General features: G+C 66.1%; 17 protein-coding genes and 1 tRNA gene. 12 read left to right on the forward strand and 6 right to left on the reverse strand.

Going from position 1 to position 41,144, the window contains the following annotated elements:
- Positions 1 to 889 precede the first annotated feature (889 nt).
- Together F7D09_RS08550 and F7D09_RS08555 are read left to right on the forward strand one after the other, a co-directional pair.
- The gene (locus F7D09_RS08550) at positions 890 to 4,435 is read left to right on the forward strand and encodes a GDSL-type esterase/lipase family protein (protein WP_226836163.1); all 3,546 of its coding nucleotides are present in this window, start codon (positions 890 to 892) and stop codon (positions 4,433 to 4,435) included.
- A gap of 721 nt (positions 4,436 to 5,156) precedes the next feature.
- Positions 5,157 to 5,831, forward strand: coding sequence for an HAD family hydrolase (locus tag F7D09_RS08555; protein WP_152234983.1), 675 nt, complete (start codon positions 5,157 to 5,159; stop codon positions 5,829 to 5,831).
- Positions 5,832 to 5,905: 74 nt separating this feature from the next.
- Here the strand turns inward: F7D09_RS08555 and F7D09_RS08560 are convergent, their stop codons facing one another.
- The 3 genes from F7D09_RS08560 to F7D09_RS08570 form a co-directional block, all read right to left on the reverse strand.
- Entirely contained in the window at positions 5,906 to 7,216 is a 1,311-nt protein-coding gene (locus F7D09_RS08560; protein WP_152234967.1) for an ATP-binding protein, read from the reverse strand.
- A gap of 271 nt (positions 7,217 to 7,487) precedes the next feature.
- Positions 7,488 to 7,560: transfer RNA gene (locus F7D09_RS08565), tRNA-Ala, on the reverse strand.
- A gap of 148 nt (positions 7,561 to 7,708) precedes the next feature.
- Positions 7,709 to 8,392: a VTT domain-containing protein gene (locus F7D09_RS08570; RefSeq protein WP_152234968.1), complete on the reverse strand. Its 684-nt coding sequence runs from the start codon at positions 8,390 to 8,392 to the stop codon at positions 7,709 to 7,711.
- A gap of 379 nt (positions 8,393 to 8,771) precedes the next feature.
- Between F7D09_RS08570 and rsmI the strand changes: the two genes are divergently transcribed.
- A complete protein-coding gene (rsmI, locus tag F7D09_RS08575; RefSeq protein ID WP_152234969.1) occupies positions 8,772 to 9,797 on the forward strand; it encodes a 16S rRNA (cytidine(1402)-2'-O)-methyltransferase in 1,026 nt (341 codons plus the stop codon).
- Positions 9,798 to 10,474: 677 nt separating this feature from the next.
- Here rsmI and F7D09_RS08580 read toward each other — a convergent pair.
- Both F7D09_RS08580 and F7D09_RS08585 read right to left on the reverse strand, forming a co-directional pair.
- The gene (locus F7D09_RS08580; RefSeq protein ID WP_152234970.1) at positions 10,475 to 10,747 is read right to left on the reverse strand and encodes a variant leucine-rich repeat-containing protein; all 273 of its coding nucleotides are present in this window, start codon (positions 10,745 to 10,747) and stop codon (positions 10,475 to 10,477) included.
- A gap of 707 nt (positions 10,748 to 11,454) precedes the next feature.
- Complete coding sequence (locus F7D09_RS08585) at positions 11,455 to 12,099, reverse strand: sugar phosphate isomerase family (protein WP_152234971.1); 645 nt, start codon at positions 12,097 to 12,099, stop codon at positions 11,455 to 11,457.
- Between the two features lie 322 nt (positions 12,100 to 12,421).
- On the opposite strand from F7D09_RS08585, the gene metG reads away from it, so the two are divergent.
- The 8 genes from metG to F7D09_RS08625 all read left to right on the forward strand — a co-directional run bounded on the left by metG (position 12,422) and on the right by F7D09_RS08625 (position 32,870).
- A complete protein-coding gene (gene metG / locus F7D09_RS08590) occupies positions 12,422 to 14,302 on the forward strand; it encodes a methionine--tRNA ligase (RefSeq protein ID WP_152234972.1) in 1,881 nt (626 codons plus the stop codon).
- Positions 14,303 to 15,122: 820 nt separating this feature from the next.
- Positions 15,123 to 20,480, forward strand: coding sequence for a S8 family serine peptidase (locus F7D09_RS08595; RefSeq protein WP_226836165.1), 5,358 nt, complete (start codon positions 15,123 to 15,125; stop codon positions 20,478 to 20,480).
- 160 nt (positions 20,481 to 20,640) lie between these two features.
- On the forward strand, positions 20,641 to 21,408 hold the full coding sequence (locus F7D09_RS08600; protein ID WP_193312405.1) for a winged helix-turn-helix domain-containing protein: 768 nt from the start codon (positions 20,641 to 20,643) through the stop codon (positions 21,406 to 21,408).
- Positions 21,409 to 22,224: 816 nt separating this feature from the next.
- Positions 22,225 to 26,277 carry a SpaA isopeptide-forming pilin-related protein gene (locus F7D09_RS08605; protein ID WP_152234974.1) on the forward strand — a complete coding sequence of 1,351 codons (4,053 nt, stop codon included), beginning with the start codon at positions 22,225 to 22,227 and terminating at the stop codon, positions 26,275 to 26,277.
- Between the two features lie 129 nt (positions 26,278 to 26,406).
- Positions 26,407 to 28,065 carry a SpaA isopeptide-forming pilin-related protein gene (locus tag F7D09_RS08610; protein ID WP_152234976.1) on the forward strand — a complete coding sequence of 553 codons (1,659 nt, stop codon included), beginning with the start codon at positions 26,407 to 26,409 and terminating at the stop codon, positions 28,063 to 28,065.
- Between the two features lie 30 nt (positions 28,066 to 28,095).
- On the forward strand, positions 28,096 to 28,737 hold the full coding sequence (locus F7D09_RS08615) for a hypothetical protein (protein WP_226836167.1): 642 nt from the start codon (positions 28,096 to 28,098) through the stop codon (positions 28,735 to 28,737).
- 265 nt (positions 28,738 to 29,002) lie between these two features.
- Complete coding sequence (locus tag F7D09_RS08620; RefSeq protein ID WP_193312406.1) at positions 29,003 to 31,063, forward strand: ABC transporter ATP-binding protein; 2,061 nt, start codon at positions 29,003 to 29,005, stop codon at positions 31,061 to 31,063.
- 19 nt (positions 31,064 to 31,082) lie between these two features.
- Positions 31,083 to 32,870 carry an ABC transporter ATP-binding protein gene (locus F7D09_RS08625; RefSeq protein ID WP_152234978.1) on the forward strand — a complete coding sequence of 596 codons (1,788 nt, stop codon included), beginning with the start codon at positions 31,083 to 31,085 and terminating at the stop codon, positions 32,868 to 32,870.
- 731 nt (positions 32,871 to 33,601) lie between these two features.
- Here F7D09_RS08625 and F7D09_RS08630 read toward each other — a convergent pair.
- The gene (locus tag F7D09_RS08630; RefSeq protein ID WP_152234979.1) at positions 33,602 to 34,921 is read right to left on the reverse strand and encodes an extracellular solute-binding protein; all 1,320 of its coding nucleotides are present in this window, start codon (positions 34,919 to 34,921) and stop codon (positions 33,602 to 33,604) included.
- A 387-nt stretch (positions 34,922 to 35,308) separates the two neighbouring features.
- Here F7D09_RS08630 and F7D09_RS08635 point away from each other — a divergent pair, with 387 nt between their 5' ends.
- Complete coding sequence (locus F7D09_RS08635) at positions 35,309 to 39,367, forward strand: fibronectin type III domain-containing protein (RefSeq protein WP_193312407.1); 4,059 nt, start codon at positions 35,309 to 35,311, stop codon at positions 39,365 to 39,367.
- The last annotated feature ends 1,777 nt before the right edge of the window (positions 39,368 to 41,144 follow it).

The raw sequence follows: 41,144 nt of genomic DNA on the forward strand, positions 1-41,144 counted from the left end.
GTGCACAATCCAACCGTTTTGTTCACTCTTCCTTCACATAAATTCCTCAAGGTGCACAATGTGTATCTTGAGGAAAGTGGGGCGAGGGGAAGGAAGAAAGCGGAGTGCGAGGGAGTGGGATGTTCGGTGGTGTTGCGGGTTGGTGTGGCTCCCGCTGGCGGGAGCTGGCCCGCGAAGCGGGATTGAGGGTGGCCGCCCGCGTTCTGCCCCGCGTTCTGCTGGGAATCATCTCCGCTTTTCCGTTCCCGAAGATGCACAATGTGCAACTTGCGGCAGAAAACGAGCAGATTGTGCGCCTTAAGGTGCACAATCCAACCGTTTTGTTCACTCTTCCTTCACATAAATTCCTCAAGGTGCACAATGTGTATCTTGAGGAAAGTGGGGCGAGGGGAAGGAAGAAAGCGGAGTGCGAGGGAGTGGGATGTTCGGCGGCGTTGCGGGTTGATGTGGCTCCCGCTGGCGAGAGCTGGCGGCGGAGCCGACTGAGGGTGGTTGTGGGGTGCCGGGTGTTGACTGTTGTGACCACCCCAACCCGCTTCGCGGGAGCCCCGTCTGTGGGGGCGAAAAGTAAAGGCGCGTGAAGTGCGGCGGGACGAAGGGCGCTCGCTCCCGCCTACCCCGCTCCCGCCAGCATCAGCTGGATTTCGTTAACTATGTAGGCTATAATAAGGGGAATTTCAGCCGATTGCTGGATTCATAATTCAACGCGATAATCGAACCCCATAATCCAACCAACAGAGCAATCCCACAGCACCGTCACACGGCAACGTCAAATGGTGACGAAGCCGCCCGCGCCAGCGAAGGCACGGCAGACGAACCGCGGAACACGGCAGTATGGCACTGTCGGCGGACCGTCAACGACGACGCTGCGAGAAGAAGGATCCCCATAATGACCCATGCAGCAAAGCCCACGCCGTTGCGCAGAATCGGCGCGCTGGCAGTGGCCCTCGCCACCCTGTGCGTCATGCCGGCGGGCGTGGCCAACGCGGTCGGCCCAACGCCGTCCGCCCCCGCCGCAACAGCCGACGCACAGCAGGAATATCTCAAGCTGACCATCGAACGCACCGACAAGAACGGTGACACGGTCGAAGTCGGCGACACACTGACGTACATCATCGGTTACGAAAACGTTAGCACGCAGAACATCGCCGTCTACCCGCGCACGTCCAACCTCGACGGCGTGACCACACCGCAAGGCAACACCAAATTCCCGATCTGCCGCTGGAGCACGCTCAAGCCAGGCGAAAAAGCCGCCTGCTCCAACACGGCGAACCCCAAGCTCGCCTATCACGTGGTCACCGAAGCGGACGTCGCGAACGGTTTCACCCCCGAAGCCAGCATCGACGCGACCACCGACTCGACCGGCAGTAAGGTACTGCAGTCCGTGAAGATCACCGGACAGAAGGTCAACGTCGCCCAGCCGGTCGCGCTGCCCGCCGACATCGCCGCATGGAAGGCGCGCAACGAGCAGCTCGCCGACTACAAGACGCTCAGCGAGAAACTCAGCAAGACGGACGGCATCAACTGGCTGTTCATCGGCGACTCGATCACGCAGGGCGTGCTGTACACGCGCGGCTACCGCATCTACTCCGAACTGTTCGCCAACCAGCTGGAAACCGAGAAGGTGCGCGGCGTCTCGCGCGCCGACGACCTCGTGATGAACACGGGCATCTCCAGCGCGGACGCCAGCTGGCCGCTCAAATCCGGCGCATTCGACAAGTGGGTCACCGAAAAACATCCGAACGTCGTGTTCATCACGTTCGGTATGAACGACGGCCGCAGCCATCAGTTCCCCGTCGACCAGTACATCGCCAACCTCACGTCCATCATCGACAAGGTGCGCGAGCTCGGCGCGATCCCGATCCTGCAGACGCAGAACTACACGACCGACGCCACGTTCAACACGAACCTCGACACGTACTTCGACGCCGAACGCCGGCTCGCCATCAAGAAGGACGTCATCCTCGTCGACTTCAACAAGCGCTGGCTGGAACTCAACAACGGCAACAAGCAGGGCAACACCTACATGGGCACCGGCAACAACATCCACCCCGGCGAAAACGGGCACATCGAATGGGCCAAGTTCACGCTCGGCGCGCTCAACATGCTCAGCGACAGCGACGCGATCGCCAAGTGGAACAGCGCCGACATGGCGCTCGCCGGCCCGAGCGTCGCAGCGTCCGCCGATGCGGTCGGGCTCAAGGGCACGGCCGGACTCGGCGACGCGCTGCCGTCCGGCGCGGCCACCGCGGACGTGGGCAAGTACCTCACCGGCGCGCAGTACATCGACGCCGGCGAGGACGTCGTGAAAGCGGTCGCCGGCAAGCAGCAGTCCAACGTGACGATCCGGTTCCGCGCGGCAGGCGGCGGCAGCGAGCCGCAGACGCTGTTCTCGCTCGGCGACTCCGGCTCGACCACGCGCGCGACCGTGCGGCTGAGCGCGACCGGCCAGCTGCAGTTCCAGAACTCCGACGGCACCGGCGACTTCTACACGGTCGGCGCGGCGAACCTGGCCGACGGCAACTGGCACACGGTATCCGTGAACTTCGCGGACAACTCGTTCACCGCCTACGCCGACGGTGCTCTGCTGCGCACGGTCAGCGGCAACGCGAGCATCAAACTCAACGTGCCCGCCGCCATCACCGTCAACCAGGCGACCGTCGGCGCCGTGCGCGGCTCCGACGCGGCCGCCGGCAAGCAGCAGCTCACCGGCGTGGTCGACTACGTGACCGCGTGGGGCCGCAACCTCAGTGAGGCGGAAGCCAAGAAGATCACCGCCGAAACCCCGGTCGCCGAAGTCGCGGTCGCCAAGAACCAAGCCGCGACGGACGCGCTCAAGCCGCTCATCTCCAACACCGGCGTGCGCAAGAACATCGTGTTCGCCGGCGGCGAGACCATCGAAGGCGGCTACAGCGACCACATCATCGCCAAGAACCTCGTGCAGCTGCTCGACGAACGCGTGCGCTGGGAGTACGCGACCAGCCTGGGCGGCAACGACACCGAGCTGCAGCGCGCCAAGTTCTTCGTGGCCGCGGCGCAGGGCGGCGTCACCGCCAAGCAGCTCGACGAGGAGTACGACGCGCGCATCGGCCAGTACAAGCCGGACATCCTGTTCGTCGCGCCCGACCTGTACGACGCCGACGGCAAGCTCGTCGAGACCGACGCGGCCGCGTTCGCCACGCACGTGAAGTCCGTGGCCGACAAGGCGACGGCCGCCGGATCCAAAGTCGTGCTCGTCACGCCCGTCACCGTGCGCGGCGGTGAGGAGGCGTACGCCAAGGCCATGCGCGGCGTGGCTGACGAGGCCGGCCTGCCGCTGCTCGACGCGCAGGCGTGGATCGGGCAGGTCGTCGCCGCGAACCCCGCCGTGCGCACCGGATGGTTCAACGCCGCCGGACAGCTCAACTACTCGGGCCACCTCGGCTACGCGCGGTTCATGATGAAGTCGCTCGACCTGTACCCGGCCAACGTGTCGCAAAGCCGCGTCGCATCGCTGCCGTACGACACGATCGGCGTGAACCTGGCCGGCGCGAGCGAGAACGGCGGGGAAGTGCCGGTCGCGCGCGTGGACGGCGGGGCTGATGACGGCTCGGCTGACGGCGCGCGGGCGCACATCGACACCACGCGGATCGACCCGGCCGCCTCGCTGGTGATCGTCAAGGACTACCGCGTGGTCGAAGTCGCCGCCGACGGCACGCGCACGACGGTCGCCAACGGACTCGCGCCCGCCGACGTGCTGAAGAACGGCATCGACGTGCCGCTCGCCGCCGGCGACACCGCCGCGCACACGTACGAGGTGATCGGTTCGGCCGTGGTGCCGGACGGGTCGCAGCCGGTCACCGTGACGTACACGGCGACGCTGCCGGCCGTCGAGCCTGGGCCGGGGCCTGATCCGGGGCCGGGCGCCGTGACGATCGACCACATCACCGCGGTCACCACGCAGACCGGCGTCAAGGTCGGCGACCGGTTCGACCGCGGCAAGGTGATCGTGACCGCGACGCTCACCGACGGCAAGAAGCGGGCGCTCGCCGCCGATGAATACGCGCTGACCGCCGTGGACGAGCAGGGCAAGACCGTCGATCTGAGCCAGCCGTTCGTCAAGGCAGGCAAGGTGACGGTCACCGCGTCCGTGGCCAACGGCGATGCGGCCGCGTTCACCGCGCGGTTCGCCATCAGCGTGACGGCGAGGCCGGGCACCGGCGGCGGGACCGGAAGCGGTGCCGGGACTGGTAGCGGGTCGGGAGCCGGGCAGGGTGCCGGTTCCGGGACCGGCAGCGAGGCCGGACGGAAGCCGGGCGCGGGCGACGGTTCCGGCAGCGGGCTGTCGAAAACCGGCGCGGACGTCGCTGCCGTGACGGCCGCGGCCGGGCTGCTGATGCTGGCCGGTGTCGCGGCGGCCGTCGCGCGAGGCCGGCGCCGGAGCGTGCGGCCGTGATTGCGCGGGCCGGTTGCGGGCGGCTTGGCTCGCGGCCGGTAGCGGGCTGATGGAGCCGGTGACGGTCCGGTAGTGGGCCGGTGACGGTCCGGTAGCGATCTGGTATGCAGCGGAGGCTCTCCTTGAACGGGGAGCCTCCGTCATGTTGCGCCGTCGGATGACGGAATGGTGGTGCCGGCAGGCCGTCGGTCGACATTCCCGTGCCGATTGTCGCCGGAAGGTGCGCGGGGATGGTGAGCAGGGCGGCGGAGGCTGACGCGAGGCTTGGCGGGAGGGCGAAAAAACTGGCTTTTTTGAGATGTGGGTGTTTTGTTTGGCGAATTCGCCCGGCACCACGAACACCTCACATCCTCAAAACGGCTCTATGGAGCCGTTTTCATCAATGTCGCCCGCGGTGTCATCCGTGAAATCCTCCAAACGAAACACCCACATCTCGAAGGGGATGCCGTATGAACGGTGTCGGGTGGGGCAATGGCGGCCAATCCATGCGGTTTTATGCGACATTTGCGACGATGCTGCCAGTTAATTGCTGTTGCGCGTCCTTGCGCAACGTCCATGGCCGAACGGCACATCGCGTCGCACGATATTGTGACTCGCTGCCGTCGCAATCTCGGTGTCATTTGCGATAATCGACGATGGATAGGCAGGGCCGGCGGGCAGCCCGACCGGTCGGAACGGCGCAGAACCAGCGCAACAACGAAAGGCGAACGATATGAGTGACATGCTGCTGAAGGCCGTGTTCTGGGACATGGACGGCACGTTGATCGACTCGGAGCCGTACTGGCACGCCGGCGAGATGGAGATCGCGCGCGCCCACGGCGGCTACTGGGATTCCGAGCTCGCGTGGCAGGGGTCGGGCACGCCGGTGCCGGCGGTCGCGCAGCGGATGGTCGAGCACGGCTGCCAGCTGTCGGTCGAGGAGATCGGCAAGGGGATGATCGACTACGTGTCGCGCGCGGAGGCGGCGCACATGCCGTGGATCGACGGCGTGACGGATGTGCTGAAGTCGCTGGTTGCGGCGGGGATTCCGTCGGTGCTGGTGACCACGTCGCCGCGTCATCTGGCGCAGGGTTTGGTCGATCAGGCGCCGGCCGGCGCGTTCGTCGGGTTCGTGTGCGGCGACGATGACGTGGAGAAGAAGCCGTCGCCGGAACCGTATCTGGCCGCGGGGCGGGTGCTCGGCATCGCGCCCGAGGACATGCGCTACTGCGTGGCGCTCGAGGATTCGATGAGCGGCCTGCGTTCGGCCGCCGCGTCCGGCGCGACCACCATCGCGCAGACCGGCTACATCCGTACTGACACGTCGGCCGGCCCGCAGTTCGCCTCGATCGACTCGTACGCGGGCGTGACCGCCGCGACGCTCGACGGCTACGTGCGCCAGCGCGTGGGGGAGTGACGGGTTCGGGGGTGTTGGCTTGGCTTCCTGGGGAGGGAAGCTGGCCAGCACCCGAAACTGTGCGGCAGTGTTCTTTATGCGCCTAACGTACCAAGCGGAATGACAAGGACGCCGTCTTCCCTTCGATAGGCGAAGTCTCCTATGCCGACAAGCACCGCGAGGAATTCCGGTTCTTTGGTTCGCGCGCCGGGATTGCGCATGAGCTTGTTCCTCAAACGCAGCAGGTTACCGGCGGCTTCCTCTGCTTTGTCGTGGCTGGACTTGACCTCGATGCCTCCCCATCGGCCGTCGGCGAGTTCGATGATGATGTCGCATTCCAATCCGGAATCATCGTGGTAGTACCGTACGGGTTCCATACCGATGTCCGGCAGAGAGCTCGCGTAGACGAGCAGATCGCGCACACACATGTTCTCGAACAGGAACCCGAATGTCTGCCAGTCGTTGAGCAGCGCTGCGGGATTCATACCCAGCAGGGCCGCGGCGATGGAGGGGTCTGCAAAATAACGGCGTGGTTTGGTTTGCAGACGTTTGGGATCACGTGCGGGCGGCACCCACCCCTTGACCGGGGCGATGACGAACATGTCCGTGAACATGCTGACGTATTCGGAAACCGTGCGGTCCGAGACGAAATCGTCGGGAACCTCTTCGGAGCCGTACATGTCTTTGCGCAAGGTCTTGTACGTCACCGGTTGGCTGATGTTGCGGGCCAGGGAGTCCAACAGTCGCCGCGCGGTGTCGGGGTCCTTGCCGAGACGGGCGACGCTCTCGGTCAACGTCAGCCGGATGTACTCGCGGATGAGGATCTGCGCGTCCGTGACGGACAGGTTTTGCGCTTTAGGCCATCCTCCGCGGCATACGGCGTCAAGCAGCGTGTGCGGGTCGACATTGGACGCGGCGGGCGCGAACTTGTGGCTGAACAGGGCGGCAAGACTGACCTTGCCTGAGGATAATCCGGATTCCGTGAGGGTCATCGGATGCATGCGGATGCGCCCGATGCGCCCGGCTCCGCTGTGATGCGGGGTCTCGTCGCGCAATGGCGTGGATGATTCGGTCAGCAGCCACTGGCCTTTGTCGTCGGGATTGTCGTCCACGCTGTGGCGCACTTCGTCCCAAATGGCCGGCGCGAGCTGCCATTCGTCGATGATGTGCGGGCGGTCGCCCAACAGCATCAGCGAAGGGTCGGCCTTGGCCAATGCGAGATTGTTGCTCCGGTCCACATAGGTGATGCTGGAGCCGTGCGCGCGTGCGGTCCAGGTTTTGCCGCACCATTTCGTGCCGGCGATTTCCACGGCGCCGAAGATGCGTTGATACCGTTCGACCTGCTTGTCGACAATGCGGGGCCGATAGTGGGGCGGGCGAATCGGCTTAGGGGTGGGAACGTCCATGTTATGCGCCCTTTCTCGGTGTCATGATATGTGGCCGCAACAATCCGAATATTCCGACTGCAATAATCCGAATTCTTCAACTACCAAAATCCGAATTAGCGGGGAAGGCGAACTCGATGAATTGTGCGCTGAAATGCCCGGTTTTTGGGGTGTATTGCGGGCATTTGAGCCCATGAATCCGGGGTTGCGGGTGTTTCGGCGCTGATGTTGGGCCCGCCGCGCCGCCAAGGTAAAGAAAAACCCTCCGGAGGTGGAATTCCGGAGGGTTTAGTGGAGCTGATGGTAATCGAAACCACGACCTCTTCGATGCGAACGAAGCGCTCTACCAACTGAGCTACAGCCCCTTGGTTTGTTGCCTTGCACTGCAGGACAACTCGATACACAATAATACGCTATCGCCGCAAACGCAATTCAGTTTGTGAAGAAATCGTGAAGTTTCAATCCCGCCACGGGCCACCAACGCGTGGCAGGGACCCGTGCCGCCGCCACAGCTTACTTCGCGTGGGCCGCCGGCTTGGCCGAGCCGCCCTTCTTCTTGCCCGCGCGCGCCTTGATCAGGCCAATGATGGTCGGCAGCAGCGAGATCACCAGAATCAGCACGATCACCAGCTCGAAATGCTTCTGCACTGCGGGAATCCCGCCGAAGAAGAAGCCAAGCAGCGTGAACAGCGTCGACCAGGTAAGGCCGCCGAGGATCGAGAACGGCGTGAACCGGCTCCAACGCATGCCCGAAATGCCCGAGATGAACGGCATGAACGTCCTGATGAACGGGAAGAACCGACCCAGGAACACGGCCAGTGGCCCCCACTTCTCGATCATCTGCTCGGTCTTCTCAAGCCGTTCCGGCGTCATGGCCTTCACCTTGCCGGACGCGATGATGCGGCGGCCGAAGAAATGTCCGATGAAATAGTTGCTTTGGTCGCCCAGGATCGGCGCGATCCACACGACCGGCAGCAGCGCCATCAGCGGCAGTCCGCTGTCGCCCTGCGCGGCGAAGAAGCCGGCGGCGAACAGCAGCGAGTCGCCGGGCAGGAACGGGAAGAACACCACGCCCGTCTCGATGAACACGATGAGGAAGATGAAGCCGAGCGTCGGTATGGTGCCCATCGCGATCCAGCTGGCGATGGCGCTGCGCGGATCCTTCAGCAGATTGATGATGAAATGAACGAAACCCATGGATGTCCTGTCAATTATCGGCCGCACGGCAGTCGGCGGCTGTGAAACGTGATTTCAGACGTGCAACACGATATCAGCCGGGGTGTAGCGGTGGCAGGGAGGGGACGACGGCGTGCCGAAGGGCGAGTGTGTGCGGCGCTACGGCCCGCGGGCGTTGCGCGAGCACGTGCGTGGCTGCCGGCCGTGAGAGTGCGGGGGTGTTTCGGACGCGTGGCTGACGGGGCGACCAGATGGCGGACCGTGGGCATGGGGGAGGGGCAAGGCTCGGCATGGTGCCGGTTGGGGCGTGAGGAGGTTGGGCTGGGAAACCGTGGGGACGTTCTGACGTGAGGACGTCAGGACGTCAGAACGTGGGGACGGCGTGGGGGATACTGAAGGCATGGATAATGTGCTTGACAGGTCGGAACAGGATGAGGACGCGCTGGGCACGGCCGCTGAGGTGGTCGTCGGCGTGGGGGAGAGCGGCGACCGCGATGTCGCGACCGAGGGCTCGCCGAGTATTTCACAGGATGTTTCACGATATGTTCCACGGGGAACGGTGGTGCTCGCGGCGACGCCGATCGGCAACGTCGGCGACGCATCCGACCGGCTGAAGGCGCTGCTGGCCGACGCTGACATCGTCGCCGCCGAAGACACGCGCCGGCTGTACGATCTGGCGAACCGGCTCGGCGTGCATGTGAACGGCTCGGTCGTCGCCTATCACGACCACAACGAGCGTGCGAAGGCCGACGGGCTGCTCGACCGCGTGGAGACGGGCGCGACCGTGCTCGTGGTGTCGGACGCGGGCATGCCGACCATCAACGACCCGGGCATGGCGATTGTGCGCCGGGCCATCGAGCGTGGTCTGCCGGTCACGTGCGCGCCCGGTCCGAGCGCCGTGCTCGACGCGCTCGCGCTGTCCGGACTGCCGACCGACCGGTTCTGCTACGAGGGCTTCCTGCCGCGCAAGCACGCCGAACGCGTGCAGCACCTGCGCATGCTGCTGCCGGAACGGCGCACGATCGTGTTCTACGAGACGCCGCACCGCATCGCCGACTCGATGGACGACCTGCTCGACGCGTTCGGCCCGACGCGCCCGATGGCGTTGTGCCGCGAGCTCACCAAGGACTACGAGGAGATTCGACGCGGCACGATCAGTGACATTCGTCAAGGCGTGATCGACGATCCGCCGCGCGGCGAAATGGTGCTGGTCATCGGCGGCGCATCCGACGAGGAGGCGCAGGCAGCGGCCCCGTCCACGCTGAGCATCGACGACCTCGCCGTGCTCGCCATCGACCGTGCGCTGGAGGACGGGCTGCGCATCAAGGAGGCGATCACGCAGGTCGTCTCCGAGCATCCGCTGCCCGACGGGTCGCTCGCCAACCGCAAGCAGGTCTACGCGGCCGTGCTGCGCATGAAGTCGTGAGCGCAGGTGGTGGTCGGCTGCTTGTGGGTGTGCCCGGTCGGCCGAGCGTCCGTTTGCTGCCGGATGTCGCTTGGTTCTAGTGGAAAACGACCGCTGAGGGGATGATATGCGGTCGTTTTCGACTAGTAGACGACAGGCCGGGGTGGGAAACGGCCGCCGGAGGGCCCGTTGGCGGCCGTTTCCCAATAGCCAGTGCCGGGTCATGGTAGGAAACGGCCGCTGACAGGTGGATTCGCGGTCGTTTCCGACATGAAGCGTGCGGGCGCTGGTGGCGGGTGACGCTCCCCCAGTCTTCGCTTCGCTCAGACAGCCCCCTCCACCGAGGGGGCCGAGGCGGAGGACAACATGGCGGTCGACCGTCTCAAGGACAGCCCCCTCCACCGAGGGGGCCGAGGGCGGGTTGACGTTTGTCGTGCAGTGCGGTTCTCTGTCGGGGGAGACGAGAAATGGCGCGAGCTCTCGGCTCCACTTGTGAGGGGAGCTGTCAGCGAAGCTGACTGAGGGGTAGTCGGGGGCTATAGGCAAATGTGGCGATGAATCGTTGGTGGCGGTTGATCGTTCCCCAGTCAGCTTGCAGCCGCCAGCGTCCTACGTCGGAGGGGGCCGAGGGATGGGCCGCTGTCTGCCGTACGGGTCAGCCTTCCGCTGCATGTTGAGATGTGCGGCACGTGCCGGGGTCACCGCAGTCCGTCAAGCAGGATGGTCAGCGCTCGGTTCACGCCGGGGCCGCCGGCCTGCGCGATGTACTCCAGCAACGCAGCGTCGGCCCTCGGATTGACCACGATCCAGCGCCGCAGCTCGGGCGCATGCTCGGCGATGTACCAAAGCACGGCCATGCCGGTCTGCGGATTGCAGGCCAGCTGCGGCGTGAGACGGACCGGCGGCGGGGGAGGACGCAGCGTGTCATCGTCCGGGGGCGCGTCCGGGCCGTCGCCTGCCGCTGGCCCCATGCCGTCGCGTAACCCTCGGAGTCGTCGTTGCGACGGCGTTCGAGGCGGTGACATCGTGCGAGCGACGGCTGGTCGGCCTTGAGCGGATTGTTCGCCGGCTGCCCGTCCGGCAGCCGGGCGAGTCTTACCGGCAATCATGCTCGACGGTTTGACGATGCCCCGCCGTCGTTCGCCGTCGACCTCGGTGGCCTGCGGGCGCGGCAGAATCGTGCCGTGAAAATCGGCGGCTGGCGTGCGCTGTTGTGCCGGTCCGTGCGGCGGCTTGCTGACTGCCCCACGTGGCTGATGCTGCACTGACGATGCGTCGCCGGCGCCTCCGTTATGTTCGGCGGAGTCTTGTGCCGTGTCGCATGTGGGCGGTAGCCGCGTGCGCGACGTAGCGCGATCGGCGTGGTCATCTCGGCGCCGCCCGTCATAACGCGGCCCGTCGCGCAAGCGTTGCGCGGCCGTCGGACGATGTCGTGTCATTGCGTCTCCTTTCGCGAACGCGGGGGAACGGGGTTGGGAGCGCCTGGTGTGCGTTCACTCAGTCGGCCTGCGGCTGACGTGGCCGGTCGGGTGTCGGGTGGCGCTCCCCCAGTCGGCTCCGCCGACAGCCCCCTCCGCCGAGGGGGCCGAGGCGCGGGCCGAGTTGACGGCTAGGTTCGTTGGAAGACCGATCCCTCCGCTGAGAGGCCGGCGGCGTGTACAGACCATTGCCGCCACGCTTATAGGCAGTGTTCCAGCGATTCCAGCAGACGCCGGCCTTGTTGGGTGTTCGGCCAGTGCCGGTTCTCGTCGAGCATCGCCAGGCACTGCCGCGGGGTGATACCGTACTCCTCGGCCAGCGCGCACAGCACTTCGGTGGCCTCCTGCCGGCTCTCCTCGTCCTCTACGAGCAGCGACACGTCGCACGCGGTGCGCAACGGCGTCGTGACCCGCAGCCCGCCGACGCGCATCACATGGTCGGGGTCGACCTTGCGGCTGAACGCGCGAATCCGCCGCCCGTGCACGGTGGAGCGGAAATGCGAGTTCGACAGCACGTCGATCGTGCGCGGGAACAGTCCTCCCAGCCACACCCACGCCGCGGTCAGGGCGCAGGCGATCGTGCTGCGTGGCACCATGCCCTGCGCGATCTGCCCGCGACCGTAGAGCGTGTCCGCATGTTCGGCGCTGTATGCGTTCGCCTGGTCGAGCGAATGCACCGTGCCGAAATCCGACAGCCGGGCGATGCTCAGCGGCCCCGGCAGCTCGCGGTGGGTGAAGGTCGGCGCGGCGCTGGCGTTCGGCATGACAAGACCGTCCGTCGCGGCGGTCGGCCCGGCTCTGGTCAGGTTCGCGTGGCCGGTTTTCGTGATGATGATGTCGTCCATGCGCCGACCATAACCAGAACATCCCCGACCGCGCCACCGCACCCGCGAAATCTGTGGATATGTGGATAAGTCGCGCTTCAGCCTAGCCGAATGTGGATAACTCTGTGGATAACTTTGCCTCCGACGTCGCGTGGTCGCCGCAATGTCACCGTGCCGACTGTGCGGTGCCGACTGTGCGGTGCCGACCGTATCGCCGTGCCGACACCGTGCAGCCGTGCCGGCACCGGCGTCACGGCTGCGCCGCCGCCGCGCCGCCGTCGTGCCGGAAACCGCCGCGCAGTGTTCCCGTCAGTGTCCCCGCTGGGCCGGATAATCGGGTGTCATGAGTCATGTTTTGGTAAATGTTGCGTGGCCGTATGCGAACGGCCCCCGTCATATCGGACACGTCGCCGGATTCGGCGTGCCGTCGGACGTCTACGCGCGCTACGAGCGCATGAAGGGCAATGACGTGCTGATGGTCTCCGGCACCGACGAGCACGGCACCCCGATCCTCGTCGAGGCCGAAAAGGAGGGCGTGACCGCCCAGGAGCTGGCGAACCGCTACAACCGCGTCATCGCCAAGGACCTGTGCGACCTCGGCCTGAGCTACGACCTGTTCACCCGCACCACCACCGGCAACCACGAGCACGTGGTGCAGGAGCTATTCAAGCAGTGCCTGGCGAACGGCTACATCTACAAGGGCACGCAGAAGGTCGCGATCAGCCCCTCCACCGGCCGCACCCTGCCGGACCGCTACATCGAAGGCGAATGCCCGATCTGCCACACCGAAGGCGCGCGCGGCGACCAGTGCGACGCCTGCGGCAACGAGCTCGACCCGGACGAGCTCATCAACCCCGTCTCCAAGATCAACGGCGAGACCCCGCGCTTCGAAGAGACCGAACACTACTTCCTCGACCTGCCGGCACTCGCCGATGCGAACCTCGCGTGGCTGAAGACCCGCAAGGGCTGGAGGACGAACGTCATCAACTTCTCGATCGGCCTGTTCAAGGAGGTCAAGCCGCGCGCCATCACGCGCGACATCGACTGGGGCATCCCCGTGCCGGTGAAGGGCTGGATCGACAATCCGAACAAGAAGCTGTACGTGTGGTTCGACGCGGTGATCGGCTACCTGTCGGCCTCGATCGAATGGGCGCGCCGTCAGGGCGACCCGGAGAAGTGGCGCGAATGGTGGAACGATCCGAAGACGCCCGCCTACTACTTCATGGGCAAGGACAACATCACGTTCCACTCGCAGATCTGGCCGTCCGAGATGCTGGCCTACAACGGCCAGGGTTCCAAGGGCGGCGAGACCGGTCCGCTCGGTCCGCTGAACATGCCCGAGCAGGTCGTCGCCTCCGAGTTCATGACCATGGAGGGCAAGAAGTTCTCGTCCTCGCGCGGCATCGTCATCTACGTCAAGGACATCCTCGCGCGCTACCCCGTGGACGCCGTGCGCTACTACATCTCCGTGGCCGGCCCGGAATCCTCCGACTCCGACTTCACGTGGGCCGAGTTCGTGCGTCACAACAACGAGGAGCTGGCGGCCAGCTGGGGCAACCTGGTCAACCGTGTGGCTAACCTCATGAACAAGAACTTCGGCGAAATCCCGGCGCTGGACGAGGACTCGATGACCAACGAGGACCGCGCCCTGCTCAAGGAGACGTCCGACGCGTTCGACGAGGTCGGCGCGCTCATCGAGAAGCACCACCAGAAGAACGCGCTCGCCACCGCGATGCGCGTCGTCGGCGACATCAACAAGTACATCTCCGCCGAAGAGCCGTGGAAGATCAAGGACGACGAGGCGAGGCTCGGCACCGTGCTGCACGTCGCCGCGCAGGCCGTGTACGACGCGAACCACCTGCTCGCGCCGTTCCTGCCGCACTCCGCGCAGAAGGTGTACGAGGCGCTCGGCGGCACCGGCGTGTTCTCGCCGCTGCCGCGTCTCGAGGAGGTCGAGGACCTCGACAAGCCGGGCTTCACGTACCCGATCATCACCGGCGACTACAAGCTGGGCGAGACCGTGCACCCGTGGGAGAGCGAGCCGCTGGTGGCCGGAACCCCGGTGCCGAAGCCGCATCCGATCTTCGCGAAGATCCCGACCGAGGCTGTCGCCGAGGAGCTGGCGCGCTTCGACGCCGAGCTCAAGGCCCGCAAGGAGGCCGAAGCCGCGCGCTTCGCCGCCGCGCAGGCCGAGCTGAAGAGCGAGGAGCAGGCCAAGGCCTGATGTTTGGGCTGGGGTCGGGTCTCGGCCTCGAATAGCTGAAGCGGGGCGGGGTGTGCCGTCATCGATTGCGATGATGGGCACCCCGCCCCGCTTTGTCGTTGAAGGCTTGTGCCGGTCGACGCCGGTGTGGGGCCGGGCTTGGGGCGTGATACGTCACAGCGGGTAGGTGCACGTTGTGACGCTGGTGCGCGCGGCACCGTGACCCCGCCCGGCACCGTGACCCCGCACGACGCCCAGTTGTTGTCACAGCGGGTAGGTGCACGTTGTGACGATGGTGCGGGACGGGGTTGAGAGGTGCGCGCCGGGTTGGGGGAGGTGCGGGACTCCGGGTTTTCTCCCATCCGGGGGCCTGCGAATGGGAGAAGATCGGGAGTCTGGAGGCGAGACTCCCGGGTTTGTCCCATTTTGCTGGCTCGGAATGGGAGAAAACCCGGAGTTTGCCGTCGGGACTCCTGGATTTCTCCCATGCCGGGGGGCGGGAATGGGAGGAATCCAGGAGTTTGCCGTCCTGTGCCCGACCGGACCGACCTGCCCGCGCCGGCCCGCGTCCGCAATCAGCCCCCGTTTGTTTCGTCCGTGTTATGCCCGTGGCCGCCGTCGGCCCGGGTTTTCGTATCTCGAAGCCCCCGCATCCCTTCTGCCGCCTTGATTCCGCCGTTCGGCGTCCAGAAGATGGACACGAAAAAATTAAGAAGTAATTTTCCTATATCATATCGTGACGTAAGTTCCGTGACCCGTCGCGGCCGCGCGCAGCCCAACCACAAGCCGCGCGCACCGGCCCGCGACGCCCACGGGAACAACGGAAGGATCGAGGAGAATCATGGCCCACAAACGATGGTCACGGCTGCTGGCGGCAATCGCCAGCGTCGCGATGGCCGGCATGATGCAGATGCCCGCCGCGACCGCAGCCGGCACCGACACCACGGCCGAACCGCAGCAGACGGTGACGGCCGGCAATGACGCATTCACGTCGAAGAAACCGCTGGAGAAAAGCCAGCCGACCGTCCGCTCCGGCAAGGGCGGCGACGCCACGGTGGTGTTCGACGCCGCCGGCGACGGCGACAACAAGCTGGCGCTCAGCCAGACCAGCATCGAACGCTACCTGTTCTGGACCGGCGGCCTGACCGCCACCGGCAGCGGCTTCACCGCCGGCGAGCAGGTGAACCTGACCGACGTCGCCCCCTCCGGCGCCAAGCAGGCGTTCGCCCCCGCGACCGCCGACGCGAACGGCAGCATCTCCGCGAAGCTCTACGCGATCAACTCGTTCTCCGAGCTCGGCATCCACACCATCCTCGCCAAGGGCGCGAAGAGCGGCGTGACCGCCGACGCGACCCTGACCGTCACCGCCGACTCGAGCAACACGGTCAAGGTCACGCTCTCCACGACCACGCTCACGCAGGACCAGTTCATCGACCAGCCGATCTCCATCAAGGCCACCGGCCTCGAGAAGAACGGCCGCGTCGCCCTGCACATCGCATCGCCGGACGGCACCACGCAGACCGTCGAGGACAGCGGCGCCCACCTGCGCGCCGACGCGAACGGCGAGTTCCGCGACACGCTCACCGGCAACACGGTCAACATCGCCACCGGCAAGTGGTCCGTCAGCGTGCTCTCGCTGAGCTCCGCCGGCAGCAGCATGCCGCAAGGCGCCGCCACGTACACGGTCACGCCCGGCGCAGAACGCCACGAGACCGGCAAAATCACCATCCCCGGCGGGCCGAGCGACGCAACGCAGACCATGAAGATCACGGAATCCCAGTTCGTCAAAAACGGGCTGCCGTACACGGCGACCGGCATCAAGGCGTTCGACGCGGTCGACGTCAACCTGGTCACGCCGCTGCAGAAGGACAACTACCTCGGCGCAGGCCGCGCCGACGGTGACGGCACGTTCTCCAACGCGATCGTGCCGAACGGCGAGGGCGGCGCGACGTTCCCGCACGGCACGTACACGCTGACGCTGCGTTCGCGCACCACCGGCGACTACGCGCAGCTCAAGTTCATCGTCACCGACGAGAACGGCGACTATCCGGAGAACGCCTCGCTGGACGTCACCCCGACCAAGCTGACCGCCGACGACCTCGGCCCCAACGGCAAGGGCATCACCGTGACCGTGAAGAACGCCACCGGCGCCAACATCTCCCTGCTCGACTCGACCGGCAGCGTCAACCGTATGGTCGTCTCCTACTCCACGGAAGGCTCCTTCTACCAGCGCACGACCGCCCAGCAGGACGGCACGAACACCGCGCAGGTCAAGCTCGTCGCCAACCCGAGCGACGGCTACTTCACGCTCAAGGCGCAGATCGACAACGGCGGCGCACTCACCCAGACCATCACCGTCGGCGACCCGAAGACCACCGAAACGCCGGCAGGCGACAAGCAGCAGCCCACGCAGGGCGGCACCGTCTCCGGCGACCTCGTGCACATGAGCGGCGACGTCTCCGCGTTCATCGAATCCAAGGGCGTGGGCGGCCTCGCCCAGCAGCGCTCCAGCACGTACGAGCTCAAGCGTTCGCGCCTGAGCAACCGCCAGAAGAAGGCCGAGACCCTCAAGGACGTCAACGCGCAGGCCAAGGAGACGAACTCCACGACCGATGAGCTGTTCGCCCAGCTCAAGAAGCTCGACCCGAAGGCGTCCAAGCTGTATGAGGCCGCGTTCAGCGTGCCCGGCATCGCCGTGCGCGCCGACGCCAAGGCGCTGCGCGAACTCGCCCAGCAGTCCAACCAGGTCGTCACCGTGAGCCCGCTCGTGCAGCGCACCGCGACCACCGCGACCGGCAGTTCCGCCGCGACAGCCGGCAAGAAGACCGCCGCCGCGACAGAGCCGGCCAACGCCAACAACGACACCCTCGTGCAGGCCATCAAGACCTGGAAGCAGACCGGCAAGACCGGTAAGGGCATCAACATCGCGATCATCGACACCGGCCTCGACTACACGCACGCCGACTTCGGCGGCGCCGGCACCACCGACGCCTACGCCACGGCGCTCGCGTCCAAGGCCGACCCGCTGACCGACCCGACGCTCAAGACCCTCGTCAACCAGCACGGCGTCAAGTACAAGGGCGGCTACGACTTCGCCGGCACCTCGTACAACGCGAACACGCAGGCCAGCGACGACGTCTACGACCCGTTCCCGGCCCCCGACGCCAACCCGATCGACGGCAAGGGCGGCCGCCACGGCACGCACGTTGCCGGCACAGCGCTCGGCTACGGTGTCAACGCCGACGGCTCCACGTTCACCGGCGACTACGGCAAGCAGACCGAAGAGACCGTCCAGCAGATGAAGATCGGCCCCGGCGCCGCGCCTGAGGCCGGCATCTACGCGCTCAAGGTGTTCGGCGACGGCGGCGGCTCCACCGAAGTCACCGGCGCCGCGCTCGAATGGGTCGCCCAGCAGGTGGCCCAGAACAAGGCCGACATCGACCTGATCTCCATGTCGCTCGGCACGTCGTTCACCAGCAACAACGACCCCGACATCACCAAGGTCAACGAACTCGCCAAGTCCGGCATCCTGTCGGTCGCGGCCGCCGGCAACGACGGCGACTACACCGACGCCTCCGGCAGCCCGGCCAACGCCTCTAGCGCGCTCGCCGTCGCCGCCACCCAGTCCGGCGGCTCCCTGCAGGACGCCATCGCCGTGACCGCGCCGTCCGATCTGGTCTCCGACAAGTACGCCGGCCAGTACTCGCAGAACATCGCGGTCGTCAACCCCACGTTCGAGGTGGCCGACAAGAAGGTCGTCAAGCTGACCGACCAGAGCAACCTCAACGGCTGCAACGCCTACTCCGCGGCCGACGCGGCCGCCGTCAAGGGCAACGTCGTGTACGTCGAGTGGGATGACTCCAACGTGGCGTGCGGCTCGGCCACGCGCTTCGACAAGGCGTACGACGCCGGTGCGGTGGGCATCATCTTCGCCTCGCAGAGCGACATCCCCGAATCCGGCATCGCAGGCAACTACTACCTGCCCGGCTTCCAGATGAACAAGACGACGGCCGAGAAGCTCATGCCGGCGATCAACGCGGGCACGCTCAAGGTCACGCTCTCCTCCAAGCTCGCGACCAGCGTCAAGAACACGTACGACTCCAACAAGGACGTCGTGGCGAGCTTCACCTCACGCGGCATCCACGGCTCGTACGACGGCACGGTCAAGCCTGACGTCGCCGCGCCCGGCGTGGGCGTTGTCTCCGCAGGCTCCGGCACCGGCACCGGCATGGCCGTGATGAGCGGCACGTCGATGGCCACGCCGCTCACCTCCGGCGTCGCCGCGCTCGTGCTCCAGTCCCATCCGCAGTGGAAGGCGGGCGACGCGACGCGCGCCACGTTGCTCAAGACCCAGCTGATGAACACCGCCGACCACGACATCTACACCGCCGACCGCAAGACCGCCTACGGCCCGCTGCGCATCGGCACCGGCCGCATCGACGCCTACGCCGCCGTGAACAACGACGTGCGCGTGGCGGTTTCCGACAACCCGGAGGCCGTGACCGCATCGTTCGGCATCGTGCAGGTGGGCGAGAAGGGCTACGAGGCCACCAAGCAGTTCACGGTGACCAACGACTCCGACGCCGACCACACGTACAAGGTCTCGTACGAGGCCCGCACCGAAACCGACGGCGTGACCTACAAGCTGAGCGCCGACACGGTCAGCGTCAAGGCGCACGGCACGGCGACCTTCTCCGTGACGCTGAGCATCCCGGACGCCGAGGCGCTGCGCCACACCATCGACCCGACGATGACCGCCGAAGTCGGCGGCGTGGCACGCTCCTACGTGACCGACGCGACCGGCGTGATCCGCCTCGTGCCGACCGAGCAGTCCGATGACGCCACGCCGATCCGCGTCGCCGTCGTCGCCGCGCCGAAGCCGATCTCGGAGACGAAGACGAACGTCACGTTCGACTCCGCCACCGCCACGGAAGGCAAGCTCGCCGTCACCGGCCACGGCGTGGACCAGGGCACCGGCTCCACCGCGTACGTCTCCCGCCTCGCCGCCATGCAGCTCGGCGCCGAGGATCCGGTCGACGTGTACAGCAACCCGGATTCCGCCCGCTCCCTCGCCTCGGCCGACATCCGCGCGGTCGGCGCCGCCAGCACCGCGCCGCAGCTCGCCGACCCGTCCAAGGGCATGCTCGGCTTCGGCTTCGTCATGCAGCAGAGCTGGTCGCGCATCGGCATGACCCTCTACCCGGAGGTGTACGTCGACGTGTCCGGTGACGGCCGTTCCGACTTCCTCGTGACGACCACCGTCTCGCCTGCCGGCTCGCAGTCCGACACCGTGTACGCGGTCACCTACGACCTCGCCTCCAACGCGGCCGTGGACGTGGAGCCGATCGACGACGCGTCGATCTCCGACTCCAACACGATCGTCCTGCCGGTCAAGCTTGCGGCCCTCGGCTACACGAAGACCACCACGCAGACGAAGATCCGCTACCAGGCGACCGTCGAGTCGGTGTACGCCTCGCACCCGTCCGACGGCTCCTCGTACGCGACTTCGTACATCGCCGACACCGCTGACCCCGCCACCTACGACGTCTACAACCCGGACCTGTGGTTCGGCGACGCCGCCGGTGACGCGGACAGCGCGGATCTGCTGACCGCCGACAAGGACGGCGTGACCCTGACCGCGCACCGTGCGAACAGCGAGACCGCCGCCAAGGCGAAGCCGCTGATCCTGCACCTGCGCGGCGCCATGCCGGACGCCGCCGGAACCTCCGCCACGCCCGACATCCCCGCCGTCGACAACGGCGAGACGCCGGCGCCGAAGGTCGACAAGACCAAGCTCGCCGCCGCCATCGCCAAGGCGAAGACCCTCAAGGCCAGCGACTACACGAAGCCGAGCTGGCAGGCGCTCCAGGGCGCGCTGACCTCCGCCGAGAAGGTCAACGCCGACGCCGACGCCACCCAGCAGCAGGTCAACGACGCGCTCGCCGCACTGCAGCGCGCACTCGACTCGCTGCGCAAGGTCGGCCCCGGCGAGACCGACGGCAACGGCGGCCAGCACGGCACCGACGGCAGCGTGAACGGCGGCGTCGCGCCCGGCGCCAACGCCGCGGGCCCGCAGTCCGGCATCGGCCGCACCGGTGCGAGCGTCACGGCCGTGGTGACGGTCATGCTCGCCGCCGGATGCGCCGCGACGGTCCTGCTGCGCCGCAAGAGCGCAGCCGCCGGCCGTCACGGCCGCTGAGCCGGACGGTTTGCTGGTTGGCTGGCCGGCTGACCTCGGTTGGCTGGCCGGCTGCCGGCCGATGAGCGGTAATCAGTGAGGATGCGGCCCTTTCCTAGGTCCGGGCGGATCTCGGGAAGGGCCGCATCATCATGTCGGACATGAGACAATGCCTAATACGATGACATATACAGACAATGAACACAGCGGCGCGGCTGCGACGTCGGCCGTTGCGCCGGCCGTGGGAGAGCCGCCCGCCGCCGCGGCGGACGAGCCGGTGGACTTCCCGGCCGAGATCGCCATCACCGACCCGAAGACGATCCGGCTGATCTCCAACCCGATCCGCATGATCGTCATGAACGAGCTGTTCGGCGGCCCCGAACCGCGCACGGCGAAAGAGCTCGGCCGCATCGCCGGCATCTCGTCGAGCGCGATGAGCTACCACCTGCACCTGCTCGGCAAGGCCGGGCTCATCCACCGCGTCGACTCCGACCGCGACGGACGCGAAAGCCCGTGGGCGCCGTCCGCGCAGAGCTTCAGCATCGCGGTGAGCGAGCAGCGCGACTCCGGCGTGCGCATGAAGGTGATGGACGGCGTGCTCAAGACCTTGCGCATGCGCATCAACGACATCATGGACGTGAGCGCGGCCATGCCGATGAAGGAACGTCGGCGTCGGCTGCCGTTCACGCCGATGAGCACCGGGACGCTGCGGCTCACCCGTGCCGAGCTGATCGAGGCGCAGCAGCGGATCAACGCGGTGTGGGAGGAGTACATGCAGCGCGGCGAGCAACGCAAGGACGGCGAATACGACTATCAGGTGGCCTACGCCTGGTCGTGCCTGCCGTCCGACGTGAGAGGGCTGCTCGACGGCGGCGACGGGAAGGGCGGGGCTGGCGGGACGGTCGGCTCGGCCGGCGCGGTCGGGACGGCCGGCGCGGCTGAGAAGTGACCGCTCCGGTCTGAGACTCCCAGCCGAGTCCCATTTCGGCGGTCGGAAATGGGACTGGATGCGGAGTAGTCCGGTCCTGCTCCCAGTTTAGTCCCGTTTTGGTGGCTGGAAATGGGACAAAATCGGGAGTCCGCCGGTCCTGCTCCCGGTTTGGTCCCGTTTTGGTGGTCGGGAATGGGACTGGGTGTGGAGTCGACGGCCGCCAGCGAGGTCACGTGGCGGTCGCCGGCGAGGTCCTGGCCGCCGCCGAGGCCGCCGCCGTGGCGGTACTCACCATCCCGACACATGGTTCTCAGGAAACTGTGAGGAACACGCATCGTTCCTCACAGCAAGCGGCGGTTATATAGAACATGTCAGCAGTGAACACCGCTGGTGAGGTTGCAGTTTGACCCCATAATTGAACCCCTTCTTCTCTCTTCTCTTAAGACCCGACGGTTCCCCCGTCGGGTCTTTCTTTGTTGTGCGCCCGCGTAGTAATGCCGGTCACGAGCCGTGTCGGCGGGGGTGCCGCGCGCAGTCCCCGGCGCCATGCCCCGCTCCGGATTGCACCCATTGCATGGTATGACAGCTTTTTCCCTGGTGTCTAGGCAGTTACTGTTCAAATGTTGGACTGTTTTTATCGGGGGGGGGGTATGTCATTCATGCTGAAACCGTTGGAATTCCAATGGTTTTCAATATCGTGGGGTATGAAAGGCGTTTCTCGGGGGTTGAGCCGTGCGTCCCGTGTTGCTTGCATGGATATCAGACAGTGTGTGCAGCGACGATGCGATGAGGAAGCGTCGGCTGCGGGGACAACGAAGCGGAAGGCAGGGATGCATGTCTAGCTTGCGTGACGTATGGCGGTCGATATCGAAAAGGCTGCTGGCGGCCGGTTCGGCGGCGGCGATGATGGCGACGGTCGGCGTCGCCGGCACCGCGCTTGCCGCGAACCCGACCCCGGCCGCGACCGATGCCGCGGCTCCGTACGCCCTGGGCGACCATGTGGTGAAGGGCGTCTCCCCGAACGGCACCACGATCAACGCGTTCGACTACTGGCTTGACGGCCGCGACGCCGATGACAACAGCGACCCGACCAACTGGAGCGACATCGGCATCAACGCCGGCCAGCAGCTGAAGTTCTACAGCCGGCAAGGCGATCTGCCCGCGTTCAACACATGGACCGGCACGACCACGCCGCGCACCGGCATGGTGAAAAGCACCCTGCAGAACGGCTACCCCATGCTGCAGCGAAGCGCCTCACTCGGCATCACGCAGGACGAATCCCTGGCGTACCTGTTCGACGGCTCGTCCCACTCCGGCAAGGCCTCGTACATGGACACGAAGGGCCTGCTGCAGGTGGATGACAACGGATATTACTACTACAACGCCAACCGTGACGCGATGAACGACGGCACGTTCCAGTCCGCGAACTACGCCACGCTGGACACCGGCGAGTCCGACGGGAACGCTTGGACGCTGTACGACACGTGGGGCGTCCGCACGTCGACCGCGGTGAGGGATTCGCAGAACGGCCAGTTCTTCCCGTTCAACCCCGCTGCGGACGTGCTGCGGGAGAGCGGCGGCACCCTTGCCGCCAACGACAGGACGTCCGTCTCCCCGGGGATGAACCATCATTTCGGCCTATCCATGTCGTCGCGTTTCGTGCAGCCCAACGGCGGCAGGATCGAGAAGACCAACCAGGACATGAAGTACCACTTCTCCGGCGACGATGACGTGTGGGTCTTCATCGACGGCGTGCTGGTGGGCGACCTCGGCGGCATCCACATCGCCTCGTCGCTGGACGTCAACTTCCGCACCGGCGAGGTCTCCGTCACCGGACGGCCCGGCACCACGCTCAAGGACCTGTACCAAGCCGCGGGCGCGACCTCCGTCACCCAGTGGAACGGCGACACGTTCGCGGACGGCACCTACCACACGCTGAACTTCTTCTATCTCGAACGCGGCGGCTCCGACTCGAACATGAGCCTGAAGTTCAACCTCAAGACCATTCCCGAAAGCGACATTCACAAGGTCGACCAGAACAACGAGCCGGTCCGCGGCGCACGGTTCACGCTATACACCGTCAACGCCGACTACAGCGGCGGCAGGCAGGAGGTCGGCTCCGGCACGACCGACGAGAACGGCCTGCTGGTGCTGCAGGACGGGGAAGGCAAGGTCGTCAGCTTCGACGACCTGCACACCCGCGGATTCGACCATTACATCCTCGAGGAGACCGTCGTGCCGAGCGGATACCGCAAGGCTGTGCCCATGTCGTCGGGCGGCTCGTCCGGCATGCACCTCAGGTACGTGGAGGACCAGAGTTCCACGACCGGTACGAAGAGCGGCGTTGTGCTGTCCGTCACGGATCCAGCCGATACGGGCAGCATGTGGCACACCGGCTCGCTCGCGCTGCCCAAGGTGACGACGACCGCGTCCACGACGATCAGGGACGTGGACGGCAACACGGTCGACCCGTCGAACGGCCTCATGTTCGCCGTGGTGCTCAAGCGTGACAAGAGCAAGGGAATCGGCGACACCGACGCATGGCACGGCGTGCATGGCGACCAGCTCAACGGCTGGAAATACGAGCCGGACACCGGCATGCAGGGCGTCGTCGACACCATCAAGGCCAACAAGGGCGCGGACGTGTTCTCGCTGACCTCAAGCGGCGGTTACGAAGTGACCGTCGACAACCTGCCCGGCAACATCGAGCAGTACTACTACATGCTGCCGGACGGGCGGAAGGACCAGGCCGAGTACACGGTCGCGTATTATTACGCGGCGGGCGCCAGGTCGGTCGACGACGTCACGGTCCGCGACACCGTGCGCCTGGACTTCGACAATGCCGACGATCCGTTCGTCCGTCAGTTCTCCGTGAACTTCTATGTATCGAACGTGAAGAACGAACTGTTCGTGCAGAAGGTGGACGGGACCGGCCGCTCGCTCGCGGACGGCACGTTCAGCCTGTACCGGGTGAGCGGCAGCCAGTCCGGGGACGGCACGTCCGACTGCGCGACGACCGACCTCGGCGAGCCGTACGATACGGTGACCACGGTCGGCAGGCCTGACGATGCGGCGCAGCTGAAGGTCAACGGCACGGCGATGTTCCCGTCTGCGGGACACGTGCTGGAATCCGGCACGTACTGTCTGGTCGAGACCCAGGCGCCGAGCGGGTACGTCGCGAGCGGCGTGCGCTCCAAGGTGGTCGTCAACGACTACGGCGTCTTCGTGGACGCCGGCAAGCCTGATGACGGGCTCAGGGTGCTGCGCGGCGCCGGCTGGCTCGTGCGGCCGATGTCGTCCTTCGCCACCAACGACGACACGGACAACACGCTCACGTGGATCACCAGCGCTCCGGGAACCGTGACCGGGTTCACCGCCGGTTCCGGCGCGCCGACCGTGGACTTCAACGACGTGAGCGCGAATGCGAGCCGCGTGAGCCGGGGCGGTGACGACACCGGCGGCACGGCGGCCGGCGAAGTGGTGATCGGGAACGCCACGACCGATCCGCTGCGGCTCAAGTACGACGTCGGCGACGATAAGAATGACACCGCGCCGGCGCTCAAATACGGCTACAGTCCGCGCGAGCCCGACGGCGACACCCTGTTCGCGTTCGACAGCGGGTTCGGCATCATCAGCTCCACGCAGGACGACGCCAACACCAAGGATTCCGACTACAACAGCGAGGCGGATCGCACCGGACTGCGCGCGGGGGCGCCCGACAACGACGACAAGGTCGCCGGCACCAACAAGAACCTGACGGCCGACGTCCGGCTGAGCAACGTCGTCACCGGTTCGGTCATCGCGCAGTTCACCAACGAGGCGGCGCCGGTGCTGAAGATCTCGAAGTCGGTCGAAGGTGAGGGCGCCAAGCCGGATTCGGACGCCGAATTCGGCTTCACGGTGACGCTGAAGGCAGGTGACGGCGAGCTGGCGCTGGCTGACGGCTATCCGTATGCGACATGCACGGTCGACGACAAGGAGGCCGTCGGGTATCGCGACTGCGGACCGGAGCAGACCATGACGCTTGGCGGGGACGGCACCGGCGCGATCGCGCTGAAGGACGGCCAGGTCGCCGTGTTCGCCTCGCTGCCGGAAGGCGTGCGCTATACCGTGGCGGAAACCTCAATGCCGGCGGGATTCTACCGGCTGCGCGTCGAATCCAAGGACGGCGGCGCGACGAAGGTCGGTGCGGACGGCACGGCCAGCGGCGTCATCGGGCACACCGGCGAACGGCACGTGCATGTGGTGAACGGATACGGCGTCAAGGCGACGGCCGGCGTCACGAAACGGGTCACGGGCGCGGACTGGACCGCTCCCGACGGCAGGGGATTCTCGTTCACGCTGCGTCGTGCGGCGACCGACGGCTCGGACGCACCGGTGTATGTCATGACGGACGACAGCGCCGGAAACGGCACGGTGACGGCGTTCCCGGAGGGCGGCGTCACCGCATCGACCAAGGGCGGCATCAGGCAGGACGCCACGCAGGACGTCGACTTCGGGCAGCTGGTGTTCACCAAGCCCGGCACGTACGAGTTCCTGGTCGCCGAAGACACGGCCGACCCGGCGTCCGGCTGGAGTTACGACGTGACGAAACGCAACGGCAGTGACGGTCAAGGCGTCAAGGTGACGGTGACCGTGACGGCCGACACCGACGGACGGCTCGTTGCGACGGTGACGTACGGGAGCGGCTCGGCGGAGGGCTCGGGTGAAGGTCCGGGCAGACCGACGTTCGTGAACTCGTTCGCCGCCGTATCGTCGCTGCCGATGACCGGTGGGACGATGCGCGACTGGCTGATCGTCGGCGGTGTCGTCGCCGGTCTCGCCGCGGCTGTCGCGGCGGGCGCCTGCCAGTGGCGTCGGCGCAAGGGAATGCCGTCGGCGTTGTAGCCGACGTGTTCCATCAGACGTTCCGTTACGGACCGTCATAACGGGATTTACGGATCGTTCAGGCTGCGGCGAAGGGCCTCAGCCTGAACGATCCGCACGATAACAACAATCAGGAAAGAGAGGATTCCCATGAAGTTGAGGAAGCTTTTCGCCGGTGTCGCCGCAGTGGCGACGCTGTTGAGCGGGTTCGCCCTCGGGGCGGTCTCGGCCAATGCGGCGACGGGCGATGTGACCATCACGCCCGCGACGATCGCCATCAACGCCGATGACGCCGCCCGGCTGAAGGACCGCACGTTCGCGTATGTGAAGCTCGCCGACTACAACCTGTATGAGGCCGAAGGCACGACGAGCACGCTGAGCCTGACGACCACGTCGGACGCAACGGTCCAGGCGGCCATCGTCGCCGCGGCCAAGGCGGCGAACAACGGCGTCGCGCCCGACGGCGACCCGATGGCGTGGGTCTCGAACAATCTGAAGGACTCCGCCGCGGCCCCGTACGCAGGCCGCCTGCGTGATTTCGTCAATGGCCTGTCGTCGCTGAAAGACAGCGCGACCGCGTTCACTGCCGCCCAGACCGCAACCTCGGATGAGGGCAGGCGCGTGACCTACACGCTCGCCGACCCGGGCCTGTACCTGCTCTTCGACACCACGGGTGCAAGCAAGGACGGCGACAATACGGTCACCGCATCCCTGCCGATCCTCGTCGGCACCAAGGTCACCGTCAAGGACGGCGCCACCGTTCAGGTGCCGACGCAGTACATCGACGGCGAGGTCGACGTGAAGAACGAGATCACCACCGTCACCAAGACCGTGGACACGACCGCCGCGTCCATCGGCCAGAAGAAGACCTACACGGTGACCGCCAAGGTCCCGAACTGGATCGGCAAGGACCTGAGCGACCCGTCCACCGCCTTCACGTTCACCGATACGCCGTCCAAGGGCCAGACCGTCGACTTCGCCTCCATCAAGGTCCAGGTCGATGGCAAGGACATCGATCCGGCGTTCGCGCTGACCAAACCGGCCGGCGTGACGGACGACACGTGGAGGGCCGACGGCACGTCCGCGTTCACCGTCGACGTGACCGAGTACGCCAAGAAGGCCGCGGTCGACGGCAAGCTCATCGGCAAGGTCATCACGCTGACCTACGACGTGACCATCAATAGCGACATCCTGGAACTTACGGACGGCGTGAGCAACAAGGTGGAGGTCGACAACGCCGGCAGCAGCTCCCAGGCGTCCTCCGAGAAGATCAGGACCGCCGGATTCAGCTTCACCAAGGTCGGCGGCGACGGGACCACGCCGCTGGCCGGCGCCCAGTTCCAGGTCAAGAGCGGCGAGACCGTGCTGAAGTTCACCAAGGGCGCGGACGGGACGTACGTTCTGGCCGAAGACCAGAACGCCGCGGCCGACAACACGAACGGTCCGTATGACACTCTCGTGACGCCTGCTGACGGCGTCGTCAACGTCAAGGGACTTGGCGAGGGCACCTACACGGTGATCGAAACCCGGGCGCCTGACGGCTACTGGAACACCGCGCTGCCGTCGTTCACGGTCAAGGTCGACAAGGCTGGCGCCGTCACGTACGAGAAGGCCGACGACTTCTTCGGCCTGGTGACGTTCACGGAAGGCAAGACTCCGGTCGTCAAGAACGTGACCAACGTGACCGAGCTGCCGAAGACCGGTGCCGCCGGCATCGCGCTGTTCGTGGTGATCGCCGCGCTGCTCGCCGGCGCCGCCGCCACGGTGTACGGCAAGTCCCGCAAGACCCGCGCCGCGCTGCGTGCGTGAGGTCTGAACCACCTCGGCGTGCGGTGACGGATGGCGGTGCCGTCGGTCGTCACCGCACGCCGGGGCGAGCGGCCGCAAGGCCCGGAACGCTGCTTTCTCAAGCGTTCCGGGCCTCGCGGCTTTTGCCATATGCAGCAAGATGAAGACGAAGGTGGCGGGAAGGTGGCCGACATGGGCAATTCGGTGTTCACGCAGGAGGAGATCGCCTATCTGACGTCGCTGCCTGCGGTGCGGCGGGTGACGGGCGGTCGGATCACGTATACGAAACGTTTCAAGATGGAATGCGTGCGGCGCAACGCCGCGGGGGAGTCGCCGGCGGCCATCTTCCGCGAGTCGGGATTGGGGCCGGAACTCATCGGATACAAGCGCATCGAACGATGCATGGCCCGCTGGCGCCAGCAGTTCGGCGCGGTCGGTGACGGGCGGCTGGACCCGGTGGCGGATGATGGCGGGCCGCAACGCCGCGGGGACCCGACGCACGCCTACGGCGACGTGTCGACGCATGGGCGTGCGGGCGAGCAGGACGGCGGCCGGGCGAACGGCCGGGGCGATGGCGGCTTGCGCGACATGATCATCGTGCAGCAGTCGCGGCGCATCGATGAGCTGGAGGATAAGGTGGCCCGTCTGCAAGAGGCGGTGGAGGGACTGATGCGCGGCAAGGACGGGGCGTGAGAAGGCGTTGCGGAAGGCCGTGGCGGGGGCGGCCGGGCGATCTGCGACACGCCGTGTGCTGGGACGGCGAATCAAAAAGCGGTAGATATCTACCGCTTTTTTTCGTCGCGCGTTAGACTGTCAATACCGGTCGTCGAAGACCCGTGTGGCGCTCGCGAAAGGCGCCTCGCGAAAGACGCGGAGCGGGGCGTCGGCTTGCGGTGCAACGGTCATGAAGCGACCGCTGCAGAAGAGACTGTTGCGGAAAAGACATGGAGGGGGACACATGTACGTCGATCCGGCGAAGAACCAGGACGCCGGCAACCTGCGGTGGATTATGCCGTACTGCAGGCCGGACTGGCCGCGCGTGGCGGGCGCGCTCGTCATGTTCTGCATGAACAACGCGATGGCGCTGACCATCCCGCTGCTCGCCGGCGTGATCGTCGACCGCGTGATCGTCGGCGGGCATACGGCCGAACTGCCGGGACTGTGCGGCCTGATGATCCTCCTCACCCTCATCCGCGTCACCGGCCGCTACGGGTACACCATGTGGATGGAACGGTTCGGCCAGAACTCCATCTACCGGCTCGTCAGCGACGAATACGAGAAGCTGCACCAGCTCGACTTCACCTACTTCAACCACACGCGCACCGGCGACATCATGAGCCGGATGACCTCCGACACCGACGCGATCCGCCACGCGCTGAGCTGGGTGAGCTACAACGTGCTCGACTGCGTGGTCATGTTCATCGGCGCGCTCGCCATGATGTTCACCATCGACTGGCGGCTCGCGCTGGCGCTCGCCTGCGTCACGCCGTTCCTGTTCGTCCTCACGCGCGGCCTGTCGAAACACGCGCACCCGCTGTTCTACGCGATCCGCAACTCGCTCGCCTCGCTCAACTCGATGGTCGAGGAGAACATCGAAGGCAACCGCGTGGTCAAGGCGTTCGTGCGCGAGCCGTACGAGACCGAGAAGTTCGACGAACGCAACGACGACTACATGCAGCGCAACATGGACCTCGCCTACAATTCGCGCCGGTACATGCCCTGGCTGGACGGCCTCGGCTTCTCGCTGCAGCTCATCACGCTCGGCTTCGGCGGGTTCCTGGTGATTCGCGGGATGATGACGCTCGGCAACCTCGTCAGCTTCAACAGCTTCCTGTGGATGATCGACGGCCCGGTGCGCCAGTCCGGCTGGCTGATCAACGACTGGCAGCGGTTCAACGCCAGCTGCATCAAGATCCGCAAGCTGCTGACGACCGAATCGCACATCGTGGACGCAGCCGGCGCTGCTGGTGCTGCCGCGGCGGCCGCGGAGCCGGGTGCGGGGTCGGCAACGTCAGTTGCGACGTCGTCTGCAGTGACGTCGTCTGCGGTGACGTCGTCTGCTACAACGTTTACAACGTCGTCCGTCATGCCGGCCGCGCACATCCGCGGCGACATACGGTTCGACCATGTCGACTTCGCGTTCCCCGACGACCCCGGCACGCCGATTCTCAAGGACATCGACGTGCACGTGCCGGCCGGTACGAAGCTCGGCATCCTCGGCGAGACGGGAGCCGGCAAGTCCACGCTCGTCAACCTGGTGGCGCGCTTCTACGACCCGACTTCCGGGCGCGTGCTCATCGACGGCGTGGACGCGCGCGACTGGCCGCTCGCCACGCTGCGCTCGCAGGTGTGCATCGTCGCACAGGACACGTTCCTGTTCTCCGACACCATCGAAGGCAACATCGGCTTCGGGCTCGGCTCGGGTGGCGCCGCGGCCGGCGACAGCGACGCCGAGCCAGGCGCGGACGGCGGCGACGGCAACGCCGGCCGGCGCATCGACGAACAGTACATCCAGCGCATGGCGCAGATCGCCGGCGCGGACAGCTTCATCCAATCCATGCCTGACGGCTACGACACCGTGGTGGGGGAGCGCGGCGTGGGCCTCTCCGGCGGGCAGAAGCAGCGGCTCAGCCTCGCCCGCGCGCTCGCCGACAATCCGAGCGTGCTCATCATGGACGACACCACGTCGGCCGTCGACATGGAGACCGAGGCGGAGATCCAGCAGCATCTGCGCGAGCTGGACGGCACGCGCACGATCATCACCATCGCGCACCGCATCTCGTCGGTCAAGGACTCCGACATGATCCTCGTGCTCGAGCACGGCCGCATCGTCGAACGTGGCACGCACGACCAGCTCGTCGCCGCGCACGGCCGGTACTGGAGCATCTACCGCAAGCAGCTCGGCCTGCAGGCGGGGGCGTCGCAAGGGTACGACGAAGACGTCGCCGGTCGGGATGTTGTCGGTCGGGACGCTACCGGGAACGTCGCCGGCAGTACCGCCGCCGGCAGCGACGAGTGAGCGAGAAGGGAGGAGACCAATGGCGCAACGCAACACCTACCGCGAGGACGAGGAGCTCGAAGAGCAGATCAACCTGCACGACATCATCCGCGTGGGCGCGTATCTGAAACCGTATCTGGGCCAGGTGGCCCGCATCCTCGCCGTCGTCATCACGATGAGCTGCATCGTGGTCAGCGTGCCGTACCTGACCAAGGTGATGATCGACGACGCCATCCCGAACAAAGACCTCGGACGGCTCGGCCTGCTCGCCGGCCTGCTCGCCGCGCTCATCGTCGTCTACGAGATCGGGCTGCGCTACCGCACGGTGGCGATCACGCGCGTCGGCCAGATGATGCTCAAGGACATGCGCCGCGACCTGTTCACGCACATCCAGACGTTGCCGTTCAGCTACTTCGACTCGCGCCCGCACGGCAAGATCCTCATCCGCGTGGTCAACTATGTGAACACGCTGTCGGACACGCTCAGCTCCGGCCTGATCAACGTGATCTCCGACGTGTTCACGTTCATGATCACGCTGGTCGTCATGTTCGCCATCGACTGGCGGCTCGCCCTGTGGAGCCTCGTGCTGTTCCCGCTGCTCGTCGCATGGGTGTACGTGCTCAAGGTGCTGCAGCGGCGGGCGTTCCGCATCCTGTCGAACAAGCAGAGCAACCTCAACGCCTTCATCCACGAGTCGATCGCCGGCGTGAAGACCACGCAGACGTTCGCGCAGGAGCGCACCCAGTTCGCCGCGTTCCAGGAGCAGCAGGGCGAGGTGCGCCGCGCGTGGATGCGTGCCGTGCACATCCAGTTCCTCATGTGGCCGGGCGTGCAGACCATCTCCGTCATGACCATCGCGATGATCTACTACGTCGGCGTGACCGGTTTCGGCGGCGTGGCGGTCACCACCGGAACGTTGATCGCGTTCGTCGGCTACGCGAACAACTTCTGGAACCCGGTCATCAACATCGGCAACTTCTACAACCAGCTCATCACCTGCTCCGCGTACCTCGAGCGCATCTTCGAGACGCTCGACATCACGCCCGACATCGAGGATCGGCCGGGCGCGAAGCCGCTGCCGACCGTGCACGGCCGGGTCGACTTCAACGACGTCGTGTTCCGCTACGAGGCGGACGGGCGCAACATCCTGAACCTCGTCGACTTCCACGTGGAGCCGGGCCGCACCATCGCGCTCGTCGGGCCCACCGGCGCCGGCAAGACCACGATCGTGAGCCTGCTCAGCCGCTTCTACGACGTGACGGAAGGCTCGGTGACCATCGACGGCCATGATGTGCGCGACGTGACGCTCGACTCGCTGCGCCGGCAGATGGGCGTCATGCTGCAGGACACGTTCATCTTCTCCGGCAACGTGCGCGAGAATATCCGCTACGGGCGGCTCGACGCGACCGACGAGGAGATCGAGGCGGCGGCGAAGGCGGTGCACGCGCACGAGTTCATCATGGAGCTGCCGGACGGCTACGACACGACGGTGGAGGAGCGCGGCTCGACGCTGTCCGCCGGACAGCGGCAGCTCATCGCGTTCGCGCGCGTGCTGCTCGCCGACCCGAGGATACTGATCCTGGACGAGGCGACGAGCAACATCGACACGCGCACCGAAGAGGCGCTGCAGGCAGGCCTGCGGCATCTGCTCAAGGGGCGTACGTCGTTCATCATCGCGCACCGGCTGTCGACCATCGAGAACTCCGACGAGATCTTCTACATCGACCACGGTCAGATCGTCGAGCACGGCTCGCATGCCGAGCTGCTCAAGCGGCGCGGTGCGTACTGGCGGCTCTACGAGTCGCAGTATGCGATGATCCGCGTGTGAGAGTGGGGCGGGTGACCACCCCCAGTCGGCTTCGCTGACAGCCCCCGCCAGCGGGGGCGGAGCCGGTGGCCGGGCTCTGCGACGGCCCTGTTGGCGGCCGAACCGGGATGCATGCCGCGGGCCGGGCGGACTCCCGGGATTCTCCCACAAGAGGGGATTGGAATGGGAGGATTTCGGGAGTCGGGGGTGTGGACTCCTGTTTTTCTCCCATTTGGATGGTGCGGAATGGGAGAAAAACAGGAGTTGGCGGCTACTGCGGGGCCGGACTCCCGGTTTTCTCCCGTTTGGTGGAGTCAGAATGGGAGAAAACCGGGAGTTTCCGGGTTGGACTCCCGGGATTCTCCCACAAGAGGGGATTGGAATGGGAGGATTCCGGGAGTTGGGGGTGTGGACTCCTGTTTTTCTCCCATCTGGGTGGGCAGGATGGGAGGATTTCGGGAGTTGGCGATTGCTGCGGGGGTGGTTTTCGTCCGTTCTCGGCTAGAAGCCCTCGAATAGTAGTCGCAAACGACCGCAAATCGGCTGTATTGCGTCCGCTTGCGACTAGGAGTGCCGGGGACTCGTGGCAAACGACCGCAAATCGTCTTGGGAGCGTCCGTTTGCGACCTGAACACAACTGGAGTTGGTCGAAAACGCCCGCAGATTGCTTCCGTAGCGTCCGTTTCCGACCAGAAGGACGCAGGTATGAGTCGAATATGGCCGCAAATCTACCACCGGCCCCTGCGCAACCCCTACTTGACGGTGAAGCCCTCTTCGCGGCCGTAGTCCTTGAGCGTCTCGCCCCAGCGGTTGAGCCCTTCCTGCAGGGTGAACTTGCCGTGATATGCCTGGCCGACCGTATCGACCGAGACCGTGTTCGCGTGGGCCATGTACGGCAGGTACTCGAATCCGGGCAGCACGTCCTTCGCGGCGGCGGCGATCGTCTCATGCGTCTTCTGCCCGCCGAAGAAGTCGCTGGCCTCGGCGAGCCAGTCGGCGTCGTCCAGCACCGACTTCAATGGCGGCAGACCGCCCTGGCCGAGGTTGACCTTGACGCCGCCGTCGTGCGCGAACCACTTGGCGAACGTGTACGCGGCCTTCGTCTTCGCGTCGTCCGTGCCCTTGGGCAGGGCGAGCGCGCCGCCGCCGTTCTCGCTGTTCTCGTGCGCGCCCGCACTGTACTGCGGCATCGGCGCCACGCGCCACTGCCCCCGCGTGGCGTTCAGGTTCTTCTCCATGGACGAGGTGAGCCACGCGCCGGTGAGCACGGTGGCGATGGAGCCGTCGTCCAGCTTGTGCCACCAGTCGTCGGTCCACATGGGCGTCGTGGTGTCGATGAGCTTGTCGTCGATCATCCGCTGCCACATGCCGGTGAATTTCGACACGTTCTTCGCCTTCATGTTGATGCCGATCGTGGTGCCGTCCACGCTGAACGGCTTGGCGCCGGCCTGCCAGAGCATGGAGGTGAGGAACCCGGTGTCGCCGGTGTCGTTGGTGATGTGCGCCTTGCCGTCGCCCATCGCCGCGATCTTGCGTGCGGCCGCGCGGTACTCGTCCCACGTGGCGGGCGCGGAGGTCACGCCGGCTTTGTCGAACACGGTCTTGTTGTAGAACATGACCATCGGTCCGGACGAGATCGGCAGGCCGTACGGCTTGCCGTTGACGGTCACGTTCGTGTTCGCGGCGGACGTGAAGTCGTCGGCGATGCCGTCGTAGCCGAGGCCGCTCACGTCGCGCAGCTGGTCGGAGATGGCGAACTGGTGGACCGCGTTGAAGTCGAGGTAGACGACGTCGGGGATGCCGTGGCCGGCGTTGATCGCGTTGGTCAGCTGCATGTATTCGTTTTCGTTCGCGCCGACGTTGACCGCCTTGACCTTGATGTCCGGGTGGGTTTTCTCGAATGCGGTGACGAAATCGTCGATGGTGGACTGCCATGTCCACAGCGTGATCTCGGTGACGCCGGACCGGTCGGATCCGCCGTTGCCGGAGGACGGTCCGCCGCAGCCGGCGAGGGTTGCCGCGGCTGCGATGGTCATGGCGATGGCGGCGCGCATGTGCGAGCGACGATGCATGATAGCTGACTCCGTTCCGTTGAATCTGCCTGCGTCCCGCCGCCCGTTCCTTGGGGCGGGACCTTGTCTTATCCGTCTTCGGCGGGGTTCGCCGACGTCCGAACCCCGCGAAACGTCTCAATCGGTTATGAGTGTAATTGGCGGGCGTCGACGCCGCCTGCGGAATCGGCAAATTGGCAAACGAGGGCGTTATTTGCCGGTAGGACCGTCGATTATGGCAAAACGCATGGCAAAAAACTGCAAACCACGGCAAAAACGGTGTGGCAAAAAACAGCAAACGCAATGCCCGGCTATCTTGGCAAACGTGCTCCGGGAAACCGGCGAGGCATGGGCGGCGACAAGCCCGGCCCCGGCAACAAGAACGAACGACAAGCGAAAGGCATTGCAATGAGGCTCAACCTCAATGGCGTGTGGGACTTCTACCCCAATGGCGGTGACGAGCGGTTCGACATCGTCGTGCCGACCTGGTGGGATTCACTGCCCGCGACCACCGGATATCCGAAGGAATGGGAGAAGGGCCTGCACCACGGCGTGTACGTGAAGACCGTGGACCTGCCGGCCGACATCACCGACGAGGACGTGTTCCTGCACGTCGGCGCACTCGCCACGCTCGGCAAGGTGTACGTCAACGGCCGCTCGGTCGGCCCGATGACCACCAAGGGCTACCTGATGACCCTGCTGCCGTACGACCTCGACGTCAACGACGCCGTGCGACCCGGCGAGCCCAACGAGATCCGCATCGAGGTGTGGAGCGTCAAGGCGCTGCCGGACGACGCGCTCGCCACCGAAGGCGGCCCCGACCGCCTGCTCTTCCCGTTCGGCGTCGAGAACATCGTCGGCCGCGTCGGCATCGGCGAGGACGTCGCGATCGTCACCAAGCCGAAGCTGCGCATCGACGACCTGCAGATCATGCCCGACCTCAAGAAGAACGCCGACCCCAGCGACGACGAACTCGCCGTGAACGTCACCGTCGTCAACCACACGGCCGCCGACGCCGACCTCGACCTGACCGCCGCCGTGCACGAGGTCGCCGACCCGTCCGCGCCCGCCGCGTTGACGTTCGAGCCGGCCGCCGTGCACGTGGCCGCCGGTGAGACCGCCGTCGTGCGCCTTGCCAAAGGCTGGCCGACCGCGCACTACTGGTCGCGCGCCGATCCGTTCCTGTACACGGTCGACGCGGCCATCGCCGACAGCAATGCCGCCGCCGCACCCGTGCACGAGTACTCGGACCGCTTCGGCTTCCGCCAGTTCTGGCGCGAAGGCGACGCCTACATCTTCAACGGCGTCAAGATCCGCCTGCGCGGCGACTCCCTGTGCCTGCTCAACCAGGGCGACCGCGACCTCATCAACGAGATCGGCGACGCCTACGGCGTGATCCTCGACGACAACCACGCCACCGACGAGATGGCCAAGGCGTGGCTCGACGCCTACAAGCACGCCAACTGCAACATCATCCGCAACCACATCCGCTCCGTGCCCTCCCACGTGCTCATGGACCACGCCGACGAGATGGGCATGCTGCTCGAAGAGGAGACCGCGTTCTGGAACCCCGGCTCCACCTCCAACGTCTCGCTCGACCCGCCGTACTACCTCAACTACTCCGACGAGGCCATCGGCTACTACGTCGAATGGGTGGAGCGTTGGGTGCGCGAATACCGCAACCACCCGTCCATCATCCTGTGGTCCACCACCAACGAGGCGTGGAACCCGAACGACGCCGAAATCCTCATCCCGCCGCTCGAGGCCGCCGCCAACCGCGAGGACCCGACGCGCATGGTCATCAACGACGGCTTCAACAAGCCGATCACCAACGAGGACTCGCGCCACTACTTCGGCGGCTACCCGTCCGGCATGACCTCCGCGCCCGACATCTACGACCTGTACCAGATCGACGGCGACCTGCCGCTCGGCGCCGGCGAGGAGTTCTCCGTCTCCACCGCGGGCATCCCGCAGTACGCCGAGGACGGCACGATCAAGGACATCTACCACGGCCGCCTCAACGGCAACCCGGACACGATCTCCCGCGCCGACTTCGGCCGCGAGGTCGGCCGCGTCACCCGCGGCGTGCGCACCACGCGCATGGCCAACTGGAAGCCGTTCTGCCTGTCGATGTTCATCTACGACAACATCGAGAAGGTCGTCGAGCTCGACCAGCAGGCCACCGAGCACGGCCTCAACCCGAAGGCGCTGCTGCGCCCGCAGTTCGACCCGACGGCCACCGGCGACGCCCGCTGGATCGAAGGCGACGGCTACCGCTACTTCGCCAACTCGTACGCCGACGTCGCCGCGTTCGACAAGGAGTACGACAAGGAGCCGCGCCTCGGCCTGCCGCACGCCATCTACGCGCTCGGCACCACCTCGCAGCGCACGCTCATCGTCTACAACGACGAGGAGATCGACGGCACCGAACTCGAAGTGAGCTGGACCATCAGCGCGCTCAACACGCAGGACGGCACCAGGCGCGTGGCCGAATCCGGCACGAAGACCGTCACCGTCGGCCACGGCGAGTTCGTCGAGACGCCGATCGAGATCCACGTGCCCGGCGAAGTCGAAACGTACGAGTCCAAGCTCATCGAGACGATCACCGTGCGCAAGGCCGGCAAGGTCAAGTTCACCGAAGACAACTTCCTCGGCTGGATCGGTCGCCCGGCGCCCGCGAAGATCGGCTCCAACCGCCCCGACATCGACCTCGGCCGCGTCGACTGGGCGTCGCGCAACGTCAAGCATTGCCTGCACCTCAACCAGCAGGGCGGCGCGCTGAGCGAAAAGTGGACTGCCCGCGTGGTGGACGACGCGAACGGCTCGATCAGCGTCGAACGCCTCGCCGGCAACCTGCGCCACGAGCAGGAGCTGTTCTACACCGTCAACGTCGCCGGCCTCGAAACCGGCAAGGCGTACACCGGCCAGATCGAATACACCGGCGAGAACGACGACACGGTCACCATCACCGTGCACTTCACCGCAGGCTCCATGCCGGCCGCCGACGTCGCGGCGAACAAGGCACTCGGCGCCACCGTGCGCGTCAGCTCCAGCTCGCAGCGCAACGGCTGGACCGCCGCCTCGCTCGTCGACGGCCTGTTCGCCGCCGACTACGACCACTTCGGCTGGTCCAGCGAGCCGAGTGCCGCCGACCACGACGAATGGGTGCTGCTCAAGCTCGCCAAGCCGACCACGGTCGCGCAGGTCGTGCTCGCGCCGCGCGGCGAAAACCCCGGCGGCACGGTCGCCGAAGCGTTCCACGGCGAAGGCGAAGGCGTCGGCGGCGTGCAGGAGTTCGCCGCAGGCCACCGCGCGGTCGACCCGAACCAGGGCCAGGGCTTCCCCGTCGACTTCGCAATCCTCGTCTCCGCGGACGGCAAGGCGTGGACCAAGGTCGCCGACAAGCGCGGCTACGCGCTGCCCGCCAACGGCAAGCCGCGCGCCTTCGACTTCGCGCCGGTCTCCGGCGTCCAGTACGTCAAGGTCGAAACCACCAAGCTGCGCTCCAACCCGAACGAACACGGCGAATACGCCCTCCAGCTCGTCGAGATCGCCGTCTTCGCCGACCACCACATGCCGGCCATCCCCTCCGAGCCGACCGACGTGCGCGTCACCGTGCAGGCGCACGACGTGCAGGTCAGCTGGCAGTTCGCCTCCGACGGACGCTCGCCGATCCTCGGCACCACGCTCACGCTGACGAACGCGGCCGGCGAGGTCATCCCCGTCGCCGTCCACGGCACCGACACGAACGCGCTCGTCACCGACGTCCCCGCCGGCGAGTGGACCGTCACCGTGCAGGGCCGCAACGAGATCGGCGAAGGCGACAGCGCCGTGAGCGCGCCGTTCAAGGTCGGCCGCGCCGGCAGCGACCAGCCGGACGACACGATCCCGCAGCCCAAGGCCCCGGTCGCCGAGCTGCTCGCCGACACGAGCGCCGTCGCCGTCTCCTGGAACGATGTCGACACCCGCTCCGGCCTCGGCGAAGGCGGCACCGGCATCCACCTGACGCCCGTCGACCCCGCCTCCGGACTGCCCAGCCGCGTCGCGTGGACGCCCGCCGGTACCACTGCGTACACGTTCGAGAACGTGGCGCGCGGCACGTACACGGTCACCATCGAAGCCACGAACAGCGAGGACCGCACGTCCCGGCCGAGCGAGGCGAGCGAGCCGGTCATCGTCGCCGCAGTGCCCAGTCAGCCGAACAAGCCGGGCGTCACCTCCACCGGCGACACGATGAGCATCACATGGAAGGCGCCCGCCGACGGCGGCACGCCCGTCACCTCGTACGTGCTCACCCTGCGCAACCTCACTGAGGACACGGTCAAGGTCGTCAAGGCCGCAGCCGGCGACACGGCGAAGAGCGTGGCCGGGCTCACCCCCGGCAACTACACGGCCTCGGTGATCGCCGTCAACGCGATCGGCATGTCCGCCGAGTCCAGCCCGTCGCTGCCCTGCCTGATCAAGTGACGGCCGCGGGTGCGCGGTGCGTGCGTGACGTCGCGGTGCGAGGTTGCGTGCGTAACGCTGTGCGCGCGTGGCTGCGTGCGTGCTGTGTGTGCGTGGCCGCGTGCGTGATGGCGTGGTTGCGCGATGTGCGCGCGTTGCTGGTGTGCATGCGTGGCGCGGCGGTTGCGTGAGCGGCGGTGCAGTTGCGCGGGTGCGCGGCGGTTGTGTGGCCGCTGCGCGTGATGGCGTGGTTGCGCTGCGCACGTGTGCGTCGTGGTGCGCGCGTGGCTGCGCGGCGTGGCGGTTGCGTGAGCGGCGTGGCGCCGCCGCGCTCGTGGTGTCGATCCGCGTGGCATGGCGCCGCGTGCGTGATGGCGTTGCGCGTGGTGGTTGTGTGACTACTGCGCGTGGCGCTTGCGTGAGCGCGCATGTGCGTGGTCATATGCCGCATGATGTTTGCATACATTGAGCCCCGACCCTCTGCGGCCGGGGCTCAATGCGTTTGCCGTGGACGTATCGCGCGTCACTCTGCTCGGGTTGCGCGTCACGGTGTCCGGGTTGTGTCACTGTGCTCGCCCTTGCACAGTGACGCGCGCATGAAATCCCAGTGTTTCCAAGGGTTTTCGAGGGTGTGCCACTCTGCTCGGGCGAGCAGTGTGACGTTGATGGTGTCCTCAATGGGGGTGATGGCGTCACCCTGCGCGGGTTTCGCATCACCGTGATCGGGTTGCGCGTCACTTTGATCGGGTCGCGTGTCACCCTGCTCAGGTCGCGCGTTACTCTGCTAAGGTTGCGCGTCCCCCTGCTCGGGTTGAGATTCGCGATTTGTGGGAATCGCGTCACTCTGCCCGAGCTCGTGGTACGCGAGGTGAGAAAAGCGGTTTTTGGGCTCGCGTCCCAATGATGATTGGGACGCGGCTTCGTGTGATCGCTTACATGGTCTCTTGTCCCACGATTTCGTGGTACCAGAGCTGATTTCGGCCGATTTCTGGCTCTCGTCCCATTGCCCATTGGGATGCGAGCCAGAAATCGGCGGTTTTGCGCTCGCGTCCCAACAACCCGAGAACTGTTCCTGCGGTACGTAATCAGGTTTCCCGTGTTCGCTTCCAGGGTTCAGCATGTCGTATGCCGCGGCATTCTCGCGTCACGCTGCTCGCCCGGTCACAGTGACGTACCCTCGAAAACCCTTGCAAACATTGGGGTTTTCGCCCGCGTCACCGTGCACGCCCGAGCAGCGTGACGTAAGGGCGCCCAGATCGGCGTTGCTGACGGTTCCGCAAACCCAACGCAGGTCGGGAGCGCGCGTCATTCAAGGGGCAAGCTCGGGTACGGTTTGTCATGCATTCCCGACCGACCGTACCCGGAACGGCTCGTCCGAGTACGGTTTGTCAGGAAATCGTGACCGACCGTACTCGTAGAGGAAGTTTGAGTACGGTTCGTCATGAAATCTCGACCGACCGTACCCGGGATGGTCTGTTCGGGTACGGTTTGTCATGGATTGTGGGCCGACCGTGCTCGTAGACGAAGTTTGAGTACGGTTCGTTGGGGGAAATCAACGGACCGTACTCGGGATGGTCTGTTCGGGTACGGTTTGTCATGAAATCATGACGGAACGTACTCGTAGACGAAGTCCGAGTACGGTCCGTTGGAAAACATAGACCGGCCATACCCGAACGGTAGCTGCGGCCCCACCGTCTCGCACTTCTGCGTCCGCCGTCCCCGCACCGCATCTTGCACCTCGCGCACCCCGCCCACCGGTCTGTGCCGCGCCTCACGCACTGCACCCCCCGTCCCCTAT

It is taken from the genome of Bifidobacterium leontopitheci, from assembly GCF_009193355.1.
In the GTDB taxonomy this organism is placed as follows: Bacteria; Actinomycetota; Actinomycetes; order Actinomycetales; family Bifidobacteriaceae; genus Bifidobacterium; species Bifidobacterium leontopitheci.

Bases quoted from the DNA above. Each gene is read 5' to 3' on its own strand.
- F7D09_RS08585 (WP_152234971.1), bottom strand. From the start codon at position 12,099: ATGGACGACATCATCATCACGAAAACCGGCCACGCGAACCTGACCAGA.
- F7D09_RS08580 (WP_152234970.1), bottom strand. From the start codon at position 10,747: ATGGGGCCAGCGGCAGGCGACGGCCCGGACGCGCCCCCGGACGATGAC.
- F7D09_RS08550 (WP_226836163.1), top strand. From the start codon at position 890: ATGACCCATGCAGCAAAGCCCACGCCGTTGCGCAGAATCGGCGCGCTG.
- F7D09_RS08620 (WP_193312406.1), top strand. From the start codon at position 29,003: ATGTACGTCGATCCGGCGAAGAACCAGGACGCCGGCAACCTGCGGTGG.
- F7D09_RS08555 (WP_152234983.1), top strand. From the start codon at position 5,157: ATGCTGCTGAAGGCCGTGTTCTGGGACATGGACGGCACGTTGATCGAC.
- F7D09_RS08625 (WP_152234978.1), top strand. From the start codon at position 31,083: ATGGCGCAACGCAACACCTACCGCGAGGACGAGGAGCTCGAAGAGCAG.
- metG (WP_152234972.1), top strand. From the start codon at position 12,422: ATGAGTCATGTTTTGGTAAATGTTGCGTGGCCGTATGCGAACGGCCCC.
- F7D09_RS08635 (WP_193312407.1), top strand. From the start codon at position 35,309: ATGAGGCTCAACCTCAATGGCGTGTGGGACTTCTACCCCAATGGCGGT.
- F7D09_RS08560 (WP_152234967.1), bottom strand. From the start codon at position 7,216: ATGGACGTTCCCACCCCTAAGCCGATTCGCCCGCCCCACTATCGGCCC.
- F7D09_RS08610 (WP_152234976.1), top strand. From the start codon at position 26,407: ATGAAGTTGAGGAAGCTTTTCGCCGGTGTCGCCGCAGTGGCGACGCTG.
- F7D09_RS08605 (WP_152234974.1), top strand. From the start codon at position 22,225: ATGTCTAGCTTGCGTGACGTATGGCGGTCGATATCGAAAAGGCTGCTG.
- rsmI (WP_152234969.1), top strand. From the start codon at position 8,772: ATGGATAATGTGCTTGACAGGTCGGAACAGGATGAGGACGCGCTGGGC.
- F7D09_RS08630 (WP_152234979.1), bottom strand. From the start codon at position 34,921: ATGCATCGTCGCTCGCACATGCGCGCCGCCATCGCCATGACCATCGCA.
- F7D09_RS08600 (WP_193312405.1), top strand. From the start codon at position 20,641: ATGACATATACAGACAATGAACACAGCGGCGCGGCTGCGACGTCGGCC.
- F7D09_RS08570 (WP_152234968.1), bottom strand. From the start codon at position 8,392: ATGGGTTTCGTTCATTTCATCATCAATCTGCTGAAGGATCCGCGCAGC.
- F7D09_RS08615 (WP_226836167.1), top strand. From the start codon at position 28,096: ATGGCGGTGCCGTCGGTCGTCACCGCACGCCGGGGCGAGCGGCCGCAA.
- F7D09_RS08595 (WP_226836165.1), top strand. From the start codon at position 15,123: ATGGCCCACAAACGATGGTCACGGCTGCTGGCGGCAATCGCCAGCGTC.